This window comes from Robiginitalea marina (genome assembly GCF_024006985.1).
Taxonomy (GTDB): domain Bacteria; phylum Bacteroidota; class Bacteroidia; order Flavobacteriales; family Flavobacteriaceae; genus Robiginitalea; species Robiginitalea marina.
The window spans coordinates 57,417-115,087 of sequence record NZ_JAMXIB010000004.1 but is presented as its reverse complement, the minus strand read 5'-3'; the positions used below and the strand labels follow the sequence as shown (position 1 = coordinate 115,087).

Annotated in this window: 47 protein-coding genes (2 of these 47 cut by a window edge); 13 read left to right on the top strand and 34 right to left on the bottom strand. The window is 56.2% G+C overall.

What is annotated here, in order from left to right; translation table 11 throughout:
- Positions 1-243, top strand: the 3' end of a protein-coding gene (locus tag NG653_RS06535; RefSeq protein ID WP_252740882.1) for a sterol desaturase family protein. It extends 405 nt beyond the left edge of the window; 243 of the gene's 648 nt are visible here — the last part of the coding sequence; its start codon lies off the left edge, out of view; it ends in the stop codon at positions 241-243.
- Positions 244-257: 14 nt separating this feature from the next.
- Here the strand turns inward: NG653_RS06535 and NG653_RS06530 are convergent, their stop codons facing one another.
- From NG653_RS06530 to bioA, 5 genes are all read right to left on the bottom strand, one after another.
- A complete protein-coding gene (locus NG653_RS06530; RefSeq protein ID WP_252740881.1) occupies positions 258-1,421 on the bottom strand; it encodes a hypothetical protein in 1,164 nt (387 codons plus the stop codon).
- Between the two features lie 105 nt (positions 1,422-1,526).
- On the bottom strand, positions 1,527-2,387 hold the full coding sequence (locus NG653_RS06525) for a cupin-like domain-containing protein (protein ID WP_252740880.1): 861 nt from the start codon (positions 2,385-2,387) through the stop codon (positions 1,527-1,529).
- A 76-nt stretch (positions 2,388-2,463) separates the two neighbouring features.
- Positions 2,464-3,552, bottom strand: coding sequence for a biotin synthase BioB (bioB, locus tag NG653_RS06520; RefSeq protein ID WP_252740879.1), 1,089 nt, complete (start codon positions 3,550-3,552; stop codon positions 2,464-2,466).
- A gap of 97 nt (positions 3,553-3,649) precedes the next feature.
- Positions 3,650-4,843: a beta-ketoacyl synthase N-terminal-like domain-containing protein gene (locus NG653_RS06515; protein ID WP_252740878.1), complete on the bottom strand. Its 1,194-nt coding sequence runs from the start codon at positions 4,841-4,843 to the stop codon at positions 3,650-3,652.
- 6 nt (positions 4,844-4,849) lie between these two features.
- Positions 4,850-6,124, bottom strand: a complete 1,275-nt coding sequence (gene bioA, locus NG653_RS06510; RefSeq protein ID WP_252740877.1) for an adenosylmethionine--8-amino-7-oxononanoate transaminase — start codon at positions 6,122-6,124, stop codon at positions 4,850-4,852.
- Between the two features lie 90 nt (positions 6,125-6,214).
- On the opposite strand from bioA, the gene NG653_RS06505 reads away from it, so the two are divergent.
- Positions 6,215-7,666, top strand: coding sequence for an ArnT family glycosyltransferase (locus NG653_RS06505; RefSeq protein WP_252740876.1), 1,452 nt, complete (start codon positions 6,215-6,217; stop codon positions 7,664-7,666).
- Here NG653_RS06505 and bioD read toward each other — a convergent pair.
- The 3 genes from bioD to NG653_RS06490 are packed head-to-tail and all read right to left on the bottom strand — an operon-like array spanning position 7,651 to position 9,791.
- Positions 7,651-8,277: a dethiobiotin synthase gene (bioD, locus tag NG653_RS06500; RefSeq protein ID WP_252740875.1), complete on the bottom strand. Its 627-nt coding sequence runs from the start codon at positions 8,275-8,277 to the stop codon at positions 7,651-7,653. The genes NG653_RS06505 and bioD overlap by 16 nt on opposite strands.
- Positions 8,278-8,281: 4 nt before the next feature.
- Positions 8,282-8,668, bottom strand: a complete 387-nt coding sequence (locus tag NG653_RS06495) for a putative signal transducing protein (protein WP_252740874.1) — start codon at positions 8,666-8,668, stop codon at positions 8,282-8,284.
- Positions 8,658-9,791: an aminotransferase class I/II-fold pyridoxal phosphate-dependent enzyme gene (locus NG653_RS06490; RefSeq protein WP_252740873.1), complete on the bottom strand. Its 1,134-nt coding sequence runs from the start codon at positions 9,789-9,791 to the stop codon at positions 8,658-8,660. Before NG653_RS06490 ends, NG653_RS06495 begins: the two co-directional genes overlap by 11 nt.
- Before the next feature lie 89 nt (positions 9,792-9,880).
- Here NG653_RS06490 and NG653_RS06485 point away from each other — a divergent pair, with 89 nt between their 5' ends.
- Positions 9,881-10,408, top strand: a complete 528-nt coding sequence (locus NG653_RS06485; RefSeq protein ID WP_252740872.1) for a GNAT family N-acetyltransferase — start codon at positions 9,881-9,883, stop codon at positions 10,406-10,408.
- Between the two features lie 52 nt (positions 10,409-10,460).
- Here NG653_RS06485 and NG653_RS06480 read toward each other — a convergent pair whose 3' ends face one another.
- From NG653_RS06480 to NG653_RS06455, 6 genes are all read right to left on the bottom strand, one after another.
- Positions 10,461-10,739, bottom strand: a complete 279-nt coding sequence (locus NG653_RS06480) for a F0F1 ATP synthase subunit delta/epsilon (protein WP_252740871.1) — start codon at positions 10,737-10,739, stop codon at positions 10,461-10,463.
- Between the two features lie 68 nt (positions 10,740-10,807).
- Positions 10,808-12,316 (bottom strand): F0F1 ATP synthase subunit beta, encoded by a 1,509-nt coding sequence (gene atpD / locus NG653_RS06475; protein ID WP_252740870.1) that lies wholly within the window; start codon positions 12,314-12,316, stop codon positions 10,808-10,810.
- Between the two features lie 146 nt (positions 12,317-12,462).
- Entirely contained in the window at positions 12,463-15,216 is a 2,754-nt protein-coding gene (locus NG653_RS06470; RefSeq protein WP_252740869.1) for a TonB-dependent receptor, read from the bottom strand.
- A 301-nt stretch (positions 15,217-15,517) separates the two neighbouring features.
- Positions 15,518-17,365 carry a glutamine--fructose-6-phosphate transaminase (isomerizing) gene (gene glmS, locus NG653_RS06465; protein WP_252740868.1) on the bottom strand — a complete coding sequence of 616 codons (1,848 nt, stop codon included), beginning with the start codon at positions 17,363-17,365 and terminating at the stop codon, positions 15,518-15,520.
- Between the two features lie 92 nt (positions 17,366-17,457).
- Positions 17,458-19,278, bottom strand: a complete 1,821-nt coding sequence (locus NG653_RS06460; protein WP_252740867.1) for a DUF4270 domain-containing protein — start codon at positions 19,276-19,278, stop codon at positions 17,458-17,460.
- 6 nt (positions 19,279-19,284) lie between these two features.
- Positions 19,285-20,097 carry a glycogen/starch synthase gene (locus NG653_RS06455; RefSeq protein ID WP_252740866.1) on the bottom strand — a complete coding sequence of 271 codons (813 nt, stop codon included), beginning with the start codon at positions 20,095-20,097 and terminating at the stop codon, positions 19,285-19,287.
- 102 nt (positions 20,098-20,199) lie between these two features.
- On the opposite strand from NG653_RS06455, the gene panC reads away from it, so the two are divergent.
- The 5 genes from panC (at position 20,200) to radA (ending at position 24,995) form a co-directional block, all read left to right on the top strand.
- Positions 20,200-21,048 (top strand): pantoate--beta-alanine ligase, encoded by an 849-nt coding sequence (gene panC / locus NG653_RS06450; protein ID WP_252740865.1) that lies wholly within the window; start codon positions 20,200-20,202, stop codon positions 21,046-21,048.
- Positions 21,049-21,061: 13 nt separating this feature from the next.
- Complete coding sequence (gene panD, locus NG653_RS06445) at positions 21,062-21,412, top strand: aspartate 1-decarboxylase (protein WP_252740864.1); 351 nt, start codon at positions 21,062-21,064, stop codon at positions 21,410-21,412.
- Between the two features lie 2 nt (positions 21,413-21,414).
- Positions 21,415-22,380 carry a lysylphosphatidylglycerol synthase transmembrane domain-containing protein gene (locus NG653_RS06440; protein WP_252740863.1) on the top strand — a complete coding sequence of 322 codons (966 nt, stop codon included), beginning with the start codon at positions 21,415-21,417 and terminating at the stop codon, positions 22,378-22,380.
- Positions 22,381-22,402: 22 nt separating this feature from the next.
- Positions 22,403-23,548 carry an alpha/beta hydrolase gene (locus NG653_RS06435; RefSeq protein WP_252740862.1) on the top strand — a complete coding sequence of 382 codons (1,146 nt, stop codon included), beginning with the start codon at positions 22,403-22,405 and terminating at the stop codon, positions 23,546-23,548.
- Between the two features lie 88 nt (positions 23,549-23,636).
- On the top strand, positions 23,637-24,995 hold the full coding sequence (radA, locus tag NG653_RS06430; RefSeq protein ID WP_252740861.1) for a DNA repair protein RadA: 1,359 nt from the start codon (positions 23,637-23,639) through the stop codon (positions 24,993-24,995).
- Here the strand turns inward: radA and NG653_RS06425 are convergent.
- Entirely contained in the window at positions 24,992-26,032 is a 1,041-nt protein-coding gene (locus tag NG653_RS06425) for an NADP(H)-dependent aldo-keto reductase (protein WP_252740860.1), read from the bottom strand. The two genes, radA and NG653_RS06425, sit on opposite strands and share 4 nt — an antisense overlap.
- Before the next feature lie 38 nt (positions 26,033-26,070).
- The gene (locus tag NG653_RS06420; protein WP_252740859.1) at positions 26,071-26,832 is read right to left on the bottom strand and encodes an exodeoxyribonuclease III; all 762 of its coding nucleotides are present in this window, start codon (positions 26,830-26,832) and stop codon (positions 26,071-26,073) included.
- A gap of 165 nt (positions 26,833-26,997) precedes the next feature.
- Between NG653_RS06420 and NG653_RS06415 the strand changes: the two genes are divergently transcribed.
- The gene (locus NG653_RS06415) at positions 26,998-29,076 is read left to right on the top strand and encodes a TonB-dependent receptor family protein (protein ID WP_252740858.1); all 2,079 of its coding nucleotides are present in this window, start codon (positions 26,998-27,000) and stop codon (positions 29,074-29,076) included.
- Here the strand turns inward: NG653_RS06415 and NG653_RS06410 are convergent.
- Together NG653_RS06410 and NG653_RS06405 are read right to left on the bottom strand one after the other, a co-directional pair.
- The gene (locus NG653_RS06410) at positions 29,073-30,623 is read right to left on the bottom strand and encodes a glycine--tRNA ligase (protein WP_252740857.1); all 1,551 of its coding nucleotides are present in this window, start codon (positions 30,621-30,623) and stop codon (positions 29,073-29,075) included. The two genes, NG653_RS06415 and NG653_RS06410, sit on opposite strands and share 4 nt — an antisense overlap.
- Before the next feature lie 37 nt (positions 30,624-30,660).
- Positions 30,661-31,557 (bottom strand): DUF8428 domain-containing protein, encoded by an 897-nt coding sequence (locus NG653_RS06405; RefSeq protein ID WP_252740856.1) that lies wholly within the window; start codon positions 31,555-31,557, stop codon positions 30,661-30,663.
- 76 nt (positions 31,558-31,633) lie between these two features.
- Between NG653_RS06405 and NG653_RS06400 the strand changes: the two genes are divergently transcribed.
- Both NG653_RS06400 and NG653_RS06395 read left to right on the top strand, forming a co-directional pair.
- A complete protein-coding gene (locus NG653_RS06400; protein ID WP_252740855.1) occupies positions 31,634-32,308 on the top strand; it encodes a ComF family protein in 675 nt (224 codons plus the stop codon).
- A 40-nt stretch (positions 32,309-32,348) separates the two neighbouring features.
- The gene (locus tag NG653_RS06395) at positions 32,349-33,968 is read left to right on the top strand and encodes an Ig-like domain-containing protein (RefSeq protein ID WP_252740854.1); all 1,620 of its coding nucleotides are present in this window, start codon (positions 32,349-32,351) and stop codon (positions 33,966-33,968) included.
- Here the strand turns inward: NG653_RS06395 and NG653_RS06390 are convergent.
- The 4 genes from NG653_RS06390 to NG653_RS06375 form a co-directional block, all read right to left on the bottom strand.
- Positions 33,952-34,716, bottom strand: coding sequence for an amidohydrolase (locus NG653_RS06390; protein WP_370281079.1), 765 nt, complete (start codon positions 34,714-34,716; stop codon positions 33,952-33,954). The two genes, NG653_RS06395 and NG653_RS06390, sit on opposite strands and share 17 nt — an antisense overlap.
- A gap of 13 nt (positions 34,717-34,729) precedes the next feature.
- The gene (locus NG653_RS06385) at positions 34,730-35,206 is read right to left on the bottom strand and encodes an ankyrin repeat domain-containing protein (protein WP_252740852.1); all 477 of its coding nucleotides are present in this window, start codon (positions 35,204-35,206) and stop codon (positions 34,730-34,732) included.
- A gap of 98 nt (positions 35,207-35,304) precedes the next feature.
- Positions 35,305-36,672: a DUF5689 domain-containing protein gene (locus tag NG653_RS06380; protein WP_252740851.1), complete on the bottom strand. Its 1,368-nt coding sequence runs from the start codon at positions 36,670-36,672 to the stop codon at positions 35,305-35,307.
- Positions 36,672-39,431, bottom strand: a complete 2,760-nt coding sequence (locus NG653_RS06375; protein ID WP_252740850.1) for a TonB-dependent receptor — start codon at positions 39,429-39,431, stop codon at positions 36,672-36,674. The genes NG653_RS06380 and NG653_RS06375 overlap by 1 nt, the downstream gene beginning before the upstream one ends.
- Positions 39,432-39,522: 91 nt before the next feature.
- Between NG653_RS06375 and NG653_RS06370 the strand changes: the two genes are divergently transcribed.
- The gene (locus NG653_RS06370; protein WP_252740849.1) at positions 39,523-40,587 is read left to right on the top strand and encodes an endonuclease/exonuclease/phosphatase family protein; all 1,065 of its coding nucleotides are present in this window, start codon (positions 39,523-39,525) and stop codon (positions 40,585-40,587) included.
- Here the strand turns inward: NG653_RS06370 and NG653_RS06365 are convergent.
- From NG653_RS06365 to uvrC, 9 genes are all read right to left on the bottom strand, one after another.
- On the bottom strand, positions 40,580-41,023 hold the full coding sequence (locus NG653_RS06365; RefSeq protein ID WP_252740848.1) for a hypothetical protein: 444 nt from the start codon (positions 41,021-41,023) through the stop codon (positions 40,580-40,582). The two genes, NG653_RS06370 and NG653_RS06365, sit on opposite strands and share 8 nt — an antisense overlap.
- Positions 41,024-41,111: 88 nt before the next feature.
- Positions 41,112-44,366 (bottom strand): TonB-dependent receptor, encoded by a 3,255-nt coding sequence (locus NG653_RS06360; protein WP_252740847.1) that lies wholly within the window; start codon positions 44,364-44,366, stop codon positions 41,112-41,114.
- A gap of 170 nt (positions 44,367-44,536) precedes the next feature.
- Complete coding sequence (pgi, locus tag NG653_RS06355) at positions 44,537-46,174, bottom strand: glucose-6-phosphate isomerase (RefSeq protein WP_252740846.1); 1,638 nt, start codon at positions 46,172-46,174, stop codon at positions 44,537-44,539.
- Positions 46,155-47,456 carry a peptidoglycan DD-metalloendopeptidase family protein gene (locus tag NG653_RS06350; RefSeq protein WP_252740845.1) on the bottom strand — a complete coding sequence of 434 codons (1,302 nt, stop codon included), beginning with the start codon at positions 47,454-47,456 and terminating at the stop codon, positions 46,155-46,157. The genes pgi and NG653_RS06350 overlap by 20 nt, the downstream gene beginning before the upstream one ends.
- A gap of 3 nt (positions 47,457-47,459) precedes the next feature.
- Positions 47,460-48,425: a tryptophan 2,3-dioxygenase family protein gene (locus NG653_RS06345; protein WP_252740844.1), complete on the bottom strand. Its 966-nt coding sequence runs from the start codon at positions 48,423-48,425 to the stop codon at positions 47,460-47,462.
- Positions 48,426-48,439: 14 nt separating this feature from the next.
- Positions 48,440-49,267 (bottom strand): DUF3108 domain-containing protein, encoded by an 828-nt coding sequence (locus NG653_RS06340; RefSeq protein ID WP_252740843.1) that lies wholly within the window; start codon positions 49,265-49,267, stop codon positions 48,440-48,442.
- 369 nt (positions 49,268-49,636) lie between these two features.
- A complete protein-coding gene (gene hppD / locus NG653_RS06335; protein WP_252740842.1) occupies positions 49,637-50,779 on the bottom strand; it encodes a 4-hydroxyphenylpyruvate dioxygenase in 1,143 nt (380 codons plus the stop codon).
- A gap of 205 nt (positions 50,780-50,984) precedes the next feature.
- Positions 50,985-53,246, bottom strand: a complete 2,262-nt coding sequence (locus NG653_RS06330) for a patatin-like phospholipase family protein (RefSeq protein ID WP_252740841.1) — start codon at positions 53,244-53,246, stop codon at positions 50,985-50,987.
- A gap of 14 nt (positions 53,247-53,260) precedes the next feature.
- Positions 53,261-55,051 (bottom strand): excinuclease ABC subunit UvrC, encoded by a 1,791-nt coding sequence (uvrC, locus tag NG653_RS06325; protein ID WP_252740840.1) that lies wholly within the window; start codon positions 55,049-55,051, stop codon positions 53,261-53,263.
- Positions 55,052-55,528: 477 nt separating this feature from the next.
- On the opposite strand from uvrC, the gene NG653_RS06320 reads away from it, so the two are divergent.
- Complete coding sequence (locus NG653_RS06320) at positions 55,529-56,089, top strand: 5-formyltetrahydrofolate cyclo-ligase (protein ID WP_252740839.1); 561 nt, start codon at positions 55,529-55,531, stop codon at positions 56,087-56,089.
- On the opposite strand, the gene NG653_RS06315 is transcribed toward NG653_RS06320, so the two are convergent.
- The 3 genes from NG653_RS06315 to NG653_RS06305 all read right to left on the bottom strand — a co-directional run.
- Positions 56,077-56,706 carry a lipoprotein signal peptidase gene (locus NG653_RS06315; RefSeq protein WP_252740838.1) on the bottom strand — a complete coding sequence of 210 codons (630 nt, stop codon included), beginning with the start codon at positions 56,704-56,706 and terminating at the stop codon, positions 56,077-56,079. The genes NG653_RS06320 and NG653_RS06315 overlap by 13 nt on opposite strands.
- A gap of 68 nt (positions 56,707-56,774) precedes the next feature.
- Positions 56,775-57,377: a hypothetical protein gene (locus tag NG653_RS06310; RefSeq protein ID WP_252740837.1), complete on the bottom strand. Its 603-nt coding sequence runs from the start codon at positions 57,375-57,377 to the stop codon at positions 56,775-56,777.
- Positions 57,378-57,429: 52 nt separating this feature from the next.
- Positions 57,430-57,671, bottom strand: the 3' portion of a protein-coding gene (locus NG653_RS06305) for a TraR/DksA family transcriptional regulator (RefSeq protein WP_252740836.1). It continues 142 nt past the right edge of the window; 242 of the gene's 384 nt are visible here — the last part of the coding sequence; its start codon lies beyond the right edge, outside the window; the stop codon is at positions 57,430-57,432.

Genomic DNA, 57,671 nt, shown 5'->3' with positions numbered 1-57,671 from the left:
GTATTTGGGGTCCCAAGAATCACCTTCGGGTTCTTCCCGGGCTTTTTTACAGGGTACCTGTTGTATTCCTTTGTGCACCGCGCAACCCATGTGATGCGCCCGCCAAAACGGTTCAGGAAGCTCTGGATGCACCACAGCCTGCACCATTACCGGTACCCCGACCGGGCTTTTGGCGTCTCCAGCACTTTTTGGGACCGGGTATTCGGCACCATGCCGCCCGCGGAAGCGAAAGAAGAGGCCTGAGAAAACCCCAGGATTCAACGGATGGGCTTCATCCGCTCAAAAGGGGCTTGCCTGTCGAACAGGTAGCGATAGGTGGTATGGACCTTGCCAAGCTGGCCCCCTACCTGCCGGGCAACCAGGATCATTTTTGGGTTAAAGTCCCCGATCCCGCTCAGTTCAATGGTCTGGTAGTGTCGCTGTGTGCGGATGACCCGGGCACAGGCGTGGATAATGGCCCCGTCGACCCCTTTCCCCTGGTGCTCCGGGACCACGCCAAAAACCATTCCCAGCACACGGGTTATCCGGCCTGTTTTTTTTAACCAGAAGAATTTCAGCTTTCCCAACCAGTCTAACCTGCCATTGAGGCGCCTGAGAATTTGGTTTACCTCCGGGATATTGACGAAAATGGCCACCGGCTCTTCCCTGTAGTAGGCAATCCAGATGAGTTTTTCGTCGATAATCGGCTTTATACGGGCCATCATGGCCCTGCCCTGGTCAAGGGTAAGGGAGTCTACCCCCTGGTGCTTTTTCCAGGCGCGGTTATACACCTGAATAATATCGGCGGCGTATTTGTCAATATCGGAAAGGCGTAAATGTTCAAAGGTATATGAGGGGTCTTCAGCAATCCGGTCCGCCTTGTACTCAAGCCGGGAGCTCAGGGGTTCGTGGATCGGTTTAATAAAGGTATACTGCTCGAAATAGGTCTTAAAGCCATACCTCTCGAACAATTCCCGGTAATAGGGAAAATTGTAGTTGCTCTGGTAATTGGGCTCCAGCTCGTAACCTTTGGTGAGCAAACCCCACCATTTGTCCCGTTTGCCAAAATTGATCGGCCCATCCATAAACGCAACCCCCTGTTGCCGCAGCCAGTCCCTGGCGGCATCAAAAAGGGCGTTGGCCGCCTCCTGCCTGTCGATACATTCAAAAAACCCCACCCCGCCCCGGGACTCAGGGCCCTCGTCCCGGTCCGCGGCGCGGATCACAAATGCTGCGATCCTGCCTATGATTTTGTCCCCTTCCTGCAGCAGCCACCGCTTGCATACCCCATCATGGAAGGTTTTGTTTTCTCGCGGGTCGAAAACGGATTCTATGTCGGCATCCAGGGGCCGGATCCAGTGAGGGTTGCCTTTGTAAAGGGAAACCGGGAATTCAAGGAAGCGTTTTTCATCTTTTTTTGTGGCCAGGGGGATTAATTCCATAGGTCGGCTTCCTTGCAGGGTCAGACCCAAATTTAGGAATCCTATCCATAACAGCCGAAAAAGAGTTGGACGAAAAGGAAACATATTCCGGAAGAGGCCGGAAACCTATGGAGAAAGCATTTTATGGGTCCTGGCAATGGCCTGCTGATTTTTCCAGTCGATCCACTGCTGCCCGCGCAGCCGCCGCATCAGGTTGTCATAGTTCCGCATCACCAGCAGGTTGTAAACCGCCTTTCCCAGATTCGCCGGATTTCGGGCAATAGCCCGCAGGCTCATGGAAAACCCCGGGGTCACATACCGCATATAATGCCAGTACCCTTCAGGCATATAGAGGACCTCCCCATGGCCCAGTCGAGTCCTGAACCCCCGGGCATTCCTGAGGGCAGGCCATTTATTGAGGTCCGGGTCTGAAAAGTCGATGCCTTCGTGGGTAATCAGGGAATGAGGAACTTTATAGAGTACGTTGTTCTCCGATTGCGGAAACAGGATGCACTCCTTCACCCCATCGAAGTGGAAATGGAAAATATTGGCCAGGTCGATATCGTAATGCATAAAGGTATACGAATCCCGCCCGCCGAAAAACAGCATGGGGAGGCCTTTCATCAGTTTCAGGCCAAAATCGGGGAATTCAAAATCGTCCTGCAGGCGGGGCACCTCTTTCAGGATGTTCCAGAGGAATATGCGGTATCGCGTCGGCTCCCGTTTCAAAAGGTCGATGTAATCGTCCATGCGCATTTTGGCATGGGGCTCGTTAAACCCTTCCCGGTGGTCTACCGGCCGGTCATCGTATAGGGGTACTATTTTATCGCCGGCCACCTGCCGCATATAATCCAGGTTCCATTTGGAATAGGCGGGCCACGAGGTTATCGCCTTTTCGATAACCACAGGCCGCTGCGGCCTGAAAAAATCATTCAGAAAGGCTTCCCTGGAAATAGTTGTTATCCTGGTTACTTCTTCGAGCTTCACTTTTGGGTGGAATTTAGCCGATAAAATTAAGAAACGTCCCCAACACCCCGATATCCTGTCTGCTCCCTGCAGGCATTTATTCCCGACGGCCGGTGCGCGCCTGTTCGTTCCTTTCGATGGTATGCCCGGGCCTGGTCCAGCGGGGCTTTTCGCCGAGGGCATGGTGCACGGCTTCCGTCGCTTCCACCGAAACAGGCCTGGGCCCCTTGGCAAAGGGCTCCTGGGGTTTCAGGCCGAGCTGCCGGAACATCTCCATATCCTCATTCACATCGGGGTTCGGCGTGGTGAGCAACTTATCGCCCGCAAAGATGGAATTGGCCCCGGCAAAAAAACAAAGGGCCTGGCCCTCCCGGCTCATCCCCGTACGCCCGGCGGAGAGCCGCACCTGGGTCCGGGGCATGGTTATCCGCGTGGTGGCCACCATCCGCACCATTTCCCATATGGAAACAGGTTGCTGGTCTTCCAGGGGGGTTCCCGGCACGGCTACCAGGGCGTTTATGGGTACCGATTCCGGCTGTGGGTCCAGGGAACTCAGGGCAACCAGCATCCCGGCGCGGTCTTCGAGGCGTTCCCCCATCCCGATGATCCCCCCGCTGCATACCGTGACATTGGTCTTGCGGACATTTCCTATGGTTTCCAGGCGGTCCTCATAAGCCCGGGTGGAAATCACATCTTTATAATAGTCTTCAGAAGTGTCCAGGTTATGGTTGTAGGCATAGAGCCCGGCCTCCGCCAGGCGAAGTGCCTGGTTCTCGGTAAGCATGCCCAGGGTACAGCACACTTCCATGTCGAGTTTGTTGATGGTCCGGACCATTTCCAGCACCTGGTCGAACTCGGGGCCATCCTTCACATTCCGCCAGGCCGCCCCCATGCAAACCCTTGAGCTCCCGGCGGCGCGGGCGCGCAGGGCCTGTGCCTTTACCTGCGAGACCGTCATCAGTTCGTTGCCCTCAATATCGGTATGGTAACGGGCCGCCTGGGGGCAGTACCCGCAATCTTCCGGGCACCCCCCGGTTTTGATGGAAATAAGGGTGGAAACCTGTACTGTATTGGGGTCGTGGTAGGCCCGGTGGACCGAGGCTGCTTCATACAGCAACTCCATGATGGGCTTTTTATACACCTCCATGATTTCCTCCCGGGTCCACGTATGCCTGATATCGTTCATTTCTATTCATTTACCGCTTCGGGAATGGATCTGGATCCCCGGTTCGGATGGTTGCACTGAATTCCAAAAATAGCCTATTGGGCGTAAACCGGCAACCTCAGGGGAACGGTTCCCCCTCGGCTCCGGGAGGCCGCTCCACAAGGAGGCTCACTGCATTGCCCCCGAACCCCACCGCATTGACAAGTATTTTCCTTAGCCGGCCCGGGGGCCGGATACCCTGCACAAACGGAACCGCAACAAAGCTTTGGTGTTGCAGCATCTGTACGGCCAACTCCAGGCTGAGCAGGCCCGAGGCCCCCAGGGTATGCCCGAGTTTCCATTTGTTGGTCGTCAGGGCCGGAAGCTGCTGCCCAAAAACCCGTTGGAGGGCCCTGTATTCTGCCCGGTCCCCCCTGAGGGTTCCGGGGGCATGCATGACCACGGCGTCAACCTGCCCCGGGTCGCACCCGGCAAGGGCCATGTTCATGGCGCGCTGCAGGCACGAAGCTTCCCGGCTCAGGGATACCGCGCTGGTCAGGTCTTCGGTAGCGTAGCCAAGGCCCGAAATCAGGGCCAGGGCCCCGGGCTTCAGCCCATTTTCCAGGCAGGCCGCCCCAGAGCCTTCGCCCAATACCATACTGTTATTCGTTTTATCCAGATCGAGGGCCCGGGAGGGGTAATCCCCCGTTTCCCGACTGTAGATTTTAAGGGCCCGCATTTGGGCCAGGGTAAAGGGGGTCAGGGGGGCCTCGCTCCCACCTACCAGAAACCGGTCTTCCAGACCGGCCCTTATCCAGGCTACCCCGTTCAAAACTGCATGCAGGGCGGTGGAGCAGGTAATGGAGTGGGAGATCTCCGGGCCACGGGCACCCAGGTCCTGTGCCACCCAGGAGGCGATATTGCCCAGGGTTGTGCTCGGGGAGGCATGGCTGCCCACCTTCCCGGTCTCCAGGAATTCCCCATGGTAGCGCTCAAAAATTTCCGTGGCACCCCTGGAAGACCCGAGGTTGACCCCAAACCGCGAAGCCCGGTCCCACCCGGCCTGCTTTACCGCCATGCGGCTGGTCGCGATGGCATAGATCACGGTGGGGTCGAGATGGGCGTAGGCAGAATAGGATTCCCGAATTTCCCTGACCCGGGTGCGGGTGGTTTCCGGGATCCTCCCCCCATAGGCCAGCCCACCGGCCCCATCATTCATGGTACTGAGGGCATGGGAAGCCGCCCTGGAATATCCCGCCCATACCTCTTCCGGCCCCAGTCCAAGGGCCGACAGGGATGCAATGGATACCAGGGATACCGGTTCGAAAGCCATTTCAGGTTATGCCTTGAGTTGTTCGAGCAGGGCCTCTATGGCCCCGTAGATTTTTTGGAGCTCTTCCCGGCGGATCACATAGGGCGGCAATACATAGACGGTATTCCCCAGGGGCCTGAGATAGACCCCGCGTTCCATGAAAAACCGCATGGCCCGGTCCCTGAAAGCCCCGTAACGGGGGCCCGGGGCATCGAGGTCCAGGGCCAGGATCACCCCACATTGTCGGGAGGCCCTGACGGCCGGGTGTCCGTCCACCCGTCGCAGGAACTCCCCGTGGGAGTGCATTATACGCCTGATCCCCTCCTGGATGGGCTCCGATACCAGTAATTCCAGCCCTGCAAGCGCTGCGGTACAGGCCAGGGGGTTAGCCGTATAGGTGTGCCCGTGGAAAAACCCAAGGGAAAGGTCATCCCCATAAAAGGCATCAAAAACCGCTGCGGTACAACTGGTAACGGCCATGGGAAGGAGCCCTGCCGTAAGGGCCTTGGAGAGGCAAAGGATATCGGGCTGCGTTTTGAGTTGTCCGGAGGCAAAGTGGGTGCCCGTCTTGCCAAACCCGGTCATTACCTCATCGGCGACCAGCAACACCCCCTTCTCCCGGAGGCAACCAAGGACGCGGTCCAGCCCGCGGGCGTTATGCATTTTCATGGCTGCTGCCCCCTGTACCAGGGGCTCATACACAAAGGCAGCCACCGATTCCGTTTCGAGGAGTTCCTCAAGCCGGGTGAGCAGGGCAGTGGGTTCCTCCTGGTCCGGTACCGGGATACGCCTCACCTCCAGGCTGAAATCGGCAAAGGGGCCGTTGTAGACCGAGAGCCCGGAGACCGACATGGCCCCGAAGGTATCTCCGTGGAACCCTTCCTCAAACGCCAGCAAAACCTTGCGTCGCTCGCCCCGGTTGAAATGGTATTGCAGGGCCATCTTGATGGCCACCTCCACGGCGGTGGAGCCGTTGTCGGAGAAGAACAAGCGGGCCTGGTTCCCGGGAAGCAATGGGATTAGTTTCTCCGAAAGGGATACCGCCGGTTCATGGGTAAACCCACTGAAGACCACCTGGTCGAGCTGTTCCATTTGCCGGGCGACGCGCCCGGTGATAAACGGGTTGCAATGACCATAAACCGCCGTGTACCAGGAAGAAATCCCATCGATATATCCTTTGCCCTCTTCATCGTAGAGGTAAACCCCTTCCGCCTTCCTGATCCCGATCACTTCAGGGTGGGTCTTGTGTTGGGTAAGGGGGTGCCAAATGTAATTTCTGTCCCGTTGTGAAAGGCTTTTCAAAATCGGTTCTTTATCCGTGAAGGTTTTTATACCTTGCAAAGATGAGAAATTAACTCCATTGCCCCTATGCGAAACCGGTGGGTTACCCGAATGAATGACTGGGCCGCCAATGGGAAAGCCCGGGTTCATTTCGGCGCCATCGCCCTGTTTACCCTGCTGATCCGTTTCCCGTTTTTTTTCAGGGATTATATCGACAGGGATGAAAGCACTTTCATCCTGGTAGCCCAATCCCTTGTGGACGGGAACCTTCCATACACAGAGTTGTGGGACCTCAAGCCCCCTTTCCTCTTCTTCCTTTTTGCCGTCCCCATCAGTATTTTTGGAAAAAGCCTGTTAGCCATCCGCCTGCTGGGTGCGGTCGCCGTCGCCGGCATCGCCATAGCGACCTATCTGATCGGGGAACGGGTCGGGGGCAGGAAGGTGGGTTTTCTGGCCGGATGGATCACCGCCTTCCTGATGAGCCTCTTCAACAGCGTACAGGGGGTTATGTCTGAACACCTCAGCCTGCTGTTCCTGCTCCCATCCCTCCTTCTCCTGCTCCGGCACAGGGGGCCATTGGCCAGTCTGACGGCTGGCGCAGGCTTTGGACTGGCCGTGCTTTGCAAAACCAACCTGCTGGTAGCCGTGGCAGTACTTGGGGGCTACCTCCTGGGTGCCTTGCTTGCCCGAAAACCCCGGATACCCCTGCTTTCCCTGGGGTGCCTCCTCCTCGGAGGGGGGCTTGTGGCCTTCGGTTCTTTTTTGCCCTACTGGATCGGGGGGAAGGGCATGCTCTGGTGGGAAGCCATGGTGGAAGCCCCCCTGGCCTATTCCGGAAGCCGGAGCGGATTCCCCTGGAAATACCTCCCGTTCTATGCCGGCAGCCTGTTGGTCCTATGGGCCGGTTGGAAGGGCCGGGGCCGGTTCCGACCCGGTTTTGACCTTGTGCTGGCCACCCTTTTGGGCATTGTGGCGGCCTTCTGGGCAGGGGGAAAATTAAACGGCCATTACCTGTTGCAATTTTATCCCCTATTCCTAGTGGTTTTCTTTGGGGTACTGGAAGTGAAGTGGCCCTCCGCCATCAGAGGGTGGGTCGCAGGCCTCCCGATCCTGATCCTGCTGCTGCCGATAGAAAGCTATCTCGAATACGGACACCTTTCCCGGCACTTCCAGCGAACAGGCAAACTCTACAACGGGGAGGGAATTGCCGTGCCGCAGCATATCCGTTCCCGCTATGGCGATACCACGCAGGTCCTCTTCCTGGAATACCACATCGGATACTGGTTCCTGGGCCAGGACCCCCCATCCAAAGCCGCCACGCACCCGAGCAACATCTGCCGCCCGGCACTGTTTCCCTTTCTGCACGAGGGACGGAGTACATCCCTCGGGGAACTGGGATACCTCCTGGGGACCCTTCGGCCGGTTTTGGTCGTAAAAAGGGATGGGAAACCGGCTTTTGACAAAAGGTTCACCCGGGAAAACGCATATCTGGAAAATTACCTGAACGCGCATTACCGGAAGGATACCCTAATCGGTAAGGCCATCGTCTACAAAAGGTGGTAGCCCGCCAGGACAGGCCGAAGTTGTTTTGCCAACTCAAGGACCACTTCCCTTGTAAAGGCTTCCTGTTCCCCGATACGGCCCAGGATACGGGCCCCGGTTTTCGATTCGATGATGGATTCCGTGGACGGGTGCCGGTCGCCGCTAAACAGCAGGAAAGGTTCGAAGCCCTTTTGGCGTAAACACTGTACGGTCATCAGGGTATGGTTGATGCTCCCCAGGTAATGCCGGGAAACCACCACCACGTGGTATCCGGGGCGGATCAGATCCAGGATGGTATCGGTATCGTTCAGGGGGACCAGAAGTCCCCCGGCCCCTTCAATGACCAGGGTGTTGTCGGTAATGGGGGCCACAATCCGGTCAAGCTCCAGTCGGATGTCCTCGCGCTGCGCGGCCGCATGGGGGCTCATCGGGGTTTTCAGGGCATAGGCATTGGGGTGGATCACGGAATGGGGGTTACTGATCAGGGCCCTAACCTTGTCGCTGTCGGAATATTCCAGGTCCCCGGCCTGCACCGGTTTCCAGTAGTCGGCCTGCAGGGCCTCCACCAAAATAGCCGAGGCCATGGTTTTTCCTACCTCCGTGGAGATCCCTGTGACAAAGATGCGTTCCATCCGTTTATCCTCTGGTGATCATATTGCAATTCAAACACCTGTATTTCATGGGTTCCAGGAAAGGAAAAAGCCGGTTCCAGAAATTCCTGCGGTCCGAATAGCGGATACTCCTGGCCGCCTTGCAGTTCGGGCATACCACGGGGCTTCCATCGCCGCGGCGGGCATAGGCGCGAATTGCGTTATAGATTTCTTCTGCCTTCTCCCGGTCCTCCTGGAAGACCATCACCTTAACCCCACCTATGGCAGACGCGATAAAGGGGTCTGCCTGTAAAATATTGGCATCCTTAAGGAATACCGGGATGCCTTCCGATTCGAGCTTTGCCTTGAGCAACTCGGCATCGGTCACATAATCAAAGGCATCCAACATATGGTAGGTGGTTTTATTCCCCATGGGATTCCTTTTTCAGGGCGTGGCCCAAGATAGTCAAAACTTCCCTCACCTGGGTAGCGGTATTGAAGGCATGCAGGCTGAAGCGGAGACATTCCCGGCCGGCATCCACAGTGGGGGATAGAATCGGTTTAACCTCAAAGCCAGCCTCCTGCAGGATCAGGGCCAGGGCCTTTACCCGCATGTTGCCGCCAGCCTCACAGCAATGGATTGGTCCCCGGGCCATTCGGAAAAAGGGGCCCAGCCCCAGTGCCGCAACTGTATCGCGGAATACGGTGCATACCTGGCGTAGTTGTTCACGGGCCTCCTTCCCGGCCGGGCTCTCCAGCCATTGATAGGACCTCAACAGGGCCTGCAGGCTCCCGGGGGGCAATGCCGTGGTATAGATCAGGCTGCGGCTGAAGTTGATCTGATACTCCCTGAGCCGATGGCTCCCCAACACGGCTGCCCCGTGGCATCCCAGGGCCTTTCCAAAGGTTATCACCCGGGCAAAAACCGCATCCTCACACCCCTGGGCCACTACTTCCCCCCGACCCCCCGGGCCAAGGATGCCTGCCGCATGGGCCTCATCCACAATCAGGTGAAAGCCCATTTCCCGGCAGTAGCTACTGAAAGCCGCCAGATCGGGCCCGTCCCCTTCCATGGAAAAAACGGACTCGGTAATGACATAAACCTCGATGCCGTTCTTTCTGCCCATTGGCAAGACAGCACCCACCTTTTTCTTCAGGGAAGAGAGGCTGTTGTGGCTGAATTTGAATGCCCTGCCCTTTCCCAGGGCAATACCATCGCGGATGCTGGCATGCACGCTCTGATCATAGAAAATGCAGTCATTGCGCTGCAGCAGGCAAGACAGCAGGCCCACGTTGGCATCGTACCCGGAATTGTAGATAAGGGCAGAATCTGCCCGGTGGAACTCCGCAATGACCTTTTCGGCCTGCGAGTAAAGGCCATGGTTGCCGCTGATCAGTCGCGATCCGGTGCTCCCCGGCGGGAGGCTGCTTTCGGGTTGCCTTGGGCTGTGGGCGTACCCCAGGTAATCGTTGGACGAAAAATCCACCCGGTCATTCGGGGGATACAGCTGCCGGAACGCCCCTTCGCGGAGGCGCTTTTCAAGTCTGGCTTCCAATCTTCGTGGGAATCCTTCCATAGGGTAAAAATACAACTTCCCCGATTTTAATGTACTTTGGGGACCATCCTATCCCAATACAGTCTGTTTTGAGCGTACAGTACCGGCCCGCAGCCTCGCCAGGCGAACTGCAAGCCATCCTCGAGCTGCAGGGGGAAAACCTCCGGGATTCCCTTACCCCGGAAGAACGGGAACGGGAAGGATTCGTGACGCTGCGCTATACCCTGCAAGAGCTTGCCGGGATGCAGGCGCAGGGGCCTCAGATGGTCGCCTTCGACGGGGACCGGCTGATCGGGTATGCCCTTTCGCTAACCCCGGGGCTGCGGCAGCAGGTGCCCACTCTGGAACCCCTGTTTTCCGTCCTCGAAAAAACCACGCCCCCCCTGCCCCCCTACCGGCTCATGGGGCAGGTCTGCATCCGAAAGGGTTACCGGGGAGTGGGCCATTTAAGGGCCCTGTACGAAAGGCTGAAGGAACGGGTTTCCCCGGATACCCTCGTCACGGAAATCTCACAGGAAAACAGGAGGTCCCTGAAGGCTCATGGCAAAATGGGGTTTAAAAAGATTGCTGAGCGCCAGGGAGAAGGACAGGTTTGGGACATTGTGCTGTGGGAATAAAAAAACCCGCAACCTGGGCTGCGGGCTTCAAAAGGGTATTATCGGTCAGGCCCTAATCGGCCAAAACGATGATGCGGTTATTTTGCAGCTCCACCGTGCCGCTGCTGATTTTCAGCACCGTTTTTCCTTCAGGGGATTTGGTAAACCTGTCCTGGAATTCCTCTTCGATTTCGATGTTGCCCGCGATCTTGACCTCCCCTGCCTGCAGGAGGGAAACGATAGGGGCGTGATCCAGCATCATCTGGAATTCCCCGTTGACCCCCGGTACGGTAACCGACGTCACTTCCCCTGCAAACAGGGTCGCTTCAGGGGATACGATTTCTAAATACATGCGCTTTGCTTATTATATGAGTCAGGGTTAAGCTTCTTGACGCTTCGCTCCGCCTACTGCCTTCTCTATCAGGCTTCCGCCAGCATTTTCTCCCCGGCCTCGATGGCTTCCTCAATGGTCCCCTTAAGGTTGAAAGCCGATTCTGGAAGGTGGTCGAGCTCGCCATCCATAATCATGTTGAAGCCTTTTATGGTGTCCTTGATATCCACAAAAACCCCCGGGATCCCGGTAAACTGTTCAGCCACATGGAAGGGCTGCGACAGGAAGCGCTGTACCCTGCGGGCGCGTCCCACGGCGAGTTTGTCTTCCTCGGAGAGTTCTTCCATTCCGAGGATGGCGATGATATCCTGCAATTCCTTATAGCGCTGCAGCAGCTCCTTTACGCGCTGGGCACAACCATAGTGCTCCTTCCCCAGGATTTCCGCAGTAAGGATACGGGAAGTGGAATCCAACGGATCCACAGCCGGGTAGATTCCCAACTCTGCAATTTTACGGGAGAGAACCGTGGTGGCATCGAGGTGGGCAAAGGTCGTGGCAGGAGCGGGGTCGGTAAGGTCATCCGCAGGTACGTAAACGGCCTGCACCGAGGTGATGGAACCGCGCTTGGTGGAGGTAATCCGTTCCTGCATCGCCCCCATTTCTGTGGCAAGGGTGGGCTGGTAACCCACCGCTGAGGGCATCCTTCCCAAAAGGGCGGAAACCTCGGAACCCGCCTGGGTAAAGCGGAAAATATTGTCAACGAAGAACAGTACGTCCTTACCCTGGCCGTCTCCGGCCCCATCGCGGAAGTACTCGGCAATGGTGAGCCCTGAAAGCGCCACGCGGGCACGTGCTCCCGGGGGTTCATTCATCTGGCCGAAAACGAAGGTTGCCTTGGATTCTTTGAGAACCGCCTTGTCTACCTTGCTCAGGTCCCAGCCGCCTTCCTCCATGGAGTGCATAAATTTGTCCCCGTATTTGATGATGCCGGATTCGAGCATTTCCCGGAGAAGGTCGTTCCCTTCGCGGGTCCGCTCCCCAACCCCGGCAAACACGGACAATCCCCCGTGGCCTTTCGCGATGTTATTGATAAGTTCCTGGATAAGCACCGTTTTTCCAACCCCGGCTCCCCCGAATAACCCGATCTTTCCTCCCTTGGCATAGGGTTCGATCAGGTCGATCACCTTGATCCCGGTAAAAAGGACTTCGGTTGAAGTGGAAAGGTCCTCGAATTTTGGGGCTTCCCGGTGGATGGGCAAGCCGCTGTCGCCAGCCTTGGGAAGGTTCCCCAAACCGTCAATGGCATCGCCGATCACGTTGAAAAGCCTTCCATAAACGGCCTCCCCTATTGGCATCTGAATGGCGGCACCGGTGGCCTTTACTTCCGTTCCCCTGCTCAGACCGTCGGTAGAGTCCATGGAAATGGCCCTTACGGCGTTTTCGCCTATATGTGATTGGACCTCCAGGACCAAAACAGATCCATCTTCCCTACTGATCTCGAGGGAGTCATAAATCCTGGGCAGCTCAGCCCCGGAAGGGAATTCAACGTCGATTACCGGGCCGATGATTTGGGATACTTTACCTGATTGTTTTGCCATGGTGCTGTATTTTCACTAAGGTGTTAAGGCGCTGTTTTTTCGGCTGCAAAGATATACTATTCCTCTATAAATTGGAACGGAAAGGGGCCCTTTTTACATAAAAAAAACGCCGGTAAAACCGGCGTTTTTCCATTTTTAAGACCCGCTTATGGATTCACGGTCCAGGAGACATAGAAAATGGATCCCACGGCTCCGGTCCCCACGGCCGAAAAATACTCCTGCCCCAGGATGTTCGAGCCACCGAGTTTGAAGATGGATTTGAGGCTCGGAACGGCGTAGTTCACCTGCGCATCCAGTACGGAGAACGACGGGATCTGACCGTCTGCAAAAGTGGCCTGCCAGAAATAGGTGTCGCTCCAGCGGTAATTGACGTTAAACCCAAAATTCTTGAACAGCTCCGTGTTCCCGAAAGAGGCCTTTACCTTGTGGTTCGGGGTGTTGAAGTTGGTTCTGAAATCGGGGAAAGCCGCCTGGTCGAATTCCAGGTCAGCGTAGGTGTAGTTCACCCCGAAGTCAAAATTCCCGAAAACCTTGGCATCGATCCCGATGGTTGCCCCGTAGGACTCTATTTCTGCCAGGGAATTTGTATAGTTCTGGTAGGCGAAGAAATCCCCGTTCTGCAGGGCCAGCAAAGACAGGGTGTTGTCGCCGGCCGTTCCATAGAAGGGAACCAACACGGTGGTATTGGAGATAAAGTTGTTATACTGGTTGTAATACCCGCTCAGGTCTATGGCGACCTTCCCAATCTGGGCGCGGTAACCCAATTCGAAGGCCGTAATCTCCTCGGGCTTGACCAACGGAGTTTCCACGGCCTGGGGGGCACCCCGCTGGACGGAGTTCAGGGAGAAGGCGTTTTCGTAGGCCTGGCGTCCGACCACGGTGGCCGTAGGGCTTCCCGTAAGGGTCTGCCCGGCAGCACTCAGGTCAAAGGTACGGACATCCCGGTCCAGGTTGTCGGGGGCGGACCCCACCAGGATGGCACGGCCGGCATTCAGCCCTATGAACAGGTCCTGGGTGGTCGGGTTGCGGAACCCCTGCTGTACGGAAAAGCGGACATTATGGTTGCGTTCCCTACCCAGGGTAGCCAGAAGGGAAGCCCTGGGGGAGAAGAAGCCGTCAAAGAATTCGTTCTTGTCGTACCGAACCGACCCGGTGAATTTCAGGCGGTCTTCGAGGAATTTCTTCTGTACCTGCAGGTAAGCCCCGTATTCATTGTAGGTTATAGGGCCGTCAAAGTCGGTGAAAATAGTCCCGCTTGAATTCAGCTCATATTCCCGGAAAGAGCCCCCGATCATGATGTCCGCAAAATCGGAGGTAAGGTGCGAAAAGTTGTAGTTCGCATCCACATGGCGGAACTTGGTGTTGTCGATGAACTTGGCGCCTGTGGTCAGGTCCCCATCACTGGTAACTTCGTTGAACGCCCTTTGAAACTGAGGGGTTCCCGGGACTAACCGGCCGGAATCGGCCACCTGGCGGGCCACCGCATGGGCGGCATCCTCATCGAGCTGCACCCCGGTACCGATCCCCAAGCGAGCCCCGATAAAGGTCTGGGCATATTCCGTAAACCATTGGGTGTCGGACTTCCACCGCCGGTTAATGTTGATGGCGGCAAAACGGGTATCATAAGAATTCCCGGCGTTTTCAGAGGTAATATACCCCCTGACGAAAAAGTTGTTGTTCCGGAATTCCAGGCGGTGCTGCTGCAGGGTGAAATCGCGGATGGCATACCGGTTTGCCCCCTGGTAAATAGTGTTTCCACGGCCTACCCGTCCGTTGTAGATGATTTCAAAATCATTGGCAAAGGGCCGGTAGTAGACGGAGAAATCCGTCTTGACACTCTGGGCCCCGTAGTTGAGCAGGTCCCCTTCGGCATATCCGGTACGGCTGACCTGGGAAGCACCTACAGTCCCGGAAGGCAGGCCTGCGAGGGCATCGAAATTAAGCAGGGTGCTCACCTCGTCCCCATAGACGTTCAGGCCATCGTAGGCGGGGTTTGTCCGGTCCGCCCCGGGCCGCAGGAGGTCCTGGGCGTCATTGGCATGCCAGTCTTCCCCCTGGAGGAAGGAGAAATTGGCCTTGATGGCAAGCTTGTCGCTAAAGGCGTGGGCTGCCCGGATTCCAAAATCGTAATACGGGTTGGTCCCGGCGGCATCCTGCTGGGTGAAGCCTGTCTTGAAATAGGCGCTGATGCCCTGGAAGTCAAAAGGGCTCTTGCTGTTCATGAACAGGATCCCGTTAAAAGCCCCCGCCCCATAAAGGGCAGAAGAAGCCCCCGGGAGGATTTCCACGCTCTGTACCTCCAGCTCACTCATCCCCACCAGGTTCCCAAGCACGAAGTTGAGGCCGGGGGCGGTGTTGTCCATCCCATCCACCAACTGCATAAAGCGCACGTTGGCAAAGGTGGCAAACCCGCGGGTGTTGATCGACTGGAAGGTAAGGCTGTTGGTGTTGATGTCGACCCCTTTAAGGTTCTGCAGGCCACTGTAGAATGATTCGGCACTGGTATTCTTGATTTCTTTAAGGCCGAACCGCTCAACGGAAACCGGGGATTCAAAGATCCGCTCCGGGGTCCTGGAGGCTGAAATGACCACCTCGTCGAGGAAGGTCTGGGCCTCGGCCAGGGTGATGCTGAGCGTTTGGTTATTTGAAGACACAGAAACCGTTGCGGATGAGTACCCTACACTGGTGACCCGCAGGTCAAAAGGGGGTGCCTCGGAGGTTTCCAGGACAAAATTCCCATCAAAATCAGCGGTAGCTCCTACGGTGGTCCCAATAATGACCACGTTAGCTCCGGGAACGGGATTGCCGCTTTCATCACTTACCGTGCCTCGCACTGTTGTCTGTGCATACCCCCCAATTCCCATCAGGAGCATGGAAAGAAGAAAAAATGCTGTTCTCATTTAGTTTAGTTTGGGTTAATAAATTATAGCCAATATAGAGATTTTTCGGTACTTAAAATTACAATTTCTTAATCCGAAAGCACCATGTCGCGAATCTCGCAAAAAATTCCGGGATACATTGCGATCTGCACAACCCGAATGAAAAAAAATCCCGGGCCGGGGCATGGCCTTGAGAAGGGACAGGCGGGGTCTTGGAAAATGCCATGGCGGGGGCCGGGGGAAAAGACGGCTTTACTCCAAAACAGGCCCGCCCGTCCAAACCGGGGTTTGGACGGGCGGGCTTCTCTATACGGGAAGGCGTTTATTCCACCGTAACCGACTTGGCCAGGTTGCGCGGCTGGTCTACATTGCAGCCCCGCATGACAGCGATATGGTAGGAAAGCAGCTGCAGGGGGATGGTCGTCAGCAGGGGCGAAAGGCTTTCGGAGCACTCGGGGACCTCGATGACGTGATCGGCCAGTTCCCTGACCTGCACATCCCCTTCGGTAACTACGGCAATGATCTTCCCCTTGCGCGACTTGATTTCCTGAATGTTGCTCACCACTTTTTCGTAATGCCCTTTTTTGGTCGCGATGACCACCACGGGCATGTGCTCGTCAATCAGGGCAATAGGCCCGTGCTTCATCTCTGCCGCCGGGTATCCCTCGGCATGTATGTAACTGATTTCCTTTAGTTTAAGGGCGCCTTCCAGGGCCACGGGAAAATTGTATCCCCTCCCCAGGTAAAGGAAATTCGAGGCGTCCTTATAGGCCGCGGCGATGATTTCGATAAGGGGGTTAGACTCGAGCACCTTCTCCACCTTGTGGGGGATCCCTTCTATTTCCGTAAGGATTTCTCTGAAACGGGACTTTGAATAGGTGCCCTTTTCCTGCGCCAGTTTCAGGGCAAGCAGGGTAAGCACCGTGATCTGGGTGGTAAACGCCTTGGTCGAGGCCACCCCGATCTCCGGCCCGGCGTGGGTATATGCCCCGGCATGGGTTTCACGTGCAATGGAGGAGCCGACCACGTTACAGACCCCAAAAACAAATGCCCCACGCTCCTTGGCCAGTTTGATGGCTGCCAGGGTATCGGCGGTTTCCCCGGATTGGGAAATGGCAATAAGGACATCCTTGTCGGTTATGACCGGGTTCCGGTACCGGAACTCAGAGGCGTATTCCACTTCCACGGGGATACGGGCCAGGTCCTCAAAAATGTACTCGGCCACCAGGCCGGCGTGCCAGGAGGTCCCGCAAGCCGCTATGATGATCCGGTTGGCATTCAACAGGCGTTCCAGGTTTTGGTCAACCCCTGCCATCTTGATGATCCCCTCATTGGGGCGCAACCTTCCCCGGAACGTATCCTTAATCGCCCTGGGCTGTTCGTAGATTTCCTTGAGCATAAAATGGTCAAAGCCGCCCTTTTCAATTTCTTCTATGTTCAGCTTTAATTCCTGAACCAGGGGGTAGGCAATGGCGTCGTCCTGGATTTTGCGCAGCCTGATTTCTTTTCCCAAACGGACAATGGCCATTTCCCCGTCTTCGAGGTACACGGCATTGCTGGTATATTCGATAAAAGGGGAAGCGTCGGAGGCGATGAAAAATTCGCCTTCCCCAACCCCGATGGCCAACGGGCTCCCCAGTCGGGCAACCACGATTTCATCGGGTTTGGACCGGTCAAAAACCGCAATGGCATACGCCCCAACCACCTGGTTGAGGGCTATCTGGACTGCTTTGCCCAACTTTACCCCTTCTTTTTTCTTCACCTCTTCAATGAGGTTTACCAGGACCTCGGTATCGGTATCGGAATGAAACTGATATCCCCTTTTCTGGAGTTCCTTTTTAACGGAGTCGTAATTCTCAATGATCCCGTTGTGGATTATCACGAGTTCCCCGGAATTTGAATAGTGGGGGTGGGAATTCACGTCGTTGGGCACGCCATGGGTGGCCCAGCGGGTATGTCCGATCCCCAGGGTACCGGCAAGGGAAATCTCCTGCTTTGAACGGGCACTCAGGTCATCGACCTTTCCCTTGGTCTTGGAAAGGTTGATGGTGTTTCCATCGAAGAGGGCGATCCCGGCACTGTCGTATCCGCGGTATTCGAGCCGTTGCAATCCCTTCATGATGATAGGGTAAGCCTCCCTGTGGCCAATATAGCCGACTATTCCACACATAGTTTCGAAAATTTGTTCCCAAAGGTAACCAAAACGCGTTGTTTCAGGGGATTATTATGGATGAACGGTGTATTTTACTACACAACCGGGAGCTACAGGTCGGTATCGGTATAGTAAATTTCCAGCCGCAGCCTCCTGGGGTCCCCAGGGTCGGTATTGCTGCCAATAAGCACGGTCCCCAGCGGGGTAATGTTGTTGCCCACCGGGAACTGCTTTCGCGTATTGTCAGGAAGCAGGACTTCAGAGACCCCGGCCAAACGGATATCGGCCGTAAGGCTGAGGCCAAGCGTGGCATTGGCAGAATCGCGGAGGATGATGTTATTGAGGTGTTCGGTGATCCGCACGGTGTATTTGATCCCCTGGTTGCCGGAGCGTTCCAGGTTCCCGTCGTAATTCAGGAATACCCCGAACGGGGTGTCTTCAAGGTTCGTCTCCGTACGCACGTTGTAAAGGGGCTGGTTGGTTTCCGCATTGTAGAGCAGCACACGGGGCGGCTCATAAACGGCCCCGGCCGCATCGAGGCGTTCCCGGTCCACGTAAAACACCAGGCTGGCCTCATTGATGATCCAGTTATTCTGGCGGATCTCATTGATCGCCTCCCCACCCCCGAGGAGGTCAAATAACTCGAGTTCCGCATAGGTACCCCCGCTTCCCTTGAGGTAAATCCTTGAGGCATTTTCCTCCGGGGCATTATTGGCCGAGGCAAAGGAAGCGGAAATCTCGCCCGGGTATTCGTCGCTTACAAGGGAATTCAGGGCATTTCCGGTTATGGGCTGGCTTCCCCCGCCGGAGAGGAGGCGCAGCTGGCTGCTGGTTTGTATGGTGTCCACCTCTTCCGCTTCGGTGGCCTTGTGGGTATAATTAACCGTTAGGCGCGCCTGGGTCAGGTCGAACAGGATCATGACATCATCCTCCAGGGGGGTGAGGGTCATGTGGATCCCCCGGAAGAAATCCTTGAAGTTGGCATTGCTCAACAATTCGGGGTCTCCTTCTTTATTCAGGAAATTCTGCTGGAAGAAATCGGGGTCAAGGGCCACGCGAATCCCCGGTTGGATGCGCTCCGCCACCACCAGGGATTCATCTTCCTCGGTGTCGGGGTCGTCTTCCTCGAAAATCAGGATCTCCTGGTCAGACACCTGCAAAACCCCTTCAAATAAAACATCCGAAGCGAATTCGGGGATCAGGTTTTGGTTTGAAAAATAGGGCTGGGCATCCTGAAAGCCGGAATCCGGATCGAGGTCGCGCAAAAAGAAGGTCGACCGTTCCACTTTAAAGGAAAAAGTGGCGTCTAATTTTCCATAGATGCTGTCGAGCTGCCTGCGCTGGGGAAAGATGTTGATCGGGGTGGCGTCATCTTCCGCATCCCCTGTGCCATCGCCATCCGTGTCCGGGTTCAGGGGGTCTGTCCCCCGGGACCTTTCCTCGGCGTCGGTCAGGCCATCCCCGTCGGTGTCGCTGTTCGGGTCATCCGGATCGGCATCCAGGGAGTCGATCACCCCGTCCAGGTCCCGGTCGGAATTCGGCTTCTGGAAATACGGCAGGTACAGGATCACCTCATCCACGGTTTCCTCCTCATCGGGGATACTGGGGTCCGTGTCTTCCCTGAATTGGGTAAACCTCCCGAAAAACTGGTTCCCCGTTGTGGGTGGAAGGGAAACCTGGGACGTTATGGTTGCCCGGGTGCGGCCGTAAACAGGGTCATTGAAAACACCCAGCTGATACACCGGGAGCTGGTTGGTCGGGAAGGCCTCGATATTTTTGTTAAAGGCGAAGACATCATACACCTGTTTTCCATTGACAAAGGGTTCCTGCCCAACGATTTTGTCGCCTATGGTCACGGGATCTTCCTGGCAGGACCACAAAAGGATGGCAAGCAGGGCACCCCGAAGGAGCGAAAACGGGAATCGCTTCATGAAAGCTTATTTTTTTAGGACTTCGGTACTGTAAAAGTTTGCATAGGCCTCCTCGAATTCCTGGAAGGGGACATAAGGCAATACCGGTTTTTGAAGGTTGGCGACGTATTCCTGTAATTCTTCCGGGATCTCGTCGGCGGCTAAGATAACGGCGTCCGAATAATCAGCCGCTATTTTTAACAAATTATTGTAGGAAGGGGGATCCAGTTTTTCGATACTCGTTCCAGGGATCTGGTCAAAGGCGATTTTTTCCTTCATCCCGGGGCTCAGGCTGCCGTCAAACCCCACCCCGTAGATGGAAGTTACAATGCGGCTGTCAGCGAAAAGGGGCTCATCGGCATAGTATTCCCGGAGGTACAACGGGAGCAGGGAAGCCATCCATCCGTGGATGTGGATGATGTCGGGGGACCAGTTCAGTTTCTTGACCGTTTCCACCACCCCTTTGGCAAAGAAGATGGCGCGCTCGTCGTTATCGGGGAAAAGGTTTCCGTTCTCGTCGGCAAAAGTGGCCTTCCTCTTGAAATATTCCTCGTTGTCTATGAAATAAACCTGAATCCGTTCCCTGGGGATGGAAGCTACCTTGATGATCAGGGGCATATCCATGTCGTTGATCACCAGGTTCATCCCCGAAAGGCGGATTACCTCGTGCAACTGGTGCCTCCTCTCGTTGATATTGCCGTACCGGGGCATGAAAATCCGGATTTGCCCCCCCCTGCTATTCACCATTCTGGGAGCCTCATAGGACATCAGGGAAACAGGATTTTCAGGAAGGTAAGGGACTAATTCGGAAGATACGAACAATATCTTTTTACCATTCATAAAGGCGCGTTTTTGTCTGTAGCCGCAACGTAGCTGCAAAATTACAAAATTTATGCACAATAGCCGTAATTATAGTAAGTTTGCTGCCCGTAAACTCAAGGCATGAAGGTTTTTAAAACCAGGGAAGAGGTACGTGAATTCAGGGAGGCGCTCCGAAGCAAAGCGGTAGGGCTCGGGCTTGTCCCAACCATGGGGGCCCTGCACACCGGCCACCTCGAACTCGTCCGCCGGGCCGCGTCAGAAAACCCGGAGGTTTTGGTCAGCATCTTTGTAAACCCCACCCAGTTTAACAACCCAAGGGACCTGGAAAACTACCCCAAATCCCTGGAGGAAGACCTTGCCCTGCTCGGGAAACTCCCCGGGAGCATCAGCGTTTTTGCCCCGGAAATCGCTGAAATGTACGGAGATGCCATTGCCTCGAAGCATTACGATTTCAAAGGGTTGGACCGGGTGATGGAAGGGGCCTACCGGCCCGGACATTTTGACGGGGTAGGCACCATTGTGGAAGCCCTTTTGCGCGTGGTGCTGCCCCATCGGGCTTACTTTGGGGAAAAGGACTATCAGCAGCTGCAAATCGTCAGGCAAATGGTACAAGAGGAAGGCATTACCGTGGAAATCATCCCCTGCCCAATTGTCAGGGAGGCCGACGGCCTGGCCATGAGTTCGCGCAACCGGCTTTTGCCGGAAGCCCTTCGCGGGGAAGCGGGGTTTATTTACCAAACCCTTCAGCAGGCAAAAGGCCGGTTTGGCACGGAAAGTGCTGCAAAGGTGAAGGCCTTTGCCCGGGAGCGGTTTGCTTCCCATCCGGATTTCGAGCTGGAATATGTGGAGATTGCCGGAGCAGAAGACCTGCGGCCCGTCCGCCGCAAACAGAAAAACAAAAAGTACAGGGTCTTTGTTGCCGCCTACCTCGGCGGGGTACGGCTGATCGACAATATCGCCCTGAATTAATTACCTTTGCGCCATGCAAATTGAAGTTGTCAAGTCCAAGATACACCGGGTAAAAGTCACCGGCGCCGACCTGAATTATATCGGCAGCATTACCATTGATGAGGACCTGATGGACGCCGCGAACATCATTCGGGGCGAAAAGGTCCAGATCGTCAACAACAACAATGGCGAACGCCTGGAAACCTATGCCATCCCGGGGCCGAGGGGAAGCGGGGAGCTTACCCTGAACGGCGCCGCGGCCCGAAAGGTAGCCGTGGGGGACGTCCTGATCCTGATCACTTATGCCTGGATGCACCTGGAAGAGGCAAAAGGGTTTAACCCGGCCCTGGTTTTCCCCAATGAGGAGACGAACCTTTTGAACTGATTTTGAAGGCACGCGCCAAAAGAACCCTGAAAACCCTGCTCCCGATAATCGTGGGGGTTTTCCTGATCGCATATTCCTACTACAGCACCTCCGCGGACGACCGGGTCCGGATCTTCCGCTATATCCGCGAGGCCGACCTTTTCTGGGTGTCCGTTTCCGTGGGTATCGGATTCCTGAGCCACCTCTCGAGGGCCATCCGCTGGAATTACCTCCTGGAACCCCTGGGATACCGGCCGAGGATCCGGAACAACCTGTTGATGGTACTTATGGCCTATTTCGCCAACCTGGGGATCCCCCGTTCCGGGGAGGTGCTCCGGGCCACTGCCCTGGCCACCTATGAGAAAGTCCCTTTCCAGAAAGGCTTCGGGACTATCGTCACCGAAAGGGTTATAGACGTGATCATGCTGTTGCTCATCATCCTGGCCGCGTTGCTTTCCCAGACGGCCATTATCGGGCGCTACCTGTCTGAAAACGGGGTTGGACTCGGGGGTTCGATCCTGATGGTTGGGGTCGGCATTGGGGGGATGTTCCTGGCCCTGGCCGTGCTCCGGAGTTCGAACCACCCGCTTGCCCTGAAGGCCCGGGGGTTTATCCGGGGGTTGCTCGACGGGGTGCTCAGCATTTTTCGCATGAAGCGGAAGTGGGCCTTCCTTGGCCATACCCTGTTTATTTGGGGGTGCTATATCGGTATGTTTTGGGTGATCAAATTCACCGTGGCCGAGACGATTTCCCTGAGTTTTGGGGAACTCCTGGTTGCTTTTGTGGCCGGGGCCTTCGCCATGTCGACCACCAACGGGGGCATTGGCCTCTATCCCATCGCTGTCAGCAAGGCCCTGGCCCTCTTCGGGATCAGTGCGGTTGCCGGGGATGCCTTCGGGTGGATTATGTGGATCGCCCAGACCCTTATGGTCGTGGGGTTCGGTGCAATATCTTTCCTGCTGTTGCCGTTATGGAACAGGGATCGCTAACCCCCCTACAAAACCCGTCCGCATGAAACGTCTGCTCTGCCTGGCCCTTGGCCTCTGGGCAACCCTCCCCGGGGTGGCACAGGTCAAGGAAGAGATTTTTGAATCCTTTAAATTGCAGGAGCGCCGCAATGTGCGGTATTACATCCCCGAAAACTTAAGCCCAGACAAAAAATACCCCCTGGTGGTGGTACTGGACGCCGAATATCTGTTCGACCTGGTCGTGGCCACCTCCAGGTTCTACAGCCGCTTCCAGGGGATGCCCGAAGCCCTGGTGGTGGGGATCGCCCAAAGCCCCGGCGGCCTGCGCCTCGAAGACTGCGCTTTTGAGGAAGACACGGGCCTCCCGACAGAAAAGGGAAAGAAATTCTTTGAATTCCTGGGCATGGAAATCGTGCCCTTTATGGTAAGCGCATATCAGGCGGCACCTTTTAAAATGTTTGTGGGGTATGACCTCACCGCAAATTTTGGAAATTACTACCTGTTCAAGGACACCTCCCTCTTTAACGCATTTATAAGCATCAGCCCTGACCTGGCCCCCGAAATGGAAACCCGTATCCCGGCGCGTATCGCCGATTTGGACCAAACCCTGTTTTACCACCTCATCGTGGAAGGGGACCAGGGGAAACCTGACCCCCGGCTTTCCCAATTAAACACCGCCCTGAAGCAAATCAACCGGGAAGGTTTTTCCTATACCTTCGACCAGTACGACCAGGCCAATGAGGTGTCTGTAGCCACGTATGGCATCGGCAAAGCCTGGGAGCACACCTTTGAAATCTTCAAGCCCATAAGCCCGCAGGAATACCGGGAAAAGATCCTGACCTCGGAAGAACCCGTTTTTAACTACCTCGAGAAGAAGTACCAGACTATCGAGCAACTCTTTGGGTTCCGTCAGGAAGTGGCGCTGAACGATATCATGGCCATTTATGCCGGATGCAGGAAAAAAGGCGATTTCGAATCCCTCAAATCCCTTTCGGACCTCTGCAAGGAGGCCTTTCCGGACACCATGCTCGGTTTTTATTTCGAAGGGGAATACTACGAACAGGCGGGGGAGCCCAAAAAGGCGTTGCGCACGTTTGAAAAAGCGTTTGGCATGAAGGAAATCGACTTTTTGACCAAGGAAATGGCCCTGGAAAAAATGGATGCTCTGAAAGCAGACTTCGGGTTCTGACCCCATTTTTGTGCCCTGCACAAAGGGGGGCGCTACCTTGGTTATTACAGGAACCCCCCCTATCTTTAGCCCAAATGCCCAAAGGCATATGGCCAAGACCAAAACCGCTTTTTTCTGCCAGCACTGCGGCGCCCAGTACCCCAAATGGATCGGGCAGTGCACCTCCTGCAAACAGTGGAATACCGTTGTGGAAGAGGTACTTGAAAAAGTCGATAAACCCGAATGGAAGCCCGTGGAAGGGCCCCAAAGGGCGGCCAGGCCCCTGCGCATCAGCGAGATTGCCGCGGACGCCGATCTGCGTATCCCCACCGGGGACCGGGAACTGGACCAGGTGCTCGGGGGCGGGCTCGTTCCCGGGTCCCTTACACTGATCGGGGGGGAACCGGGGATCGGGAAGAGCACCCTTATGCTGCAAACCGCCCTGCGGATGCCCCTGAAGACCCTCTATATCTCCGGGGAAGAAAGCCAGAGGCAAATCAAGATGCGGGCCGGGCGAATTGCCCCAGAGGACGATTCCTGCTTCATCCTTACCGAAACACAAACCGGCAAAATATTCAGGCAGATCAGCGAACTCCGTCCCGAAATAGTGGTGGTGGATTCCATACAAACCCTGCATTCCGATTTCCTGGAAGCGGGGGCCGGCAGCATTTCCCAGATCAGGGAATGCACGGCAGAACTCATCCGTTTTGCCAAGGAATCCAACACCCCGGTGGTGCTCATTGGCCACATCACGAAAGACGGGAGCATTGCCGGGCCAAAGATCCTCGAACACATGGTGGATACGGTCCTGCAATTCGAAGGGGACCGCAACCATGTCTTCCGCATCCTGCGCGCCCTGAAAAACAGGTTCGGGTCCACGGCGGAGCTGGGCATCTATGAAATGCAGTCCGACGGCCTCCACCCCGTGCTTAACCCCTCAAAAATCTTGATCTCCCCGAATACTGAAGCCCTTAGCGGGACCGCCGTGGCAGCGACCCTGGAAGGGGTGCGCCCGCTGCTGATCGAAATCCAGGCCCTGGTCAGCTCTGCGGTATACGGCACCCCGCAGCGGTCTTCCACCGGGTATCCCTCGAGGCGTTTGAATATGCTGCTGGCCGTCCTGGAAAAAAGGGCGGGGTTCAAGCTGGCCGCCAAGGATGTTTTCCTGAACATTACCGGGGGCATCCAGGTCGACGACCCGGCTATAGACCTGGCTGTGGTGGCGGCCATCCTCTCCAGCAATGCCGACATCCCTGTGGAAAAGACTACCTGTTTTGCCGCTGAAGTGGGCCTGGCCGGGGAAATCAGGCCGGTCCCCCGCATCGCCCAACGGATTTCCGAGGCCGAAAAACTGGGGTTTGGGGTGATTTACATTTCTGCACATGCAGCCCTGCCGGAAAAAGGCCATGCCATCGAAGTGAGGCGAGTGGCCCGGATTGAGGAAATCGCCAGTTCCCTGTTTGGCTAGGGGGCCGGGTTGGGCAGAAGTTCGTGTACCTTTTCAATTTCCCTGAGGATTTCCTCCCCCAGGCGAACCTCGATGCTCCCGATATTTTCCGCGAGTTGCTCCATGGAAGTGGCCCCGATGATGGTGCTGGTAAGGAAGGGGCGGCTGTTGACAAAGGCCAGGGACATCTGGGCCAGGGACAGCCCATGCCGGGCGGCAATCTCACTGTATGCCCCGACGGCTTCCACCGCCTTCGGCCCGCTGTAGCGGTTATAGTTCGGGAACAGGGTCACCCTGGCATTTTCCGGTTTCCTGCCCCCGAGGTACTTCCCGCTGAGGGTGCCGAACCCCAGGGGGGAATAGGCCAACAGGCCGGTCCCTGTGCGGTGCGACACCTCCGCCAGGCCTACTTCATAGAGCCGGTTGAGCAGGCTGTACGGGTTTTGCACGGTAATGATACGCGGCAGGCCCGCGTCGCTCCGGGCCTCTTCCAGAAAACGCATGACCCCCCAGGGGGTTTCGTTGGAAAGCCCCACGTGCCGGATCTTGCCCTCCCTGACCAGCCTTCCGAGGGTTTGGAGTACCCCCCTGATATTATCCTCCCACTGTTCATCCGGGTCCGGCTGGTAGCCCCGCTTCCCGAAATAGTTTGTGGAACGTTCCGGCCAGTGGAGCTGGTAAAGGTCCATATAGGAGGTCCGGAGCCGCTTCAGGCTGCCCTCCACCGCTTCGGAAATGGCATCCGGACGGTAACCGGTGGTACGTATGAACCGGGTAAACGGGGCCGGGCCGGCGATCTTGGAAGCCAGGATTACCTGCTCCCTGGTGCCCCGCTTCCGGAACCAGTTCCCTATGATCCGTTCCGTCAGGGAATGGAAATCCTTGTGGGCCGGGATAGGGTACAGTTCCGCCGTGTCGAAAAAGTTGACGCCCTGGCTAAGGGCATAGTCCATTTGGGCGTGGCCTTCGGCTTCCGTGTTCTGCCGGCCCCAGGTCATGGTGCCCAGGCAAATTTTGCTGACGCGGATATCGGTATGGGGAAGGTGGGTAAATTCCATGTGATGGTATCTTTTAGCGGCGATCGTTGATGGTCGGGTTACTCCAATTCCAGGAGGATGGGGCAATGGTCGCTGTGGACCGCCCCCGATAGGATAACGGATCGTTTCAGTTGCTTTTCAAGGGGGGCGGCTACCATGCCGTAATCGAGGCGCCACCCCTTGTTCCGGGCGCGGGCCCCGGCCCTGTAGGTCCACCAGGTATACTGGTGGGGTTCCTGGTTAAAGTGCCGGAAACTGTCAATGAAACCGCTGTCTATAAAATCCCCGATCCATTCCCGCTCCACCGGGAGGAACCCGGAGACGTTCTGGTTGCGAACCGGGTCGTGGATGTCGATGGCGCGGTGGCAGATGTTGTAATCCCCGCAGATCACCAGGTTCGGGTGGTCTTTCTTAAGCTGGTCAATATAGTTTCGGAAATCGTCCATATACCGGAGCTTGTGGTCGATCCTTTCGATGTTCGTCCCCGAGGGGATGTACAGGCTCATGACCGATACCCCCTGGAAATCTGCCCGCAGGTTGCGTCCCTCGACGTCCATGTAACCGATACCAGTGCCCATCGCCACGTGATCGGGCTTCTGCCGGCTGAGGATGGCGACCCCGCTATATCCTTTTTTTTCGGCCGGGAACCAGTAGTGATAGGGATACCCTGCCCTTTCGAACAGGGAGAGGTCCAGCTGCTCCTCAGTGGCTTTGATCTCCTGCAGGCATATCACGTCGGGGTCGGTATGCCCCAGCCATTCCAAAAAGCCTTTGCGCAATGCTGCCCTTATGCCGTTTACGTTGTACGATGCAATCCTCAAACCGAAATTTTTTGGCAAAAATAGGGTTTCGCTCCCACCTGGGGAAACCGGGAGGCGGATCCGCAACGGTCCGGCGGGATGCGGCCATCAGGTACCCAGGGGGACCTGAGGCTGGCCCGGGGGGGTTTGGTTTTTCGGCGTACCTTTGGGGCCCAAGCTGACCGAATGAGAAGAGCCCTTTTGTTTTTGTTCGTTTTGACAGGCCTGGCCCCTGCCTTTTCCCAAAACATCCCAAGGGACTCCGTGACTTACCTGGATGAAGTGGTTATCGGCCCTGACCGGGTGGCTGACTCCCCCCTGGGCCTTGTCGCCTCCGACCTGCTCACCGAGCAGGCCATCAGGACCCAGGCGCCCACCGATTTTGCAGGTACCCTCAACCAGGTGCCCGGGGTGTATTTCCTTTCCGGGGCCCTGAATACCAACCGCATCACCATCCGGGGGGTGGGTGCCCGTACCCCATTCGGCACCGACAAGCTTCGGATGTATTACAACGACATCCCGGTGACCAATGGCACCGGGTTCTCCACCCTGGAAGCCTTCGACCTCGAAAACCTGAACAGCATCAGGGTGGTAAAGGGTCCAAAATCAGGAGCTTATGGGGCTGCCCTGGGTGGGGCGCTCCTGCTCCGGTCCGACCCCGGACAGGAGGAAGGGACCCTGCTGAGGAGTCAAACCCGTTTTGGCTCTTACGGCCTGTTGAAGGCAAACCTGAGCGCCACCCATAAGGATGGAAAGGTAAGCGCGGAAGTGCGGTACAACCGGATGACCACCCAGGGCTACCGGGAAAACAATGCCTTTGACCGCGACGGATTCTTGCTTAACGTGGGCTTAGAAGCAGGGCAATCGCACGAGTTTACCCTGCTGGCCAATTACATCGACTATACCGCCGAAATCCCGAGTTCCCTTGGCCTTACGGATTTTGAGACGAATCCCAGGCAGGCTGCCGCCAACTGGAAGGCCGCCAAAGGTTTCGAGGCGAACCAATACACCCTCGTCGGGCTTTCGGACCGGATAGACCTGGCCCCGGGTTTTCAGAATACCAGCAGCGTGTTCATTTCCTACCTCGACCACTTTGAACCCCGGCCATTCAACATCCTCGACGAGTTTACCCTGGGCTATGGGCTGCGTTCGGTCTTTTCGGGGGACCTCACCGGGGGCAGGCAACTGTTGAAAGCAACCCTTGGGGTGGAGCTCTATCGCGATGAGTACCGCTGGGACGTTTATGAAAACCGCTACCAGGAGAACGACGGCCAGGGCAACCTGCCCGGGGACCAACTCGGTCGGAACAAGGAGTTCAGGAGGCAATTCTACCTGTTCAGCCAGTTGCAATGGCAGGTGGGCCCCCGGCTTCAGGCCGCAGCCGGGCTGACCCTGAACCGCACCCAATACGATTTCAGGGACCTGTGGCGGGAAGGGGACCTGAACCGGAGTGCCTCCAGGAACTTTGACCCCCTGTGGCTCCCCAGCCTCGACCTGCGCTATACCTTCGACGGGGACTCCTGGGCTTACCTAAACGTCAGCCGGGGGTTCAGCAACCCTTCCCTGGAAGAATCCCTGAACCCCGATGGCATCATCAATCCCGAGATCGGGCAGGAAAAGGGAATGAATTATGAGGTGGGGGTAAAAGGCTCCTGGCTCGGGGACCGCCTTCAGGGAACGGTTGCCCTGTACCAGATGGAAATCAGGGACCTGCTGGTGGCCCAAAGGGTTGGGGAAGATCAGTTTATCGGGCAAAACGCAGGCAAAACGAGGCACCGCGGGGTGGAATTGAGCCTGCAATACCTGCTGCCCTCCCGTTCCGACTTCAGCCTGTCGCCCTTCCTCTCCTACACCCTGAACGACCATTCCTTCAGGGAATTCATCGACGGTGACTCCGACTTTTCTGGCAATGCCCTGACCGGCGTGCCCAGGCACCAGCTGTACGGCGGCTTACAGGTCCGTTCCCGGAAGGGGTGGTACTGGAACAGCCACTACCAGTTTGTGGACGCTATCCCGCTGACCGATAGCAATTCGCTGTACAGCGAGCTCTACCACCTGTTGAACACCCAATTCGGCTACCGCAGGGCCTTGGGGGAACGCCTGAACCTGGGAATCGAATTCGGGTTGAACAACCTGCTCGACACCCGGTACGCCAGTTCGGTGCTGATCAACGCCACTGGGTTCGGGGGGTCTGAACCCAGGTATTACTACCCGGGAAATGGCCGGAATTACTACGCGGGAATATTACTGCTGTACGCCCTTTAAAGGGTTTCCATTTTCCTGAGCCACTGCTTTGGGGCCACCTCCCGGTGGATTGAGGCTGTCAGGTCGGCGATGGGTACCCGCTGCTGTTCCATGGAATCCCGGGACCGCAGGGTCACCGTGCGGTCTTCCAGCGACTGGTGGTCCACGGTGATGCAGAAGGGGGTCCCTGCGGCATCCTGCCTGCGGTACCGCCTGCCGACGGCATCCTTTTCGTCGTATTGCACATTGAACTCCCACTTGAGTTCCGAGAAGATTTCATGGGCCAGCTCAGGCAACCCGTCCTTTTTGACAAGGGGCAAAATGGCAGCCTTGACAGGCGCCAGCACGGCAGGGATCCGCAGCACGGTGCGGGTGGACCCGTCCTCCAGGGTTTCCTCCTGCAGGGCATGGGAGAATACTGCCAGGAACATCCGGTCGAGGCCAATGGAGGTCTCCACCACGTAAGGCACGTAATGTTCGTTCAAATCAGGGTCGAAATACTGCAGTTTTTTCCCGGAGTATTTCTCATGGTTGGAAAGGTCAAAATCGGTGCGGGAATGGATGCCTTCCAGCTCCTTGAATCCAAAGGGGAAGCGGAACTCGATGTCGGCAGCCGCATCGGCGTAGTGGGCCAGTTTTTCATGGTCGTGGAAGCGGTACTGCCCGGCGCCCATGCCCAGGGAAAGGTGCCACTTCATCCGGGCTTCCTTCCAGTATTCGTACCATTTTTTCTGCTCCCCGGGCCGGATAAAGAATTGCATTTCCATCTGCTCGAACTCCCGCATGCGGAAGATAAATTGCCGCGCGACGATCTCGTTCCGAAAGGCTTTGCCCACCTGGGCGATGCCGAACGGGATTTTCATCCGCCCCGATTTCTGTACGTTGAGGAAATTGACAAAGATCCCCTGGGCCGTTTCCGGACGCAGGTAGAGTTCCATAGAAGATTCTGCCGTGGCCCCAAGGCGGGTGCCGAACATCAGGTTGAACTGCTTTACTTCCGTCCAGTTCCTGGACCCGGAAACCGGGCAGGTAATCCCCAGTTCCTCGATAAGGGCCTTTACATCAGCCAGGTCTTCCTTCTCCAGGGAACGCGCCATGCGCCTGAGGATCCGCTGCGATTCCTCGAGGTACCCCAGCACCCTGGGGTTGGTGGAAACGAACTGTTCCCGGTCAAAGGCCTCCCCAAACCGCCTGGCGGCCTTAGCCACTTCCTTCTCGACCTTCGCCTCTATTTTGGCCACGTGGTCTTCGATCAGCACGTCGGCCCGATAGCGCTTTTTGGAATCCTTATTGTCGATCAGGGGGTCGTTGAAAGCGTCCACGTGCCCGGATGCCTTCCATGTGGTGGGATGCATGAAGATGGCGGCGTCGATCCCCACGATATTCTCGTGCAGCTGCACCATGGCCTGCCACCAGTATTCCCGGATGTTCCTTTTGAGTTCCGCCCCGTTCTGGGCGTAGTCGTATACCGCGCTCAGGCCGTCATAGATCTCGCTGGACTGCACCACGTACCCATACTCCTTGGCATGGGAAATCACGTTCCTGAAATGGTCTTCTGTATTTGCCATGGGGCAAAAATAGGCTATTGGGCAAAAAATAGGGGGGCTATTTCAATTGAAATTCGGAGGAAGAAAGCAATTTTTCATCCTCGAACACATTGAGGGTATAGATACCGGGCCGCAGCGATCCTTCCGGGACGGTGATAAAGTCACAGACATTCATTTCCTCCCCGGTAAAGATGAGTTCCAGCTTCTTGCTGTAAATATTCCCATTCACCGAAACGATACTCGCATTGTCCTCGATTACCCCCATGTTGGGGCCCAGAAACTGGAGGTACAATACTTTCTCCTCCATGGTGGCGTTGGGGTTCCCGCTCACCGTTACGCAGCCGCGCAGCTTTTCGATGGTGGAGGCCTTGTTGGTTTTCAGCGGGCGGTCGCCGCGGATGCGGAACCCGTCACCCAGTGGGTTTTCCAGGCTCAGGTAGCTCTTTCGCCTGAGTTCCAGGCTGAGCTCCCGGTTCTTTTGGCGCAGCAGGGCCTCGGCCTCCGCCAGGGAATTGGTGCGCCCGCGCAGGTCATCGAGCATGGCCTGGGTCTGTTCGTATTTCTGCGCCAGATCCCTGTTGGCAAATTGCAGCAAGGCATTGCTACCTTTGATGCTGTCGTACCGGGCTTCCATCACCCGCAGCTCTTTTCGGTACTGCCGCAACCTGTTGATATTGAAGTTTAGCCTTCCCACGGAATCCAGCAATTGGTCCACCCGGCTGCGGCTTTCCTGCAGATCGATCTCGCTAACCTCGCTCATGGCCAGGAGGCGGTCCACTTCGGTTTTCATCAGGGTAAGGTCCCTGATCAGCAGGGTTCGCTCTTTCTCGAGGTAAAGGATCTGCTGGCGGGAAGAAGCATAGTGGTAATAGAAGGCAATCAGGATCCCTATGATCACGGCGATCAGGGTGGTAACGATGATCCGGTTCTTCAAGGGGGTCTCCTGGAGGTTCATTAAAGCGCCTGCCTTGGCAGGGGTTTGAAAGATGGTTAGAAAGCTCTCAAAAGTACTAAATGATCTAAACACCTATATGGTCCCAGAACTTTGTTTTGGATGTAATGCCCCTTTATATCGGGGAGAGCAACTGCTATGTGCATTTTGTCGAAATGAATTACCCCTTGCCGAATTTGACTTTGAACGCGAAAACGCAGTAGACCGCCTGTTTTACGGCCGTGCCCGGGTGGCCAAGGCGGCTGCATTCCTCCTTTATCGCGAAGGAGGGATGGTACAACGACTCATTCACGCGCTGAAATACCGGGGGCAGGAACGCATCGGGGCCAGCCTGGGCCGGTGGTACGCCTGTTGCCTCCGCAAGGACCCGGGGCTTAAGGGCATCGACCTCGTGCTGCCCGTGCCCCTGCACCCATCCAGGAAGCGGCGCCGCGGATACAACCAATGCAGCCGCTTCGGCAGGGAGGTCGCCCTGTCGCTTGGGGCCGCCTTTTCAGAAGACCTCCTTACCAGGGTCCGTTCCACTTCCACCCAGACCCGGAGGAACCGCTGGCTGCGCTGGCAGGGGACCTCCGGGGTTTTCCGCGTTCCCCACCCCGGGCGACTGGAAGGCAGGTCAATTTTACTGGTAGACGACGTCATCACGACGGGGGCAACCCTGGAGGCCTGCTGCCAGGCCCTGAACGAATCTGTGGGCGACCTCCGGATCCATATTGCGGCCCTGGCCTGCGTGCCCAGGTTGCCAACTTCATAAAATTAGTCGTTTCTTTGCGTCGGAGTACAATGATTGGATTATGGATTACTTCCGCCGGGCCCTGGCCCTTGTTTTTGCCCTCTGTGCCCTTGTGGCACTGAGCCATTGCGGGCGGAGGGGGAGCCCGGGCGGGGGGCCGAAGGACGAGACGCCCCCGGTGTTGGTCAGGGCCGAGCCCCCAAACAACACTACCGGGTTTGCCACGAATAAAATCAGGCTTTATTTCGATGAATACATCCGCCTGCAGGATGTGCAGAACCAGCTCATCGTTTCCCCCCCGCTCAGGAACCAACCGGAAATCAGTCCTATGGGCGGGGCGAGCAAGTATGTGGAAATCATCCTGAAGGACACCCTCCTTGAGAATACCACCTACACCCTGAATTTCGGACAAAGCGTGGTGGACAACAATGAGGGGAATCCCTACAACTTCCTCACCTATGTTTTTTCCACCGGGGATTATATCGATTCGCTTTTCCTGGAAGGGGCAGTGGCCGACGCCTTCGGCCGGAGGGCAGATCCCTTTGTAAGCGTAATGCTCTACCAGGCCGACTCCGCCTATACCGATTCCCTGGTATACCGGCAACCGCCCTACTACATTACCAATACCCTCGACAGCGCGGTTACCTTCCGGCTCCAAAACCTGAAGGCCGGGGCCTATCGGCTGCTCGCGCTAAAGGATGCCGGGAAGAACAACACCTTTGACCAGAAAACCGACAAAATCGGTTTTGTGGAACAGACCGTCGTGCTGCCCACCGATTCTGTCTACCTGTTGCGGCTATTCAGGGAAATTCCCGACTACGGCGTGCTGCCCCCTTCATTTGCCGCCGCCAACAAGATCGTCTTTGGGTACAACGGGGAAATACCCCCGGAAATCTCCCTGCTGACCCCCCTGCCCGACAGCGTGAAAACCCTGCTTGCCCCGCAGCCCGGGAAGGACAGCCTTAACCTGTGGATCACCCCGTTTTCTGTCGATTCACTGGTGTTTACCCTGAGGGGCCCGCACCCGGAAAGCCGGATTGACACCTTTTCGGTTAAACCCCTGAAACTGGCCCGGGATTCCCTGCGATTGTCGTGGGAGCCACAAAGGAGCCTGAATTTCGCCGACACGGTCTTCCTGATGGCTACCCTGCCCCTGCGTTCCGTCGACACTGCGAAGATCAGCATGATGGACCAGGACAGCGCCGCCATCCGCCCCGGCATCCGGTTGGATACGGCCATGAACCGGGTGGTGCTCGACTTCGAAAAGGAGCCTAACAAGACCTATTCCTTCCAGGCCTTTCCCGGGGCTTTTACCGACTTCTTCGGAGACACCCATGATACCCTGGTGGCCCGCTGGATCACCGGCAGCCCCGCAGATTACGGCACCCTGCGCCTGGTATTACAGGGAAAGCCCAGTTTTCCGATGATCGTTGAACTGATCGACCAGAAGGAAACCCTGGCACGCCGGCACTACCTGGAATCTTTTGGGGAGGTGGAATTCACCTTCCTCCCGCCCGGGAATTACCGTATCCGGATCATCTTTGACAGCAACGGGAATGGGAAGTGGGATACCGGGTCTTTCCTCGAAAAAATACAGCCGGAAAAAGTGATTTATTACCCCGGGGCCATCGACATGAGGGCCAATTGGGAAAAAGTGGAAACCTTTACGATTCAAGAGTAAAGCGGTCCTGGTCTTGCAGGAAGCGGAGGGATTTCCGGGTTTCCGAGAGGTGTTCCAGGGAGAGCGTTACATGCAAAACCTCCTCTTGCTCAGAATAGGCCAGGCGGGTTCCCAGAGCATCAAAGACGGCGCTATGACCAGGATAGCGATGCGCGTTGGGGTCGGTGCCTGTTCGGTTAACCCCTGCGACATAGGCCATGTTCTCAATGGCCCTGGCTTTGAGGAGGGCATCCCAGGCAGCGATCCGGGGGGCAGGCCAGTTAGCCACGTACAGCAACAGGTCGTAATCTTCCGTATTCCTGGACCAAACAGGGAACCTGAGGTCGTAGCAAATCAGCGGGCAAATGGTAAACCCCCTGAAATGGATGAGCTTACGCGTGCGCCCGCGCTCATACACCTGGTCTTCCCCGGCCAGGGTAAAGGTATGGCGCTTGTCATAGGTTTCATATGCCCCCCCGGGTTCCACAAAAAACAGGCGGTTGTAATATTTCCCCCCTTCCCGGGCCACGAGGCTCCCCGTAACCGCTGCCCGCGTCCTGGCGGCCGTTTCCCGCATCCAGTCGAGGGAACGCGCCTCCTCGCCCGGAGGGATGTTTTGGGGGCTCATGGTAAATCCGGTAGTGAACATTTCAGGCAATACGATCAGGTCAGCCCTGCCGGTTTCGGGATCTAGCAGGCGTGAGAAATGCAGGCGGTTTGCCTCCGGGTCTTCCCAGGCGAGCGATGTCTGGACTAGTGCAATTTCCACGGACAATAGGGTTTCAGGATTTGTTTTCCATCAGAGCCACCAGGCCTGTCAGGCCCAGCCGCCTGGCATGGTCCAGGGCGGTTTGCCCCTGGGTATCGCGAACGGCAACGGATGCCCCGTGTTCCAGGAGCAGCCTTGCCATTGGTTCCCGGTTGAAGGTGACGGCAAAAATTAGGCAGGTGGTCCCCATGCTGTTAGGGGCATCCACAGAAGCCCCGGCCCCGATAAGGATTTTGGCCATCTCCGGGTACCCCTTGAAACAAACCCCCATTAAGGCAGTATTTCCTGACCCGTCCTTTTCATCCACAGGGGCTCCCTGCGCCAGCAGGTATTCCACGACCTCCCGACGGTCGTAATACGATGCCATGATCAGTGGGGTCGACCCGCGCGGGTCCCGGGCACTCAGCCATTGCGGATGCGCCTGAAGCGAATCCCGGACGCCTGCAAGGTCGCCCTGGCGGACCTGGTCAAAAAAGGCTGTGATTTCCATACCTGTAAAATTAGTGGTTTTTGGGCAGAGAACCGGCAAAAGGCTGGTTGAAATCGGGGCGTGGCCCGTCCTGCAACTCCACCGGCATAACACCTCTTTCAATGGACCCCGGGGTTGAAATCCCCGGGGGCATTCCGGGGGAGCAGCAGGGTCCCGTTGCCCCCTGAATCGTTGTAAATCGTCCATTGGCCCGGGTCGAACACCGGACTCCCGGCAAGTACATCCCTGTTTCTCAGGGCCCTCCCGTCCTCAAATTCATGCGAAGTTCCGGTTCCATCGACCCCCGGTACCCCAAAAGCATCCACCACATTCCCAAAAGGGTCGACCAGTTCCATGGAATCATCGCCATTGGAATCTGCCGGGCCATTGCCCGCCACCCCCCGGTGGGGGGCAAAGCCATAAGTAGCCTCGAAGACCTCCGGGGAAGCACTCAGGACAACAACCCCCCCGGGAGCAATTTCCAGACCATCCAGGGCCACGCTTACCCCCGGGGTGGGGTTTGCATTGGTATACCGCCTCAATTCCCACCCGCGCAGGGGTACGGGGGAATCCGAGGCGTTGAAGAGTTCTATGAAACGGGCTTCCGGGAGGTTATCGGGGTCCGCGATTTCGGAAATCAGGATTTGGTCCGAGGTCTGTGTGGAAAACTGCTCGTCGCACCTTGGCTGGTCCAGGAACAGGTCTTCGGGCTCCATGAGCAGCAACTCATAGCGGTTCCTGAAAGCGCCCAACAGTCCAATGGCCCTCCCGTGGCCCGCGGGCAGCAGGGCGTCATGAAAATCGGAATACCCGCTGTTGCGTACCTGGATGGAATGGCCAAAGCAATCTTCCAGGGTACGCCGGGTCTGTTGCCCGGGGGTGGCAAAAGGGAGCCCTGCTTCCTCCCGGATAAACTCTACCCCCTCCAGGGCAACCAGGGTATTCAAGGCCGTCTCGGAAAGTTCCGGGATCGTTAAGGGCACCGGCTCAGGTTCCTGGGCCTCTTCGCAAAGCAGCGTTACATGTGCCGTGAATTGGGTTGCAGGCAGCCTCCCGACCCCCAGGTTGCCGAAGGACGGGAAAGCGCCCCCCAGTTCAAAGGCCCCGCCTGACCGTCCGAGGTATAACCCCTTCAGGTTGATCGCTACCCTGGAACCAACGGGCAGCAGGGCATGGGTATCGGAAAGGTCTATCAGCAGGGCAAGGCCGCCGGTGGGTTCCCGTGGGTGGTCCTGCAAATAAACCTCCCCAAAGAGGTTGGACGCGGCATCGGAAGAAACCACATAGCCCTCCCATTGCAAGGCATCGGTGATGCGGACGGTTTGCCCGGGGTAATATCCTTTCAAATCCTGCAAAGTAATCGGCGGCAGGCCGAAGCCCTTGCAATCGGGGGAGGGCCTGTCGAATGCCCGCTCCGGCTGACAGGAAGGGAATACCCCCAGTACCCATACCATCCGGATTATACGGGGAAGAAGCAACTTTCTCATCAAAAACTCCAGCTGAGGTTCATAAAATAGGTCCTTCCGAATCCGGGCCAGAATTTGGGCCCGAAGGAAGGGCTCCCGCTCAGGCGGTCGTCGGACCACTGTAAATAGTTTCCATTCCTTCCCTGTTCATAGCCCCCGGAAAGGAAAAATGCATCAAATAGGTTTGAGACACTCGCAAAGAGGCTGACATAATGGGGGCCTTTCTTCCACGATTTCCCGGCAGTGAGGTTCAGCAGGTAAATCGGGGGCAGCGGGCGTTGCCCCAGGAGGCCTTGCACCTCCTCCCCGGTTATCCCTGAAACCGGTTGCCCGGTCTCTGGATCGAGCAGAAAACTCCCGGTATACCGGAGCATACTCAGGGAGGGGTATTGCCCGGCCATATAATTCCCGGTGACCCCGGCCCACCAGAAGGCCGGGGCGCGATAGTTCAGGCCAAGGGAGACCGCCACCGAAGGTCCGGCCGCAAAAGGCCTCCCTTTCAGGTCGGCCGTTCCCAGGGGGAGTCGGCCCTCTTGCTCCAGGAGTTCCCCCGGCCGGGTACCGGGGAGGAAATACAGGGTCACCTCCGGGTTTTCAGCATACCGGTGGTCCCCGTAAGCCAGGGCCCCACTGAATTGTACAGAAGGGCCAGCCTCATACTCCAGTCCCCATTCCAGGCCTCGTGACACCTTGCCGATGCCGGTCGCCACCTCCTGTACGAAGCCGGACCCCAACCCGGTGTCGGAAAAGAAAAAGCTCACCTGGGCCCTGTCAGAAAAACGGGCATAATAGGCTGAAAGGCGCGAAGAGAGGGCATGGCCCCTGAAAAAATAGCTAAGGTCGGCCACGGAGGCCCTTTCATTGCGCACTCCGGGAACCACCGCCCCCTGGTCCCTGGGGTTTACAAAAAGATCCCGGATGAGAGGCGCACGCGACAGCACCGCCGCCTGCACCCCCAACCAGTGCCGTCCGGTAAGGCCCAGGTGCAACCCTGCCTTGAACCGCCTATCGGGAAAATGGTGGGTTTCCCCTGGGCCAAAAGAATGGTCGGGATAACGGGCATTGCGGAAAAGGCCTTCCCGCTGGTAGCGTACCCCTCCCAACCCCATTGCCATAAAACCCGTTACCCGTTCGAAGTCCGCCTCCAGGGAAGCAAAGGAATCCCAACGCCCGGCCCGGATCCGGTAGTCGTAGCCAATGTGGTTGCCCTGCCCTTTCTCTGGGTTGCCCTCCAGGTCGTTCCGGGTATCGCTGAAGGGATCGATGTCGAGGTGGGCGGTGGCGCCAAGCAGGTCGTCCAGGCGGGCATAGTTTCGGGTAACGGAATGCTGGTAGAGGATACCGGCCCCCAGTTTCCAGCCGGGAGCGGGTTCCCAGGTGGTAAACTGGTTCAGGGAGAGCCGTCTTTCCCTGCTCCGGTCCGAAAGCAGGAGGTAAGAAGCTGTACCGGAAGCAACCGTATTCAGGTTCACCCGGTAGAGCTGGTCCCAATTGACCTGCCCGGACTCGCGAAAACCATCCCTTGCCGCCCGCGCATTCAGCAGGTTGGGCCCTATGGGGCTGTTCCAGTAAAAAGAAGGAAGGTTCCTGTAGTAGCTGGGGTCAGGGTTAGGCGCATCGAAATACCCCAGCCGGGTCCGGTATTGCAAGCCCCATTGGTGGCCAGTGGCCAGGGTAGTTTGGAGCTTCCTTCCGCGGTAGCGGTAGCTGAAGGTCAGGAAGGGCTCCCCGATATAGCGCATCCGGGAATTTCGGACCTTCCCGGCCTGCCAACCCCAGTAAGGGTTATACGCCCTGCCCCCCAGTTCCATGGCTTCCAGGGTCAGTGCGGAGGAACGGCCCCTGAGGTTTGAGGCATATACCCCGGTGAGCGTAAACGTGTGATTTTCGGAGGGGTGGAAGCCAATGCCAGCCAGGGCGGAAAAGGCATCATAGGAGGTGCCTTCCATATAGCCGCTCCCGGCCAGGCGCCTGGAGGCAGAAACCAGGTATCCCCAGCCTCCATTCCGGATACCCGAGTTGTAGGTAGCCATAAGCCTTCCCCGATAACCGCGGTTGGAGGCACTGCTGGTTACCCGGAAGCCTTCCCGGAGGCCTTCCGGCCCCACTTCCAGGAGGGTGGTCCCCAGCAAGCCCCCAAATCCTGCCCCGCCTACCCTGAGGCCCATGCGGAACTCCGGGTACCGGGTTACGTCGTTTAACCCTCCCCAGTTGTTCCATTGGGGGCGGCCATCGTAAAACCGGTTCATGGGCACGCCGTTGAAGAAAACCGCGCCTTCCCTGTTGTCAAACCCCCTTACCCTGAAAAAGGCCGCACTGAAATCGAAGGAAGCCCGGTTCAGGAACAGGTCCTGCCCTGACTGCAGGAAAACGGTGCCCATGCTCAGGTCTTCCTCTTCGAAGAGATCTGCATCCGTGAGGGTTGCCGGCTGCTCCCCGGCCACCAGCCGGGGGTCCTCTTCCAGCAAAATCACCCCCAGGTCCAGGGCTTCTTCCACGATGCCCAGCCCGAAACGCTTGTTGCGGTATCCCTTCAGGTCCAGGGAAAGGTAAAGGGAATCCGAAGACAGGGGAATCCCCATGAAAAACCGACCCCTTTCATCCGTTACAGCAGAAACCCCCTTTGCCGGCAGGGCGGCAACTACCCCTGACAGGGGCACCCGCGAACGGGCATCCCTGACCCACCCCGACACCACAGGGCCCTGTGCCTTCAAACTCCCCCAGGCGGGTCCCAACAGAAAAACAACCCCTATCAGTACAGCACCAGAAAAACGCCGCATTTGCAACCCGTTTTAGGAAGATGCGAAGGTCGGATGCCCCCTTGCATAACCCTTGCAGGGCGGTCGCGTATTTTGCGCCAAAAACGATGCGATGAAGCGATACCTCATGGGGCTGCTCCTTTGCGCCTGCCCCGTCCTGTCCGGGCAGGAGGGAGGGCAAAAAACAACCTCCTACGAAATACGGACCATTGCTTTCTACAACCTGGAAAACCTCTTTGACACGGCCAATGATTCCCTGGCCAGGGATGACGACCATACCCCGGATGGGAAGGACCGGTGGACGGAAGCCCGACTGCAGCGCAAGCTGCAAAACCTGTCGGCCACCCTTGCGTCGCTGGGGGCGGAATACGGGGCGAACCCCCCTGATTTGCTGGGGGTCTGCGAGGTGGAAAACCGGGGCGTACTCGATCGGCTCGTTCGCCAGCCCGCCTTGCTCCCTTACGACCTGGGCGTAATCCATTTCGATTCGCCTGACCCCCGGGGTATCGACGTAGCCCTGGTCTATCGGAAAGACCGGTTCTTTCCTGAAGAAAGCCGGAGCTTCCGCCTGTTGTTGTTCGACGGGTCGGGCTGGAGGAAATATACCCGCGACCAACTGGTGGTTGGCGGCTTCCTGGGCCCGGACCGGGTGTTTGTCATGGTCAACCACTGGCCTTCCAGGGGCGGGGTTCCGGCCCTGACCGGGGAGTTTCGCAAAGCAGCGGCCCTGCGACAACGTTTTCTGGTCGATTCCCTCCTCACCCGCCATCCCGGCAGCCGGATTATTTGCATGGGCGATTTCAACGACAACCCCGTGGACCCGAGCATGAAGATTTTGGCAGGGAAGAAGGGTCAGGCAGTGGAAACGGGCTTATCCGGCCTCCTGTTCAACCCCATGGAAAAAATGTATCGACGGGGCATAGGCAGCCTGGCTTACCGGGACCGGTGGAACCTATTTGACCAAATCCTGTTTAGCGAGGCCTGGACCGTTGCCGGTAACCCGGGATTCCGCTTCTGGAAGGCCGGGGTGTTCCAGGGTGGCCCCCTGAAAACCCGACGGGGGCGGTACAAAGGATACCCCTTGCGTACCTATGCGGGCGGGGTATACCTGGGAGGGTACAGCGACCACTTCCCGGTGTATGCCTACGTCATCCGGCCTTTGGGAGGGGTTAATTGAACCATTGCCCCCAGGGGATGCGGCTGAGGATCAGTACCAGGCCAAGGCCATAGAAAATGGCGATAGTGCGGAACTTCCTGTTGCCCTCCATGAACTTTTTATGCCGCGACCACCCTATGGTAATCAGCACGATGCCGATGATGTTGATCAGCGGATGCTCCAGGGCCAGAAGGCGGGCTGCAGGGTTCTTGCCGACCACGCCCATCCCGAATTCCTGAATCGCATAGAAACCATTGGATGAAACAAAATACAGGGCCACGCCAAGGAGGAGTTGCAGATGGACCAGGATCAGGGCAAAGAGGCTGATCCGGAAATCCTTTTCCAGGGTAAACATTTTATTGCCTGCCAGGCCAAGGATGGCATTGGCCACCGCGATAAAAAGGACGGCCAGGGCCACATAGGCCAGATAGGAATGGGCATTTTGCAAAATTTCCATGGTGCTTGTTTTAGCCTTAAAGGTATTGATTTTTGCCATAAAAAAACCCCGGCACAAGGGCCGGGGTTCTGCAATTTGGTGGCTATTCTTAATTAAAGAGATACCTAACCCCTACCTGGAGCCTCCAGGTAGCTCCGATATCGGTCGATGGCCGATAGGTGGACGTTGGGAATTCCGAGGTCCCGGGAATGGTATTCAAACGATAAATCGGTTCGCCGGCATCATTCCTGCCCCGGTAGTTCAGCGGGGATCTCTGGAAGGCGAACTGGGGTACACCCCAGTCAGAATTCAGCATGTTCCCGATGTTGAGGAAATCGAGCGAAAGCTGGATTTTGTGTTTTTCATCATCGGTAAGCTTGATGTCCTGGGTAATCCTCAGGTCATACCGGTTCAACCAGGGGTTCTTGGCCCCGTTCCGTTGGGCAACGCTGCCCCGGTTGGCGCTCAGGTACTCATCGCGGTCGATATAATCATTGAAAAGATCAATCTGCTGCTGGGCCGTAATCGTCCTTCCGTTTAAGGTGAACTCCTGAAAGTTCAATTCTGAAGCATCGTTCGGGATATAGATCAAACGGTCGGAGTTATCGCCGAAGTTACCCGCGTAGGTATAGCTGAACCGCCCGTTTTCGCCTCCTTCCCAGAACAGGGAAATGGTGCTGTTGTCGGTGCGATAGCTGACATTGGCAATAAAACGGTTGGGCTGGTCGAAGCTGGCAAAGCTCAGTTCGGGGTCATTCCGGTCTTCCTGAACTACTGCCGTCCACAGGGAGCCTGCCTGTGAGCCTCCGGAAGCAGCCAGATCCCTGGCCCGGGAGAGGGTGTAGGCGATCATGGTATAGAAGCCGTTGTCAAACTCCTTTTGCAGCTGTGCGGTAAGTGAAATGTAATCGGCCTTCTTGTCGGCATTGGTCAGGTAGAACACGTTCCTGAAATCGGGATCGTTGGAATATCCGCCATCCCAGTAAGGACGCTGATCGGGTCCGGCCAGGACGCCGTCAGGCTCGCGCAGTACGGGGTTGTAAACAATGGGGGTCGCGATGTCCCTGGAATAGATGAAATCCATGGTTCCGGTAATCCCCCAGGGCAACTGGTGGTCTACCCCGATATTCGTCCTCCACACTTGCGGGAGTTTAAAGTCCCGATCGGTGAGGTTCAACTCGTTGGAAAGGGTCTGTGAAGGGTTTGCAGGGTTCCCGAAGGTCACGTCCGGGTTAAAGACGTAGTTGGGCCCGAAGGCATCAACCACTTCCTGGCCTTCATATCCAATCCCGCCGCGGACCACGCCGGAACCATTTACCTGGTTGCTCAACCATACAAAAGGGATACGGCCTGAGAAAATACCGGTACCCCCGCGGACCTGCGTTTTCCCCTCGCCATTCACATCCCAGTTCACCCCAACCCTCGGAGAGAAGAGCGGGTTCACTTTCGGGAACTGGCTTACGTCGGGGGTAAACGTGTTGCCATCGCCGTCTACGAAGGTCTTGTCCAAAGCATCGAGCAATTCGTTGCGGGGGATATCCGTAGCGTAGAAGGGGAAATCGATCCGGAGTCCTCCGGTCAACTTCAGGTCATCGGTCACCTGGAACTCATCCTGGAAATACACCCCGAATTGTCCGAATTTGGTTTCGTCCACGGGAGGGGTGGTGGAGCCGTCCAAAGCATATCCCTTGGCAAAAGCTTCAGGGTACGCCCCAGGGGTCTGGTTGATGACGGTTTCCACGAAGCTGTCATAGCTCAGGAACCGGTAGTGCCCGTGAAACGATGGGTTGAACGCGTTCTTGAAGGTCATGTACTCAAAGTTGACCCCCATGGTGTAGGTGTGCCTTCCCTTAAAGATGGAGAAGTTATTGGTGACGTTGAACACATTGTTCTCCAACAGGTTCCCCACGGTGAAAAGCTCGTTTCCAAGGGCGGTGTAATACAGCAGGTTGCCACTTGCGTCTGGCTCCAGCACCTCGATGAACGGGAAGTCCTGCCCGCCGGGGATGCCCCTTTTCGGGTCGGCAATGGAGGTGTACCCCACGGTCAGTTTATTGGACATATTTTCCTTCACCCTCGAAATCCATTCCCCAACCCAGGAATCCACATTCCGGTCGTTGGTATAGTTGGCATTGGCAAAGGTCACCGCTTCAATGCCCGTCCGGCTCGTGTTGCGGTACCGGGTAGGCAGGTAGCGGTTGGAGTTTCCGTTGATCGGAACATCATTGGACGCCCTGTAGGAATTGTAGCGGAGGGAAAATTTATTGTTCTGGTTCAGGTTGTAGTCCAGCCTGGCGTTAAAACGGGTCTGGGTAGATGAAAACGGATAGTTTTCGTAAGGCCCTGTTTCGTAGCCGTACAACGACTGCATCTGCTGGCGGATGAAATCAAGGTCAGAAGCCGGCACCCTCGATACGGTAAGGCCATCAGGGGACAGGCCGGGGCGGGAGGCTACCCGGGTAAAGCCCGGAACCGCCTCTTCCTCTTCTTCGTAGCTCACAAAGAAAAAGAGCTTGTCTTTAATAATGGGGCCTCCAAGGGACACCCCTTTGATATCCACTTGCGAATCCCCCCGGTTCAACTCGATGTCCCGGAGTTTGTTCCCGACCATCTGGTCGTTGCGGAAAAAATAGTAGACCGATCCTTTAAAGTCGTTGGTACCGGATTTGGTAATGGCGTTTACGGCTGCCCCGGTAAACCCGGCGAGGCGCACGTCATATGGAGCCAGGTTGACCTGGACCTCTTCAATGGCATCGAGGGAAATCGGGTTGGACCCGGCGAACTGACCACTTCCAAGACCGAAGTTGTTGTTGTAGATGTTCCCGTCGATGGTGTAGTTGTTAAACCTGCTGGAAGTACCCGCAAAGGAAGTCCCGCTAGATTGGGGGGTCAGCCTGGTAAAGTCGTTGATGCTCCTGTTGATGGTTGGGAGGGCATCGATAGTTTCCCGGCTGAGGTTGACTGCAGGGCCGGTCCGATCCGGGTCGATAATACTGCCACTTACAGAAGTGACAACGACCTCCTCCAGCAATACGCCTTCGATCATCACCACCCTGAGGTTGTAGCTCTGGCCAAGACCCAGGTTGATTCCTCCGAAGCTTTGGTCCTGGAATCCCACATAGGTCACGTTAACGGTGTAGGGACCCCCAACCCGGATATTGGGCAGGTAAAAGCGTCCGTCTTCATTGACAATGGCCCCATAAGTAGTCCCCGAAGGAGTGTGGATGGCGACCACATTGGCTCCGAACAGGGGTTCTCCCTGTTCGTCCGTTACCGAACCCTGCATATTCGCAGTGGTAACTCCCTGGGCAAACGCCACCGAAGCGCCGAGTACCATTAGCAGGGAAAGGATTAATTTTTTCATGTCAGTGTTATTTAGGTTTTTGGAAACGGTGCAAAAGTGGGGCAAAACCCACTCTTTTGCATTAAGGCAATGTTAAATTACCATTCACAAATTTAACATAAAAAACCCCCTGTTTAAGGGGGGTTAGTTAACAATTACGGGAAGTTTTTAACAAATGGGGAGTCGGCAATTTATCGGTTAAAATATTGCAGAAGTTGAAGCGTTGAGGCGTCGTGCCTGCCAAATTTTGAATCTTCCAGTTCCCTGAGGATGGTATTGGCGAGCTCCTTGCCCAGTTCCACGCCCCACTGGTCGTAACTAAAGATGTTCCAGAGGATTCCCTGCACAAAGATCTTGTGTTCGTAAAGGGCAATCAGGGCCCCGAGGGTTTCTGGGCTCAGACGGTCGATCAGCAGGGTATTGGTGGGGTTGTTCCCTTCGAAAACCTTAAAGGGAGCCAACCGGTCAAGGGCAGGGCCCGATACGCCCCGCGCCTGGAGTTCCTGCCTTACTTCATCCTCGGGTTTGCCGTTCATCAGGGCTTCGGTCTGGGCGAAGAAGTTGGCCATCAGTTTGTGGTGGTGTTCGAGATCGCCAAACAGGGAATGCCGGAAGCCGATGAAATCGGCCGGGATCAGTTTTGTCCCCTGGTGGATAAGCTGGAAAAAGGCGTGCTGCGAATTGGTGCCGGGCTCCCCCCAGATAATCGTTCCGGTCTGATAGGGCACCCTGTGCCCGTCCCGGTCGACGCTTTTCCCATTGCTTTCCATTACCCCTTGCTGCAGGTAGGCCGGCAGGCGATGCAGGTACTGGGAATACGGGATTACGGCTTCGGTTTCCGCCCCGAAGAAATTGTTGTACCAGAGGCTCAGCAGGCCCAGGACTACCGGAAGGTTTTCGCCCAGGGGAGCTGAACGGAAATGCCGGTCCATATCCCTGGCCCCCCTCAGGAGGTTTGAAAAATGCTCATAGCCGATCGACAGGCAGATCGACAGGCCCACGGCACTCCATAGGGAAAACCGGCCCCCGACCCAGTCCCACATGGGGAAAACATTTTCGGGGGCGATGCCGAATTCGCCGATTTTGTCGGTATTGGTCGATACGGCAGCAAAATGGGCACCCACATTTTCATGGGAGGTATGCTGCAGGAACCACGCCCTGGCGGTCAGGGCATTGCTGAGGGTTTCCTGGGTGGTAAAGGATTTGGAGACGATAACAAACAAGGTGGTCTCAGGATTGAGGCCATGAAGGATGTCGTGTACGTGGTCGCCGTCCACGTTGCTCATAAAGTGCAGCCTGAGGTGGTTCCGGTAATATTTCAGGGCTTCGGTAACCATTACCGGGCCGAGGTCGGATCCACCGATCCCAATGTTGACCACATCGGTAAATGCTTTGCCGGTATACCCGGTGCGTTTCCCGGAAATGATTTCCCCACTAAATGCCTGCATTTGCTTCCGCACCCGGGAAACTTCCCCGTAAAGGTCCACCCCGTCGAGATGGAACCCATCGCCAGCTTCTGCCCTGAGGGCCATGTGTAAAACGGCCCGGCCTTCGGTTTCATTGATGGGTTCGCCACTGAAATACGCTTCCATGGCCTGCTCCAGGCCACACTCCCGGGCCAGTTCTTCCAGAAGCTCCATGGTTCCGGCATCGATGCGGTTCTTGGAGTAATCGAGCAAAAAGGAATTCCATTCGATCGAGAAACGCTCCGCCCGCTCCGGGTCTTCGGAAAAAAGGTCCCTGAGGGATTTATCTTTCAGCTGCTGATAATGGGCTCCAAGGCGTTCCCAGGCCCCTGTCCGGGTCGGATTAATTCTGGGCAGCGGCATCCTCAGGATCATTTAGGGTCAGTAAATCTTCCCCGTCTTCCATAAGCGGGAATTCGATACAGTCCAGTTGTTCCCTGTACGTATCGATATATTCGAAATAGGCGGGCCTGAGGGCTTCCGCCAGGGGTTCTGCCAGGGGGAGTTTTTCCCTGAGCGGGTCCACCTGCCGACCGTTCTTCCAGAACCGGTAGCAGACGTGTGGGCCGCTGGTGTTCCCGGTCATGCCGATCCATCCGATGACATCGCCCTGCCGCACGAATTGCCCCTTCTTCACCTTCTGGGCCTTCATATGCAGGTACTGGGTGCTGTAGGTGCCGTTGTGGCGGATTTTCACATATTTCCCGTTGCCTCCCTTTTGGGTGGATTCCGTAACCACCCCGTCTGCCGTGGCCAGGATGGGGGTGCCGACGGGAGCCGCATAATCTGTGCCTTTATGCGGCCTGACCTTGTATCCGTAATACCGGATGCGCCGGTTCAGGTTATACCGGGACGAGAGCCTGCCAAACTTCAGGGGGGCCCTCAGGAAGGTACGCCTCAGGTTGTTGGCCTGCTCATCATAATACTCGCGCACGTCGAGGGAATCACTATGGTAGGCAAAGGCGTAAAAGGGTTCCCCGTTGTGTTCGAAGTACGCAGCTTCAATGGGCCCGACCCCGGCGTAGATACTGTCGTTGATGTATTTTTCCTGGTATACGATCTTGAATTTGTCCCCGGGGTTCAGCTTGAAAAAGTCAATGGTCCAGGCATAGATTTGCGAGAGGTCATACGTTAGATAATAGTCGAGGCCCTGGCCCACGATGACATTGGAAAGGGACCCCCCCTGCGGGATGACCCCTGAAGCCTCTTTCTGGACATAGGTAACCTTGCGTTTGGAGCGGTAAGCCCTGACCGAATCGCGGAAATCCACCACCGTGTAGTTGATGGGGTCTTCCTGGTAGATGAATACCTGCGCCGCCCCGGCTGTATCCTTCGATTTCAGGATCAAATAGGGCTTTCCCGCGCGGATTCGGCGCACGTCGAAGGTGTCTTTGTAATTCTGGGCCAGTTCATGGATCTTCGGGTAGGCGACTTTATTGGCCAGCATGAGTTCCCCGAAACTATCCCCGGAACGGATGGTGTCCTCCACTACCTCAAAATCCCCGAGGTTGAAGCCGTAGGCGAACCTGGGGGTCACCGGGGCAGCCTTTTCCTGTTCCCCGTCATTCGCTGCTGTTTCAGCTGGCTGGTCCTTACAGGAAAGGACGAGCAGTGCCCCTAAAAAAATGCCCCAGTACGTTCGCATGTATCACTTTGTATTTTGGGGATTGAACTCGTGCTCAACCCATTGTTTGCCCCAGTTTTCGAGGGTTTCCGCCTCGTGTGCCGCCGGGAAGAAAACAATCTTCTGAAACCCGGGGGGGAGGTACTCCTTCCAGTTGGTGCCGCCCGTGGCCTCCACGGCCTGGTCTTCCCTGTCCAGGTACCGGTAAGCCGATCCCAAATGCATCAGCGGCCAGTTGACATTGGCATTGAGGTCCATCCGTTGTAACGCGGATTTAAGGGCTTTATTATCCCTGGCCTCCGGCGGCAAATTTAAGTATTTATGGTAAATGGTGTTCCCCTTAACTTCTTTTGCGATCCGGATAAATCGAGGGGTATACCGGTATTCGAATTGCTTGAGGGTGAGGGTTTTTTCCCCGGTCCGGATATCGGTGGCCCCCATTTTCCAGTAGATATGCTCGTAAAGCTCCTCCAGGGGGTGTTCGGCAGAGAACCGGTGGCGTTCGGAAGGGTGGACCAGGAGTTCCAGTGGGGTGGCATAAATTTCAATCATCCGGTACTGGGCCGACTGGAATCCGCTTGCCGGCAACAGGGCCATGCGGTAGCGCAGGAACTGGCCGGGTTCCATCCCCCTGACCATGATGCTGAAGGAGGATATCAGGGCTTTGTAATAGTTGTTGATCCGGTTGAGCTTTTCAGTAAAGAACCCCACGTCCTGAGTCCGGTCATCCACAATCTGTTGCTGTTCATGCAGGATCAGCTTAAAGTACAACTCGGTAATCTGGTGGTACATGATGAAGATTTCCTCATCGGGGAAATGGGTGCGGGGGACCTGCAGGCTCAGCAGGGTATCGAGGTGGATGTAATCCCAATAGGTCAGGTAGCGCTGGTACAGCAAGCCATCGAGGTAAGAGCTGAGGTCCTGCCCGGAATCCCTGTACTTCTCTTCCAGCTTCCGGATCTGCTCCTCTACGCGCTCCCTTTGATCCATAGGTAGTAAGTGGGTTAATCCATAAGGATCCTGAATTGGTACTTCAGGCTGTTAAACCCGTCCAGGTCGGCCTTTATAGAGCCTACGGCCAGGTCGGCCTCAATCCGGATCGGGATTTTGTTTTTATCGTTAGACACCCACAAAGATAAACTTTCCTGTTCTTTAAACACCCTTCCGGACTGCACATAGGGGCGGAATTTCAGGCATTCCACCCTGCCGTACTTGGTGTTTAGGGTTTCCTTCCCAAGGTATTTCAGGCGGAATTTAAAAATCCCGTCGTCGTCGTAAAGCATGTCGATATCAATGCTTTTGCCTACTTCGAGGTCCTCGGCAGTATAGGAATTCCTGAGGAAATAGAACCCGGAAATCAAATCCTGCACGGTCCGCTCAAAGGGGATCCGCATTTTTTTCTGGTGTTTTTTATCGTGCAGCAGGGCTTCTTTCCCCCGATGATCGAACTGGATTTCGATGTCCTTGGTGTATCCGCCCTCATAAACCTTTCGTATAAAACGATACGGTTTCATGTCGGCCTTGCCGAAATAGCTTTCGTACGTATCGTCGACTTTGAAAAAAATACTCGCAAAACCGGTGGTTTTACCCTTGCCCACCACATGGTAGACCGGGACGTCCCCGATGGTGTCTTCAGTGAGGTGCAGGGTGGCATAGCTCGCATTGAGGATGCCGTAGTGGATCCGGAACTTCAGCCATTCCCCCGGCTTAAACGCGCTCTCCCCAAAGGCGGCGGGGCTGCCGGCACCATCGGGGTCTTCCGTGGGGTACTGGGCCAATGCCCCGGCAAGGCCGAGGGACAGGAAGAACCAGAGGATTCTGAAAGCAACCATAACAGGGCAAAGTTGAGCAAAAATCCGGTTCCCCGGAAGGGTACCGGCTCAATTTACAGTAAGTTAAACAACTTTTGTTCCAATGTATTGCGCAGATGGCCTTAAAAAGGTAGCCATCGATCCCTTCCGGGGGTGCGTACAGACAAAAAAAGCCCCGATCAGGCGATCGGGGCTTTTCCTAAATAACCAACCAAACTTTAAATTATGAAAAACCAATACTTAAAGTTATAAGGGAACCACCCCTTACGCTGACAAAAATACATCGATCCCGGGCGTCCGGAAAAATTTTTAACGGACTTTAACGACGACCTTAACACAGTTTTATTGGTTGGGCATCGATTTTTCAGAATTCGTTAAGAAGAACGGCGGTTACAGGGTTCCCCGGGAGGCCTGCTCCCTTTCAATGGCTTCGAAAAGCGCCTTGAAATTCCCCTTTCCAAAAGACTTTGCCCCTTTGCGCTGGATGATCTCCACAAACAGGGTGGGTCGATCCAGGATGGGCTTGGTAAAGATCTGAAGGAGGTAGCCTTCGTCGTCCCGGTCGATCAGGATCCCCAGGTCCCTTAAGGGGGCGAGGTCTTCGTCGATTTCCCCGACCCGGTCCAGGACGTCCTCATAGTAGGCGGGCGGGACTGTAAGGAAATCGACCCCCCTGTCGCGCAGGGCGCCAACGGTCTGGATGATGTTGTCGGTGGCCAGGGCAAGGTGCTGTACCCCGGCGCCGTTATAGAAGTCGATATACTCCTCGATCTGCGATTTCTTGCGTCCCTCGGCAGGTTCGTTGATGGGGAATTTGATCCTCCCGTTGCCATTGCTCATCACCTTGCTCATCAGGGCGGTATATTCCGTGGAAATGTCCTTGTCGTCAAAGGACACCAATTGGGCAAACCCCATGACCCGGGCATAGAAATCGACCCAGGTATTCATTTCGTTCCACCCCACGTTCCCCACCATGTGGTCGATATATTTCAGGCCCGTGGATGTGGGTTGATAATGAGGGTCCCACGCGCGGTAGCCCGGCATAAAGGGGCCGGAATACTTGCCCCGTTCCACGAAAACATGGACAGTTTCCCCGTAGGTATGGATCCCGGACAGCACCACTTCCCCATGCTCGTCCTTCAGGGTTTTAGGCTCAAAATAACTCCTGGCCCCCCGTTTTACCGTTTCCTCATAACTCTTCCGGGCGTCGTCCACCCACAGGGCAATCACCTTTACCCCATCGCCGTGCCGGTCGATGTGGCGGTTAAGCCCCCCCCCGGGTTTCAGGGGTGCGGTGAGCACCAGGCGGATTTTATCCTGTTGCAACACATAGGAAACGCGGTCTTTCAACCCGGTTTCCAAACCGGCATAGGCCAGGGGCTGGAAGCCCCAGGCAGACATATAGTAATGGGCGGCCTGCTTGGCATTGCCCACGTAGAGCTCCACGTGGTCGGTACCCAGCAGGGGGAGGAAATCCTCCGCCCCCGGGTTCTCTATGGGAAGTTTCATCGAAGTACTGTCTGTTAAAGCCATAAGCGTAATCTTTTTTCGGTTGTCTAAATCGGGTGCAGCGGGCATATAGGCCCGTATCGGAACAAAAGCGCAACCGTTGCCTTACCACATGGCGCGGTGCTGGGGGGTATTCCCGGGCAATGAAGAGGTCATCCGATCCCTTTTTTGCAAATATCGGAAAAAAAGCGCGACCCCGGGAAGGGGATGTCCCGGGGACGCCGGGCCCTCAAAACCAGTACCCGATGCTGAAAAACACGACATTATTGCGCGCCTCGGGCGACCAGGAGTAGAGGACCTGTACCGGGCCAAAGAAGGAATCCCAGCCATAGCCCAGGCCATACCCTGTAAAGTTTGGGGCCGTAAACCATTCCCCGGTCCGGAACAGGTCGTCTTCCACGTTGGCCGCATTGGCAGAGAGCATCAGGTGGTGCTTTGGGGAGAACTGCCAGTCGAGCCGGGCGTAGGACTTTACATAGCTGTTGCCGGGCAGGCTCAAAAAATCGTATCCGAGGAAGGGGATAAAGTTATTCAGGGTAATGCTTCCATAGCCCCCAAGCACAAAATCGAGGGAGGTCACGGGGGAAGTCCCCAATTTGAAACCGCCTTCCGTCTCCAGGTTCAGGCTGAGGTTTCCCCACAGGGGGAATGCTCCCCCCATCCGCGCCTTGCCCACCGCGAATTCCCTGAAATTATCGTTGAAATCGGAAGAAAAAAGGTAGAGGTGGAAATCCCCGTCGAAATAGAGGCCGCGACTGGGAAAGTACCGATTGTCATACGTGTCGAGCATAAGGCTCCCGTAGGTGCTGAAATAATGGCTTTTTTCGAAAAAGGTGCGCTCAGCAGGAGGCACGAATTCCGCCGCGCTTTCCGCCGGGTCCAATTCATTGAGGTTGGTGGTGCTGTATTTCAGCAGCTTGTGTTCGATCCCGATCCCAAAGGCAAATTCTTCGCGCAAAACCGTCTGCAGGTATACCTGGTTGGTCAGGTCGACAACATCGAGGGTGATGTTGTTGATGTTGGGGTTTTCACGGGTCTGGAAATTGGACTGGATCACACGGTAGTTGATTTCATGGTCGAACTCGTTATACCGCGAATTCACCCCAAAACTCCAGTAACTTCCGCGGTCCACGTAATATTCGGCATTGTAGCGGACCTTGTCGCCCAGGATCAGGTCAAAGGAGGCCACATCGTCGTCTAACAGGAACCGTTTCCGGGTCAGGTTGATCAGGGCCCCGCTCTTGAAAAGGTCGTCGTAATGGACCCCGATGCGCAGAAAGGTCCTGACGGGGTTTTGATTCAGTTTCAGGACCATGTCTTCCCCTTCCCCGCTGGAAAGCAGTTCATACCGAATGGCCTGGAAATTTCCCGTGGCGGCGAGGTTGGAAATCCCTTCATTGAGGTCCGAAAACGAGATTTTCTCGGAAAGGTCGAATCGCAATTTCCCCTTGACATAGCCCCGGGAATAATTGTTCGCCCCTTTAATGACCAGCCGGTTCACCTGAAGGGAATCCGCCAACCCGGGGTGTAGCGGCCTTGGCGGGGGGTTCCCCTGACGGGCTGCCAGGGCCTCCATGGCAGGACGCTGGTTTTCCGCTGCCCGCACCCCTTCGGCTATGATGCTGTCGCGAAGGGCAAAATCAATGACGCTGTACTGGTCCATTTCCGGCCTGATGTACAGGTCCGTCCTCAGCGATTTCTCCTTCATCTGCCCTACCGTGCGGTAGTTGTTTATCTGCAGCAGGACTTCTGTGGCCGAGGTGAGGGATTCGCGGTCCCGCAGGCCGTGCTGAACGTCGACCCCGATCACCAGGTCTGCCCCCATGGCCCGTACTTCATCCACCGGGTAATTGTTCAGGACGCCCCCGTCAATAAGGATCCGTCCATTGACCTCGGCGGGTTCGAACAGGGATGGAAACGTGCCGCTGGCCATAATGGCCTCGGGGAGGTATCCCTGGTCGAGGCGGATTTCCTCCCCCGTCTCCACGTCGGTGGCAATGCAAAAAAACGGGATGGGCAACTGGTTGAAATCACTGACATCCCTCACATGGTAGAGGGCCCTTACGAGCTCGTTGTAGATGTTCTGACCCCCTGAAAGGGCGGCCGGGAAAGAAACCCTGAACTTGTTGAAGGGCAGGGTAAGGGCATAGCGCTCCGAATCTTCCTTTTCGTGGAAGGATTTGGCCGAACGGGGCAGGTTGTCCTGGATAAGTTGCGAAAAATCGGTGGCAGCGAACAGGGAATCGAGCTGCCGGGCCGAATACCCCGATGCATATAACGCCCCCACAATGGCCCCCATGCTGGTGCCCCCGATATAATCGATGCGGACGCCGGCCTCTTCAATGACCCGGAGCGCCCCAATATGGGCCATGCCTTTTGCCCCGCCCCCGCTGAGCACCAGCCCAACCCTGGGCCCGGCCTGCCCCGGAAGGGTATCCTGGGCCCTTCCCAGGAAGGGGATCAGCAATAAGAGGCAAAAGAGGTTTCGCATAGGGGAAAGTTACTTTATTCCCGCAAACTATCATATACTTTCCGGGCTTTAACGGGGCCGATGACCGCAGCCAGGTCTTCCAGGGAGCTTTCCCTGATGCGCCTGACCGACTTGAACTTCTGAAGGAGTTGGCCGGCCGTTTTTTCACCTATGCCGTCAATCCCTTCCAGGGCCGAGGAAATGGCCCCTTTGCTACGCCGGTTCCGATGGTGCGTGATCCCGAAACGATGGGCTTCATTGCGCAGCTGTTGCAGCACCCGGAGGGTCTCCGATTTTTTGTCTAGGTAGAGCGGGATCGGGTCTTGCGGAAAGTAAATTTCCTCGAGGCGTTTGGCGATGCCGATAATGGAGATTTTTCCCCTCAGGCCCAACTCGTCGAGGCTTTTCACGGCAGCTGAGAGCTGGCCTTTGCCCCCGTCGATCAGGATAAGCTGCGGAAGCTCCTCCCCTTCGTCGAGCATCCTTCGGTACCTCCTGAAAACAACCTCCGTCATGGAAGCAAAATCATCGGGGCCCGTAACGGTCTTAATATTGAAGTGCCGGTATTCTTTTTTGGAAGGTTTCCCGTCCCGGAACACCACACAGGCCGCCACCGGGTTGCTGCCCTGGATGTTGGAGTTGTCGAAACACTCGATATGCCGGGGCTCCCCTGGCAGGCGAAGGTCCCTTTTCATCTGGTCCATAAGCCTTTTCGTATGCCGGTCGGGGTCCGTGATCCTGATCTGCTTGAAGCGTTCCTGCCGGTACATCCGGGCATTGTGCCGGGAAAGCTCCACAAGCTTCTTTTTGTCGCCCAGTTTGGGGACAGTGACCTTCAGGTCCCCCGGAAGGGGTACCCTGTAGGGCAGGTAGAGCTCCCGGCAGGCCGATTCGAAACGCTCCCTCAAACGGACCACAGCCAGGGCGAGCAGCTCCTCATCGGGTTCTTCCAGCTTTTTCTTTATTTCCACCGTGTGGGAACGAACCACAAGACCATGGCTTACCTGCATGTAATTCACGTAGGCATGGGTGGCGTCCGAAACGATGGAGAACACATCCACATCGGAAATATTGGGGTGCACCACGGTAGATTTGGCCTGGTAGCTTTCCAGCACGGCTATTTTTTCCTTGATCGCCTGGGCTTCCTCAAAATGCATCTCCCCCGCAAGCCGTTCCATCCGCTGGCGGAGGTTCTGGAGGGAGTGCCGGAAATTTCCCTTGATGATCTCCCGGATGTCGTCTACTTGTTTTTGGTACGACGCCTCATCCTGGAATTCCTCGCAGGGGCCCAGGCAGTTCCCAAGGTGGTATTCGAGGCAAACCCTGTACTTCCCCTTGCTGACCTTTTCTTCCGAAAGGTCGTAGGTACAGGTGCGGAGGGGATACACGCTTTTGATCAGGTCAAGCAGGGCCCTGACCGTTTTCATCTGGGTATATGGGCCAAAATATTCGGAGCCGTCACGGATGCGCCTTCGCGTGGGAAAAATCCGGGGGAAACGCTCCTTCTTGATACACAGCCAGGGGTACGACTTGTCGTCGCGCAGCAGGACGTTGTAGCGGGGCTGGTGTTCCTTGATCAGGTTGTTCTCCAGTAGCAGGGCATCGGATTCAGTGGCGACCACAATATGCCTGATGGAATCGATTTTGCGCACCATAACCCGGGTCTTTCCGTTCGGGTGGGTTTTGGCAAAATAGGAACCCACCCTTTTCTTCAGGCTCTTGGCCTTTCCCACATAGAGGATCTTCCCTTCGGCGTCGAAGAACTGATAGACCCCCGGGCTGTCGGGCAGGGTTTTTAACTGGACCGAAATGGGCAACTCGCTCATGGATACTGCATAGGCCCTACAAAGATACGGCTCCCGGGACGGAATCGGGCCCTGAAGCCAACCTGTTGCGACACCCCCCGTTTTCGCCTCAGGGATAGAGGTGATGGAAAATTGCAGGCACGCATTGGATCTTTATCGGGTGGGAACTGAGAAACATAGACGTATTTTTCTGATTTATAGTAATTTATCTATTATAAAGCCGCAGATTGCAGACCGCTGTGAATTTGCTGTTTGGTTAAAAAAATACTAAATGTGTGCATTTCATCGATTTTTTGATACCGTTTATGGTTTTGGCAACATTTTTTTTACTTAAATTTAAAACGATAAAGACCAGCACCTTATGGACAACTACCTTATCACCCTGGGCATGTACCTGATTTTGATGCTTTTTTTCAAGATCTACGTGGCGGTTTCCGCCAAGGAATAACGCTGCTTAAAAAGCATCCCCCCTACTCCCCAAAAGTTTAATCGGACGCTATGCTCAAAAAGGCGCTTCGGTTAACCCACAGCCGTCTCAGAAATTCACTTACCCCGGACCAGCGAGAAGAAAAAAGCCTCGCCATAGCCAACCGGTGCCTGGAACTCCCGATCTGGGGAGCCCGGGTCTACCACCTCTTTATGAGCATCCCTGAAAAAAATGAAGTGGATACCTCATTCCTGCTTACTGCCCTCCAGGGCATGGACAAAGACGTCGTCGTCCCCAGGGTGGCCCCGGGGGGCGTGCTCAGGCATTACCTGCTGACCGACAATACCCTGCTAAAGCCGAATGACTGGGGAATTCCCGAACCCCAGGGAGGGATCGAGGTGACCCCGGAACAGATCGATGTGGTTTTCGTTCCCCTCCTCGCTTTTGACCGGCAGGGTTTTCGGGTGGGGTATGGGGGCGGCTACTACGACCGCTTCCTTGCCTCGTGCCGCGAAGGGGTGCGCACCGTGGGGCTGTCTTTTTTCGAACCTGTTGAAAAGATTGCGGACCTGCATGAAGGGGACGCCCGCCTGGATTTCTGCATAACCCCCGGGGCGGCCTATTCCTTTTGAGGGGCTTCCTGCCCGAAGGCTTTTTTATTGAAGACCAGCAAGATCCCCACCCCGGTACTGATTGCAGTATCGGCTATGTTGAACACCGGTTCGAAAAACCGGAAGGCCTGCCCCCCTACCCAAGGGACCCATTGGGGCCAGGTGGTATCGATCAGGGGAAAATACAACATGTCCACTACCTTGCCATAGAACAGGCCGGCGTAGGGTTCCTCTGCCAAAAAAACGGCTACCTGGCCATAACTGTGGTTGAAGAGCATCCCGTAGAACAGGGAGTCTATGATATTGCCCACTGCCCCGGCGAAAATAAGGCTGACCGCCAGGACCAGGGTGGTGTTGGCTCCTTTCTTCAGCAGGCCCCAGAGCCAGTAGCCGATACCGGCGATGGCAAAGAGCCGGAAAATGGTAAGGATAAGCTTTGCATTCCTCTCAGAAACAGGCAACAAATCGCTGAGCTTGGTGCCCCAGGCCGCCCCTTCGTTTTCGATGAACAGGATGCGGAACCAGGAGAATACCTCCACGGATTCGCCCAGCGGGAAATGGGTTTTAATGTAGACCTTGCTCGCCTGGTCGGCCACCAGGATAAGGGCTATCAGCAGGAGCGATTTTCTCAGGAGCATCCGATAGTTTTCAATGGATCAAAAATAGGGATTAAAAACCAAATGCCCCCTCCGCAATGCCGGCCCCTTTACAGGGAGCAGGAGACAGTGATATTCCCGCTGTTACTGAGCAGGTGCAGGTGGTGGTCCCCTGAAGGAATTGGCTGCAGGAATACCTCCCCATAGGCCGACCGGGCGTCCACATCCCCCCGGCAAATATTGGCGTAAATGGGGGCCGAAGCGGTACGCACTTCCGAGTTCAGGGCGGTGTGGCCAAGATGGCAACTCCCGTCATTAAAGGCTATTTTGAGATCCTGGTAGTGTCCCGACGTCACCACCTGGCAGGTTTGGGCATTTAGCATGACGCTTTCGCCCCTGGGCACAGTAACCTTCATGCGTACCGAAATCACCTTATGGGCCCCAAGTTTGTCGTTGGGGAGCTCGAATTCAGGTCCGAACCGGGTGGTTACAAAAAGGGTGCTGCCCACTTCGCGGAACAACACCAGCAGGTCCTTTCCATACTCCCCTTCCATCCGGGCCTCCACGGTTACTTCCTGGGTATCTTCGGTCTCCAGGATCACCTCGTAACACAGGTCGCCATTAATGCTGATGGAGGATATCCCCGGGTTCAGCAGGGTTTTGGTAAGCACCTTCTGGGGATAAGCCCTGGCGGGGACCAGCAGGAAACCCATTGCGAGTGCCAGGAGTACAGGGTAAAAAAAGCGCCCGGGAGGGCGCTTGCAATTACTTCTGCATGTTTTTCGCCTCAATGCTGAGCGTAGCATGCGGGACCAGCTTTAGGCGTTCCTTGTTGATGAGTTTTCCGGTAACACGGCATATTCCGTAGGTTTTATTTTCGATCCGGAGCAGGGCATTTTTCAGGTCGCGGATGAATTTTTCCTGACGGATGGCCAATTGCGTGTTCGCCTCCTTGCTCATGGTCTCCGACCCTTCCTCGAACGCCTTGAAGGTCGGGGAGGTATCGT

Bases quoted from the DNA above. Each gene is read 5' to 3' on its own strand.
- NG653_RS06530 (WP_252740881.1), bottom strand. From the start codon at position 1,421: ATGGAATTAATCCCCCTGGCCACAAAAAAAGATGAAAAACGCTTCCTT.
- bioB (WP_252740879.1), bottom strand. From the start codon at position 3,552: ATGAACGATATCAGGCATACGTGGACCCGGGAGGAAATCATGGAGGTG.
- NG653_RS06515 (WP_252740878.1), bottom strand. From the start codon at position 4,843: ATGGCTTTCGAACCGGTATCCCTGGTATCCATTGCATCCCTGTCGGCC.
- NG653_RS06505 (WP_252740876.1), top strand. From the start codon at position 6,215: ATGAATGACTGGGCCGCCAATGGGAAAGCCCGGGTTCATTTCGGCGCC.
- bioD (WP_252740875.1), bottom strand. From the start codon at position 8,277: ATGGAACGCATCTTTGTCACAGGGATCTCCACGGAGGTAGGAAAAACC.
- NG653_RS06495 (WP_252740874.1), bottom strand. From the start codon at position 8,668: ATGGGGAATAAAACCACCTACCATATGTTGGATGCCTTTGATTATGTG.
- NG653_RS06480 (WP_252740871.1), bottom strand. From the start codon at position 10,739: ATGTATTTAGAAATCGTATCCCCTGAAGCGACCCTGTTTGCAGGGGAA.
- atpD (WP_252740870.1), bottom strand. From the start codon at position 12,316: ATGGCAAAACAATCAGGTAAAGTATCCCAAATCATCGGCCCGGTAATC.
- NG653_RS06470 (WP_252740869.1), bottom strand. From the start codon at position 15,216: ATGAGAACAGCATTTTTTCTTCTTTCCATGCTCCTGATGGGAATTGGG.
- glmS (WP_252740868.1), bottom strand. From the start codon at position 17,365: ATGTGTGGAATAGTCGGCTATATTGGCCACAGGGAGGCTTACCCTATC.
- NG653_RS06460 (WP_252740867.1), bottom strand. From the start codon at position 19,278: ATGAAGCGATTCCCGTTTTCGCTCCTTCGGGGTGCCCTGCTTGCCATC.
- NG653_RS06455 (WP_252740866.1), bottom strand. From the start codon at position 20,097: ATGAATGGTAAAAAGATATTGTTCGTATCTTCCGAATTAGTCCCTTAC.
- panC (WP_252740865.1), top strand. From the start codon at position 20,200: ATGAAGGTTTTTAAAACCAGGGAAGAGGTACGTGAATTCAGGGAGGCG.
- panD (WP_252740864.1), top strand. From the start codon at position 21,062: ATGCAAATTGAAGTTGTCAAGTCCAAGATACACCGGGTAAAAGTCACC.
- NG653_RS06435 (WP_252740862.1), top strand. From the start codon at position 22,403: ATGAAACGTCTGCTCTGCCTGGCCCTTGGCCTCTGGGCAACCCTCCCC.
- radA (WP_252740861.1), top strand. From the start codon at position 23,637: ATGGCCAAGACCAAAACCGCTTTTTTCTGCCAGCACTGCGGCGCCCAG.
- NG653_RS06425 (WP_252740860.1), bottom strand. From the start codon at position 26,032: ATGGAATTTACCCACCTTCCCCATACCGATATCCGCGTCAGCAAAATT.
- NG653_RS06415 (WP_252740858.1), top strand. From the start codon at position 26,998: ATGAGAAGAGCCCTTTTGTTTTTGTTCGTTTTGACAGGCCTGGCCCCT.
- NG653_RS06410 (WP_252740857.1), bottom strand. From the start codon at position 30,623: ATGGCAAATACAGAAGACCATTTCAGGAACGTGATTTCCCATGCCAAG.
- NG653_RS06405 (WP_252740856.1), bottom strand. From the start codon at position 31,557: ATGAACCTCCAGGAGACCCCCTTGAAGAACCGGATCATCGTTACCACC.
- NG653_RS06400 (WP_252740855.1), top strand. From the start codon at position 31,634: ATGGTCCCAGAACTTTGTTTTGGATGTAATGCCCCTTTATATCGGGGA.
- NG653_RS06395 (WP_252740854.1), top strand. From the start codon at position 32,349: ATGGATTACTTCCGCCGGGCCCTGGCCCTTGTTTTTGCCCTCTGTGCC.
- NG653_RS06385 (WP_252740852.1), bottom strand. From the start codon at position 35,206: ATGGAAATCACAGCCTTTTTTGACCAGGTCCGCCAGGGCGACCTTGCA.
- NG653_RS06380 (WP_252740851.1), bottom strand. From the start codon at position 36,672: ATGAGAAAGTTGCTTCTTCCCCGTATAATCCGGATGGTATGGGTACTG.
- NG653_RS06375 (WP_252740850.1), bottom strand. From the start codon at position 39,431: ATGCGGCGTTTTTCTGGTGCTGTACTGATAGGGGTTGTTTTTCTGTTG.
- NG653_RS06370 (WP_252740849.1), top strand. From the start codon at position 39,523: ATGAAGCGATACCTCATGGGGCTGCTCCTTTGCGCCTGCCCCGTCCTG.
- NG653_RS06365 (WP_252740848.1), bottom strand. From the start codon at position 41,023: ATGGAAATTTTGCAAAATGCCCATTCCTATCTGGCCTATGTGGCCCTG.
- NG653_RS06360 (WP_252740847.1), bottom strand. From the start codon at position 44,366: ATGAAAAAATTAATCCTTTCCCTGCTAATGGTACTCGGCGCTTCGGTG.
- pgi (WP_252740846.1), bottom strand. From the start codon at position 46,174: ATGCCGCTGCCCAGAATTAATCCGACCCGGACAGGGGCCTGGGAACGC.
- NG653_RS06350 (WP_252740845.1), bottom strand. From the start codon at position 47,456: ATGCGAACGTACTGGGGCATTTTTTTAGGGGCACTGCTCGTCCTTTCC.
- NG653_RS06345 (WP_252740844.1), bottom strand. From the start codon at position 48,425: ATGGATCAAAGGGAGCGCGTAGAGGAGCAGATCCGGAAGCTGGAAGAG.
- NG653_RS06340 (WP_252740843.1), bottom strand. From the start codon at position 49,267: ATGGTTGCTTTCAGAATCCTCTGGTTCTTCCTGTCCCTCGGCCTTGCC.
- hppD (WP_252740842.1), bottom strand. From the start codon at position 50,779: ATGGCTTTAACAGACAGTACTTCGATGAAACTTCCCATAGAGAACCCG.
- NG653_RS06330 (WP_252740841.1), bottom strand. From the start codon at position 53,246: ATGCGAAACCTCTTTTGCCTCTTATTGCTGATCCCCTTCCTGGGAAGG.
- uvrC (WP_252740840.1), bottom strand. From the start codon at position 55,051: ATGAGCGAGTTGCCCATTTCGGTCCAGTTAAAAACCCTGCCCGACAGC.
- NG653_RS06320 (WP_252740839.1), top strand. From the start codon at position 55,529: ATGCTCAAAAAGGCGCTTCGGTTAACCCACAGCCGTCTCAGAAATTCA.
- NG653_RS06315 (WP_252740838.1), bottom strand. From the start codon at position 56,706: ATGCTCCTGAGAAAATCGCTCCTGCTGATAGCCCTTATCCTGGTGGCC.
- NG653_RS06310 (WP_252740837.1), bottom strand. From the start codon at position 57,377: ATGGGTTTCCTGCTGGTCCCCGCCAGGGCTTATCCCCAGAAGGTGCTT.